The following is a 56,625-nucleotide window of genomic DNA, read 5'->3' on the forward strand; positions in this document are numbered from 1 at the left end:
GAAGCCGAAGTGATTGACGCGACAGGGAAAATCGTTGCACCGGGCTTAATTGACGTTCATGTTCATTTGCGCGAACCGGGCGGCGAACATAAAGAGACAATCGAATCCGGAACGAAAGCAGCCGCACGAGGTGGTTATACGACCGTTTGCGCGATGCCGAATACGAAGCCGGTACCTGATTCAAAAGAAAAAATGGAACAGCTCGTTAACCGTATAAACGAAACCGCAGCCGTTCGCGTGTTACCCTATGCCTCGATCACAAAAGAACTGGGAACCGAACAACTCGTTGATTTCAGCGGGTTGAAAGCAGCCGGAGCCTTTGCCTTTACAGATGACGGCGTTGGGGTTCAGCTTGCTGGAACGATGTATGAAGCGATGAAGCAGGCCGCAGCGCTTGATATGGCAGTTGTCGCGCATTGTGAAGATAATTCGCTTGTCTATGGCGGTGTTGTTCATGACGGAAAATTTGCAGCCGCAGAAGGCTTAAAAGGAATTCCAAATATCGCAGAATCCGTTCAAATTGCACGGGACGTGTTGCTTGCTGAGGCGGCAGGATGTCACTATCATGTTTGCCATATCTCGACGAAAGAATCAGTTCGTGCCGTAAGAGATGCCAAACGTGCCGGCATTCACGTTACAGCAGAAGTTTCACCGCATCATTTGCTTTTGAACGAAGAGGATATTCCGGGCAATATCGGCAATTGGAAAATGAACCCGCCGCTCCGTAGCAAAGCAGATCAGGAAGCGCTTCTTGAAGGACTTCTTGATGGGACGATCGACTTTATCGCAACCGATCATGCCCCGCATGCCGCGAGTGAAAAAAAATGTACCCATGCAAGAAGCGGCATTCGGGATTGTTGGACTTGAAACAGCCTTTCCGCTACTTTATACACATTTCGTTAAAACAGGCGAGTGGACACTTAAACAATTGCTCGACTGGATGACAGTGAAGCCGGCGGAAGCCTTCAAACTGCCATACGGAAAACTTGCTGTCGGTGACATAGCTGACATTACGATCATCGACTTGGCACGCGAAAAAGACATCAATCCGGATGAGTTCCTGTCGAAGGGGAAAAACACACCATTTGCAGGCGTTCGCTGCTCAGGATACCCAGTTGTAACAATCGCAGCCGGCAAGGTTGCGTATAAGGAGGAAGCATGATGGAAAAACGCATTCTACTACTTGAAGATGGGACATATTTTATCGGTGAGGCAATCGGTTCAGAGAAAGAAACCATCGGCGAAGTCGTGTTCAATACCGGCATGACCGGCTACCAAGAAACCATTACCGACCCGTCTTACTACGGTCAAATGATTACTTTCACCTATCCGCTTGTTGGCAATTATGGGATAAATCGCGATGATTTTGAGTCGATTCAGCCCGTTGTGAAAGGCGTCATCGTCCGAGAAGCCGCTGAATTTGCTTCCAATTGGCGCGAACAAATGACACTTAATGAATTTTTAAAAGAAAAAGATATTCCCGGGATTTCTGGGATTGATACACGCAAATTAACTAAAATGATTCGAAAAGAAGGAACGTTAAAAGGTCTGCTTGCCCCTTATACGAGCGAAACCGACCAAGAAAAATTGCTTCATCACTTGCGCTCCGTTCGGCTTAAAACCGACCAAGTAGCAGAAGTTTCCTCATCGAAGCCGTTCATCAGCCCAGGAGAAGGAAAACGTGTCGTCTTAGTTGATTTTGGAGTAAAAGGCTCGATTTTAAAAGAATTAAATAAACGCAATTGTCACGTCACGGTTGTCCCTTACAACACGAGTGCCGCTGAAATTCTAAGCATGCATCCCGACGGTGTCATGCTCTCCAATGGACCGGGAGACCCAAAAGATGTACCCGAAGCAATCGAAATGATTAGGGGGATTCAAGGTGTCATTCCACTTTTCGGCATTTGCCTTGGACATCAGCTATTTGCGCTCGCGAACGGGGCAGATACCTTTAAACTCAAATTTGGCCATCGCGGCGCCAACCATCCTGTAAAAGAACTGGCGAGCGGACGAGTCGATTTTACCGCTCAAAATCATGGTTATGCAGTCGATGCAGACTCCGTTTCTGGAACAGACATGGTCGTGACCCATATCGAATTAAACGACGGCACAGTTGAAGGACTTGCCCATGCAAATTATCCGGCATACACAGTACAGTACCATCCAGAAGCGAATCCGGGACCAGATGATGTGAACTATCTATTTGATCAATTTATCGAAATGATGGACTTAGAACGGGAAGGACGGATGACAAATGCCTAAAAGAACAGATATAGAAACGATCCTTGTGATCGGAAGCGGCCCAATCGTGATTGGCCAAGCGGCAGAGTTTGACTATGCAGGAACACAAGCGTGCTTAAGTCTGAAGGAAGAAGGCTATCGTGTCGTACTCGTTAACTCCAACCCAGCGACCATCATGACAGACGTCGAAATGGCAGACAAAGTCTACATTGAGCCGATTACGCTCGACTTCGTCTCGCGCATTATCAGAAAAGAGCGACCTTCTGCGATTTTACCAACACTCGGCGGCCAAACTGGCTTAAACATGGCGATGGAACTTGCGAATGCCGGCATCCTTGAAGAAATGAATGTCGAAGTACTTGGAACTGATCTTACGGCAATCAAAAAAGCCGAAGACCGCGAAGAATTCCGCAACTTGATGCGTGAACTGAATCAACCTGTTCCAGAAAGTGAAATTATCCATTCGCTTGAAGAAGCCCGCAGTTTTGTTGAAGAAATCGGTTATCCAGTAATCGTTCGTCCGGCTTATACACTTGGCGGATCGGGCGGCGGTATTTGCCATAACGATAGTGACTTGCATGAAATCGTGGCAAGCGGCTTAAAACTAAGCCCCGTTACGCAGTGCCTGCTCGAAAAAAGCATTGCCGGCTTTAAAGAAATCGAATATGAAGTTATGCGTGATTCCAATGATAATGCGATGGTCGTCTGCAATATGGAAAATATCGACCCAGTCGGTGTACATACTGGCGATTCGATCGTAGTGGCTCCAAGCCAAACACTTTCAGATCGAGAATACCAAATGCTGCGCGATGTGTCGCTTAAAATTATCCGCGCGCTTGAAATTGAAGGCGGCTGTAACGTTCAGCTTGCGCTTGATCCAGACAGCTATGACTATTATGTAATTGAAGTGAATCCGCGTGTCAGCAGAAGCTCGGCGCTCGCATCGAAAGCGACCGGCTATCCGATTGCAAAATTGGCTGCTAAAATTGCCGTGGGACTAACACTTGATGAAATCAAAAACCCAGTAACTGAAACCACTTATGCGCACTTTGAACCCGCGCTTGACTATGTCGTTGCAAAAATTCCGCGCTTCCCGTTCGATAAATTTGAATCGGGCGACCGGAGACTTGGCACACAAATGAAAGCAACTGGCGAAGTGATGGCGATTGGCCGGAGCTGGGAAGAAGCCTTGCTGAAAGCTGTCCGCTCGCTTGAAATCGGCTGCGATCATTTGTATCTTGAAGAAGCAGAACAAGCTTCGGATGAAGAACGCGACCAAAAAATCCGCTTCCCAGAAGATGATCGTTTATTTTTCCTTGCAGCCGCACTGAGAAAAGGCGAAACGATCGAAAGTTTGCATGAGAAGACGAAAATCGATTTATTCTTCCTCCATAAGCTGAAGAAAATCATAGATATGGAACAGCAGGTTAGGGAAAACAAATTCGCCAAGGAAACCTTACACGAAGCGAAGCGCCTTGGCATTTCGGACGCATTCCTTGCCAAAGTTTGGGAAGTTCCAGAGCAAGAAATCTATGCACTCCGGAAAGAAGCAGATATTTTCCCTGTCTTTAAAATGGTAGACACTTGCGCGGCCGAGTTTGAATCCGCGACACCTTACTTTTACAGCAGCTATGAAGATGAAAACGAGTCGCTCCGCTCGGAAAAAGAAAGCGTGATTGTACTTGGTAGCGGTCCAATCCGGATCGGACAAGGCGTTGAGTTTGACTACGCGACGGTTCATTCCGTTTGGGCCATCCAACAAGCAGGCTACGAAGCGATTATCATCAATAACAATCCAGAAACCGTTTCAACCGATTTCTCGATTTCCGATAAGCTGTACTTTGAACCGCTAACGCTTGAAGATGTGATGCATGTCATCGAACTCGAGCAGCCGATCGGTGTTGTCGTCCAGTTTGGCGGTCAAACAGCGATCAACCTCGCAGAAGGCCTTGCAGCGCGCGGTGTCAAAATTCTCGGTACGAGTCTCGAAGACATTGACCGCGCTGAAAACCGGGATGAATTCGAGAAGGCGCTTGCTGAACTTGGGATTCCGCAACCGGCTGGAAAAACGGCTACATCAGTCGATGAAGCCGTAAAAGTGGCAGACCGAATCGGCTATCCCGTCCTTGTTCGTCCATCTTATGTGCTCGGCGGGCGTGCAATGGAAATTGTCGAATCAGAAGAAGCATTGCGTTATTACATGGAAAATGCCGTAAAAGTGAATCCAAAACATCCTGTACTGGTTGACCGCTATGTGAGCGGACGCGAGGTCGAAGTGGATGCAATCAGTGACGGGGAAACAGTTCTGATTCCGGGTATCATGGAGCACATCGAACGTGCAGGCGTTCACTCGGGCGATTCAATTGCGGTTTATCCTTCGCAAAGTTTAAGCGCCGCCGTGAAAGAAGCGATTACGGATTATACAACGAAGCTTGCGAAAGGACTTGGCATCATCGGGATGCTGAACATTCAATATGTCGTAAGCGGCGAAGAAGTATTTGTGATTGAAGTCAATCCGCGCTCAAGTAGAACTGCGCCATTCTTAAGCAAAATTACGGAAATTCCGATGGCGAACCTCGCGACGAAAGTGATTCTTGGACAAAAGCTGGCTGATTTAGGTTACGGTACAGGGCTTGCTCCAGAAAAACAAGAAATCTTCGTGAAGGTTCCGGTCTTCTCGTTTGCCAAACTGCGCAGTGTGGATACCTCACTCGGCCCAGAAATGAAATCAACAGGTGAAGTGATGGGGAAAGATGTGACACTTGAAAAAGCCCTCTACAAAGGTTTTGTTGCAAGCGGAACAAAGCTGCCGGATTACGGTACGGTTCTTCTGACTGTGGCAGACCGCGATAAAGCGGAAGCGATTAAACTGGCAGAGCGCTTTAACAAAATCGGCTTTACGATCATGGCAACATCTGGAACAGCTAAAGCGCTTGAAGCAGAACAAATTCCGGTACAAGCGGTTAAAAAAAATCGGCGAAAATCACGAAACATTGATTGATTATATTCGAAATGGTCAAATTGCGCTCGTTGTAAATACGATGACAAGCGGGAAACGCAAGGAACGCGACGGCTTCCAAATTCGACGTGAATCAGTTGAAAATGGGGTAGCGGTTTGTACTTCGCTTGATACCGCTGAGGCAATTTTAAGGGTGCTTGAATCACGCTCATTTGAACTGGAAGCCATTCAAGCCAACTAAAAGAAACGGGAAGCGGGGACGAGAAATGGATTTTGAAAATATGAAAGTCGTACGGCAAACTGAAATAGCTGATCAAATTTTCGAATTGGTTCTCTCTGGCAAAAATGTCGCCGGGATGAAACCGGGGCAGTTCTTGATGGTGCGCCCGGCGCGGGAAGATTTGCTTTTAAGACGCCCGATCAGTATTGCTGCCTATGATAAGGAAAAGTCGGAATGCACATTAATTTACCGCGCGAGCGGCGACGGAACGAAAGCGATGGCAAATTTGCAAGCAGGAAATACGGCTGATGTGATTGGTCCACTTGGTAGCGGTTTTCCGGTAGAGGATTTAATGGGCAAAGAAGTACTGCTTGTCGGAGGCGGAATCGGAGTTCCGCCGCTATACGAGCTTGGGAAAGAACTTGCTGGAAAAGGGGCTAAGGTGACATTCATCAGTGGATTTGAATCGAAGAAGGACGCTTTTTTGGTCGATGAAATGAGCGAATTCGGCGAGGTTTATGTCAGCACGGTAGATGGATCGCTTGGAACTAAAGGATTTGTAACAGATGTAACAAAGGAACTTTCGATCACACCGAAACGCGTTTACAGCTGCGGTCCGCTCGCGATGCTAAAAGCGGTTCAAGCCGCTTATCCGGGAAGTAGCACTTATCTTTCGCTTGAAGAACGAATGGCTTGCGGAATTGGTGCTTGCTACGCTTGTGTTTGCGAGTCGGCAAAAGAAGGTATTCAGCAATTTAAAGTCTGTACTGACGGCCCGGTTTTTCGGGCAGATGAGGTGAAACTATGAATCGGTTAGCAGTTAAAATACCTGGACTCGACTTGAAAAATCCTGTGATGCCTGCTTCCGGCTGTTTCGGATTTGGCCGTGAATACGCTGATTTATATGATTTGAATAAGCTTGGAGCTATCATGATTAAAGCGTGTACCCCAGAACCGCGGCTTGGCAATCCAACACCGCGTGTAGCGGAAACCCCAAGCGGAATGTTAAATGCGATCGGCTTGCAAAACCCCGGTCTTGAAAAAATTATGGCGGAGGAACTTCCATTTCTTGAACACTATGAGACACCGATCATCGCGAACGTTGCGGGAGCGACACAAGAGGATTATGTTGAAGTGTGCGCGCGCATCGGCGACAGCCCAGCTGTTAAAGCGATTGAACTAAATATCTCATGTCCGAATGTAAAAGAAGGTGGCATTACATTTGGAACCGATCCTGAGGTGGCGCACCGCTTAACAAAAGCTGTAAAGGAAGTGGCGAAAGTTCCGGTTTATGTCAAACTCAGCCCGAATGTGACAGATATTGTAGCGATTGCGCAAGCGATTGAAGCGGCAGGAGCAGATGGGCTTACGATGATCAATACGCTGCTTGGGATGCGAATCGATTTGAAAACTCGTCGCCCGATTATTGCGAATCAAACAGGCGGACTTTCCGGACCTGCGATTAAACCTGTCGCGATCCGAATGATTCATCAAGTACGAACGGTCTCCAATTTGCCGATTATCGGAATGGGTGGCATTGCAACGGTGGATGATATTCTTGGATTTTTGATTGCCGGCGCTGATGCGGTTGCTGTTGGAACGATGAACTTTACCGACCCGTTTATTTGTCCGAAGCTGATCGAGGCACTTCCAAAGCGGATGGATGAACTCGGAATTGAAAGCCTAAGTGATCTTAAAAAGGAGCGAAATAAATGATAATGACAGACCCGATTATTGCGCTTGATTTTCCTTCTGCTCATGAAGCGGAAGCCTTTCTAAGCCGTTTTCAGAATCAAAAACTAGCGCTTAAAGTTGGAATGGAGCTGTTTTATGCAGAAGGACCGGAATTCGTCCTTCGATTGAAAGAACAAGGTCACTTCGTCTTTCTCGACTTAAAACTACACGACATTCCAAACACAGTAGAACGAGCGATGACGTCACTTGCCCGACTTGGTGTTGATCTCGTTAATGTACACGCAGCCGGCGGCAAAAAGATGATGGAGGCTGCACTGAGAGGTCTTGAAGCGGGTAGTAAAACAAGTGGTATGCGACCGAAATTAATAGCAGTCACTCAGCTTACAAGCACAAGCGAAGCCGAAATGCAGCAAGAGCAATTGATCCCAGTTCCGCTAGAAGAATCAGTTCTTCATTACAGCAAACTGGCAGAGCAAGCCGGTCTTGACGGCGTGGTTTGTTCTTCACTTGAAGCGTCTGCGATTAAACAGCATACACGTGCCGATTTTCTATGTGTTACGCCGGGAATTCGGATGTCAGCTGATTCAAGCGATGATCAAAAACGTGTTGTCACACCACGCGAAGCACGTGATCGAAAAGCAAGTGCGATCGTTGTCGGACGTCCGATTACACGTGCTGAAAATCCAAAAGAAGCTTACGAAGAGGTAACAAAGGAGTGGAACAAATGACAGCGAAACAAACTGCTGAAGCGTTATTAAAAATTAAAGCCGTATTTTTACAACCAAATGATCCGTTTACTTGGGCATCAGGGATCAAATCCCCGATTTATTGCGATAATCGTTTGACACTTGGATTTCCAGAAATCCGTAAGATGATCGCACAAAATTTGGCAGACTTGATTCGGCGCGACTATAGCGACGCTGACGTCATTGCTGGAACAGCGACAGCGGGAATTCCTCATGCGGCATGGGTGAGTGATATTCTTGATCTGCCAATGGTCTATGTGCGCGGCGAAGCGAAAAAACACGGTAAAAGGCAATCAAATTGAAGGCCCCATTAAACCTGGGCAAAAAGTTGTTGTGATTGAAGACTTGATTTCAACTGGCGGAAGCTCGCTTAAAGCAGTGGAAGCATTAGAAGCAGCTGGATGCGATGTGCTTGGTATCGCTGCGATTTTTACTTATGGACTACCGGAAGGGAAGCGGCGTTTTGAAGAAGCGGGCGTAAAACTTGAGACGCTTACAAATTACGACACCTTAATTGAAGTGGCGCTTGCTGAAGGCTATGTGACAGACGCGGATATGGAAACATTGCGCGAGTGGAAAAAAGATCCGGCCGGATTTCGTTAACTAGCAACTCAATTTTAACTAGAAAATGAAAGTGTCATTAGTTTTTGATATAATACTAGTGACACTTTTTTGTGAGGTTTTGGAGGCGGCACATTTCTCGAGCTTCTGAAAACGATCATTAGAATAGGGGATGTGACTGCATATGAAACGTATTTTAATTCGTTCTGGGATGCGCCCAACGGATGTTTATACATCTGAGGATATCTACTTAAAAGATCGAACGGGATTTAATAATGGTAATTTAGCCTATCAGTACAGTATTTACCGTACGCTTTGGCAGGAAGGAACTGAGCTTTTGCCCGATGAACTTTCCTTCGATCCGAACCGGGCGGCACGTTACAATGAAGAATTCGATGCTTATGTGATTCCACTTGCTGATGCGTTCCGGGAAGATTTCAGACCAGCGCTCAGAAACTATACGAAGCTGATCAAACAGCTTAAAATCCCCGTCATCGTAACGGGAGTAGGTCTAAGAGCAGAATTTGAGCCTCAGCTTGAAAACGGCTTTTCATTTGACGAGGATGTACGCGAATTTGTAAAAGCTGTACTTGAGAAATCAGCTCGACTTGGTTTGCGCGGCGAAATCACGGGAGACTATTTAAAGACTCTTGGTTTTAAAGAAGGGGAGGACTATCAAGTCATCGGCTGTCCGTCGCTTTATACATTTGGAAACGAGCTTAAAATCCGTGATTTGAAACTGAATCCTGATTCACTTATTGCGATCAATGCTTCGCCGGTCTCAACCGAAACTAGCTTGAATTTTTTAAACAAGATCATCGATACCCATCCTAATTATTACTTTATCCCGCAGCACCTTGATGAGTTTCAGATGATGTATGCTGGCGGGCCGGATATTACAAGCGATCGCCCCAGTTATCCGACTTCAATTCAAGATCGTTATTATCGTGATGGACGTGTAAAATACTTCACGAATATGCCACGGTGGTATGACTTCATGCGCCAAGCAGATTTTAGTATAGGACCACGTCTACATGGCAATGTTGTGCCGACGATCGTCGGCACACCGAACATTTCTTTTGTGCAGGATGCGAGGATGCGTGAACTAGCGGCGTATCATCATTTGCCGCACGTAACAGCTTCGGAACTCGAGACAATTCCAGATCTCGAAACGCTTCTTGAGAAGGTTGACTTGAAGGGGGCGGAGCACGTTCAAAAACGCAATTTTGAAACGTTTATCGAATTTTTAGGTGCGAATGAACTTCCACATATTTATGAAGCGGATCAAAATCGCAAGGAAGCTCCGATGGACAAAGAAATTGAGGCACTTCATTTCCCAAAAAGCGCGAAACCAATCACGGTACTAAAAGGCGATAAACTGTTGCTTAGATTGCGCTCGGCTGCGAACACGCTGAAAGAACGGCACGAAGTCAAGGTGAATTACGAAAACCACCGGCGCGATTATCAAATTCGCGGCTTAAATGGCACGGTTCAGAAAAATGAACAAGCGTTAAAAGCCGCTGCTGAGAAAAATCAACAAACGATGAGCAAATTGCAAAAAACTGAGCAGGCGCTTGCTGCTTCCGAGAAGACGAATCAAAAATTGCTTGCCGAAATTAAACACTATCGAGGTACACTGAACCGTAAAGCTGTCAAAGCGACGCTTGCTTTCACCGATTCGCTTGCAAAACTTCGTGGTTCAAAAAAATAAAAGAAAAAAGCATCAAAATCGAAATTGATTTTGATGCTTTTTTAAGCTTTGGCAGCTTGAAACATTGGAGTTGGGAGCGGTAAATCAATACCCGCTTCAAGCAGAGCTTCACGAATCGCTTTTAACAAACCACGCTGAACATTGAATTGCTCCCCGTTTACAGCGGTTCCGACCACGCGGATAATTTGTGTGGAACCATCGGTGCTTTCAACACCGAGCACGGTTGGTGTATCAATGATATTTGGATTGCTGGCTTTTTCGTTTGCACAAACGTGATTAATAATCTGCATGGCTTTTTCAGTATCCGCAGTTGGACTGATCGAAATATCAATTAAAACTCGCATATTGCCACGCGAATGGTTGCTGACAACGGTAATTTGGCGGTTCGGAATAAAGTGAAGTGTGCCGTCAAAATCGCGTACTTGAGTTGTCCGCAACCCTAAATTTTCAACGATCCCGTTAACTGGGTCAATCGTAATGTTATCGCCGACATCAAGTTGGCGTTCAAGTAAAATAAAAAATCCGGTGACAACATCGCTTACAAGTCCTTGTGCCCCGAAAGCAATGGCAAGACTCGCGACACCAGCTCCGGCGATAATCGCTGTGACATTAATAAAATTCTGCAAAATCAAAATCGCCACGACAAAAAAGAGAACATAACCGTAAAGATTTAAAATCAAACCTTCAAGTGTACTAGCTCGACTTGCAGAAACGGCCGGATTAAGTCGGTATTTTTTTGAAAAAAACTTTTGATCATTTTTGAGCCCGCAAATTTTAGAATAAAATAAAGGATAACTAAAATAAGAATTTCCAAGCCAACCGCAATAACTTTGGCAAAGACGGCATCCCAATCAATTGAATCAAACCATTTGGTAAAATAAGCCAAGTTTTCTGTCACATCCTTGCTTGTAGAATAGCCATTCCAACTTATTTTTACTTCCAGCTGAAATGTTCCTGTCTATTCTATCAAACGAACGAAAACGAAAACAACTAAAAAAACGCTAAAAGCGAGAAGCCGCAACAAATTTAATGGTCTTCTAAAAAAAGTACTTGCATTTTTTTAAAGAAGGGGGTAATATAAAAGTGCAAAAGATACGATATCGTTTTCATGTTACTGTTACGAACAGGCATGGAAGGTTATGAACGGGTATAAAAGCCGTTTCTATACTTTCCGTGCCTTTTTTATTTTAAAAAGTAATGATGGAAGAATCCTTGAGGAGGAAAGAAATATGTTTAAAAAAAATGTTTAAAAAAGAAAAAGAAGAGACAATCTTTGCGCATGCAACGGGAACTTTTGTGGCGCTTGAAGAAGTTCCAGATCCAGTTTTCAGCGGGAAAATGATGGGAGAAGGAATCGCAATTAAACCGACTGACGGAGTGATCGTCGCTCCAGTTGATGGGGAAATTATTCAACTAGCTGAGACTAAGCATGCCTTTGGAATACGCACTGCTTTAGGAGAAGAAATTTTGGTTCACATTGGTCTTGAAACCGTTGCTCTTAAAGGGGAAGGGTTTGAAGTGCTTACCAAGATGGGGGCGCACGTTAAAAAAGGCGAGCCGCTCATTAAAGCAGATCTTGCATATATCGAAGCAAATGCGGCGAGTACGATCATTCCAATGGTTGTAACAAACAGTCCAGAAGATAAATTTGAGTTTGACTGGAAAAATGTTACGGCAACCGTTGCAGGTGAAACAGAAAGTTTTTGTAACAAAACTAAAATAAGAAGCAGAAGAAGCTTTCCTGATTTTTATTTGATAATTAAGGGGCGAGGAAGTCGAGATGAAGATTATTCGGATTTTAAATAACAATGCTGTCATCATCCAAGACGGTGATGAAGAAAAAGTAGCCATCGGAGCCGGCATTGCCTTCAACAAAAAAAAGAAATGATGTCGTTCCTGCGAATAAAATCGAAAAAATGTTTGTTATGCAGGATGAATCCGAATCCGAACACTTCCAAGAATTGCTGAAACGCATTAATGAAGAGTATTTTGCCGTTTCTGAGGAAATTATTTCCTATGCAGAAGCTGCACTATCTTTTAAACTCAGCGAGCACATCCACATCTCGCTTACCGACCATCTCGCTTTCTCGATTGAACGCTTAAAAGAAGGAATCATTTTGCAAAATCGTTTGCTCAATGAGATCAAAGTGCTTTATGAGCCGGAATTTAAAATTGGCATGTGGGCGATCAATCATGTAAAAGAACGATTTGGAATTGATATGCCAATTGATGAAGCAGCATATATTGCACTTCATATTCATACAGCAAAAATCGGTTCGAGAGACATCCATCAAAGTGTTCGCCAAGCTTCAATTATTGCAAGCATGGTAGAAGTGATCTCAAGTGAACTCTCACTTTCATTGTCGGGACAAGACATCGCTTATGAGCGCTTGATCACCCATCTGCGATTTGTGTTAAACCGCGTTGAGAAAAAAGAGCTCCACACGATGGATAAAGAAATGCTCGACATGATCAAAAAGAAATTTGAATTTAGTTTTAATACTGCAATGAAAGTGTCAGAACTGCTCGAAAGAGACTACAAAATGACGCTTCCAGAAGCGGAATTAGGATATATTGCTCTTCATGTTGAAAGACTAAGGAGTTTTTGGGGAAAATAAAATTTTTTAGGAGGATTTAGATTATGGACGTTTTAAAACGATTCGCAATTGGCGCTGTCTACCCGATTGTCGCACTCATCATTATTGGGATCTTCTGGCTTGCTCAAGCTGCAACTGGAATGAAAGCAATAGATTCGATCTATCAAGGACTTATCTTAATGTTCCCGCTGATTGTTTCAATGGGAATTGCTATCGGAATGGCAAAAGATCACAGCGGAGCTTCAGCTCTAGCAGGGGCAGTAGGCTGGCTCGTTTATGCGGCTGTCATTGTTTCACTGAATTTTCCGAAAAACGGGGTATTTACACCTACTGAGTTTTCGGCAAACTTCAACTTTTTAAGCGGAATTTATATGGGAATTGCTGCAGGTGTTCTTTACAATAAATTCTATAACATTCGTTTACCTGAATGGCTTGCTTTCTTTGGCGGACGTCGTTTCGTTCCGATTATTACATCAGTTGTCGCGCTGTTCATCGGAGCATTTGTTGCGGCAATATTCTAGAAAATACACTAAAAATGAAATGGAGGAAATGAAATGTTAGGTGGGCTTCAAAAAATAGGGAAAGCACTAATGCTTCCAATTGCTGTACTTCCAGCAGCCGGATTATTAAACCGTCTCGGAGCAGATGATGTGTTCAATGTACCATTCATCCATTCAGGCGGGGCAGCACTTTTCACATTTTTATCATTACTATTTGCGATCGGGATTTCGATCGGTTTATCGAAAGACAATAGCGGAGCAGCCGGATTAAACGGTGCGATTGTCTTCTTGATTCTAAACTTCGGAGTAATCGGCGTAAATTCAAGCATCAACATGGGCGTTTTCGCCGGCTTTATTGCGGGTCTTGTTGCTCCGATTCTTTATAACTATCTCTATGACAAAAAAATCTTTGGTAATCAAGAATTCTTTGACGGGAAGCATGTCGCGATCATCATTAATGCGATCTTAGCTTTGCTGCTTGTCCTCGTATTCGGGATTGCATGGCCGACTATCCAAGGCTGGCTTGATGCAATCAATGGTTGGATCACAAGCGCTGGCGCATTCGGTGCATCAGTATTTGGTATCCTAAACCGTGCTTTGATCCCAACTGGACTTCATCACGTACTGAATACGTATCTCTGGTTCGGTTACGGTGACTTTGTCGATGCAGCTGGGCAAATGGTTCACGGCGATATCAACCGCTTCTTTGCGGGCGATCCGACAGCTGGAACGTTCCAAGTTGGCTTCTTCCCAATCATGATGTTTGGCCTTCCAGGCGCAGCATTTGCGATGTACTTGGCATCGAAGAAGAAAAACCGTCCAGAAGTAGGCGGGATGATGCTTTCACTCGCTATCACAGCATTTTTAACTGGGATCACAGAACCGATTGAATTTACCTTCATGTTTATCGCACCATTCTTATACGGTATCCATGCCATCCTAACTGGTGTCTCGATGTTTGTAACAAACCTGCTTGGCATTAAACTTGGCTTCACCTTTAGTGCCGGCGCCATTGACTTTGGACTCAACTTTACGAAAGGTCATAATGCGTGGCAGCTTATTCCAATCGGTTTGATCTTTGCACTGATTTACTTTGTTTTATTCTACTTCATCATCAAGAAGTTTGATCTTAAAACGCCAGGTCGTGAAGATGAAACAGAAGAAAGCTTGGCGATGGAAATGCCAAATGCGAGTGTTCAAACAGCGTCAGCTGCACTCGGGGCAACAGAGGCAGATTTACCTGAAAACGGCAAAGTCGACAAGTACGAGCAAATGGCACGCGGTTATCTTGGCGGCCTTGGTGGCGAAGATAACTTAGTCAAAATAGACAATTGTACAACACGTTTGCGTCTTCAAGTAAAAGACGCGGATATGCTGAATGAAGCAGCACTTAAAAAATCAGGTGCTCGCGGAGTTGTCAAAATCAATAAAGAAAATGTGCAGATTATCGTCGGAGCAGATGTAGAATTTGTTGCAGATAAAATGCGCGATATGACTGGAAAATAAGAAAAAAGCGATGAACCGAGAGGGTTCATCGCTTTTTTTAGATGGCTTAAGCAAGCGCATCTTGATAGCATTCTTTTAAAATAAAGTTTAAATAGAGCATCCGAATACCTAGAACATAGCGTTTTTCAAGCGGTAAAGCTTCTGGGTTTTGCATGAATTGTTCCAGTTCGGAAACGGAAACTTTGCCGTAGAGCGCAAGCGTTTCGTAGCTGAAATCAAAATAATAAGCGAGCTGAGAGATCACAGCGCGTACTTTTTCATCTTCACTCGTCTTATCGAAACCATCTGCCATAAAGAACAGTGCGTATTCAGCTTGAGAAATCTGTGGATCGTTTTTAAAATCTGCATTCTGCTTATAATCTGCGGGGATTTTCGATAGGTCGATTGAAAATATTTTTTCTAAGCTTTTTTTTGCTGATGTTGTATTCCGATTCCAGAATGTCTACGTATTTATGTAGATTTGAGTCAAACAAGGCATTAATCCCCCTTCGAGATTTATACTAGTATTATATCATATTTAAACTTGAAATCATCCCTCTTTTTCTGGATAATAAAAAAAGATTGGAGAGGATATAAATGCTAGAAGTGATTGTTCAAAATGGAAAGGACGCTGAACTTGCAAGTAAGTACGGAGCAGATCGTCTGGAAGTTGTGTCAGCGATTAGCGAAGGAGGCTTACGCCAAGTTATGGTGCAATAAAAGAAATTATTCGCGCTACTGAGGTTCCGGCGATGATGATGATTCGACCGCATAGCTATTCATTCGTGTATAGTGCCTCAGATCAGCAGGCGATGCGACGTGATATTGAACTTGCAGGAGAGCTTGGTGTAGCTGGGATTGTTTTTGGGGCGCTGACAGCAGAAGGTGAGATTGATACCACTCTTCTTGAGCAGGTGATTGACTGGAAAGGCGAGTTGAAGCTGACCTTTCACCGGGCAATTGAGTCGGCAAAAGATATTGAAGCAGCTTACAAAACCTTAAGAATATACGGGGAAAAGATTGACCAAGTGCTGACATCTGGCGGCACAGCAAGCGCTGCCAATTCGATTCCCCGCTTAAAAAGCTGGATCAGTGATAGCTTAGCGAATCCAGACTCCTTTGAGATTCTGGTCGGCAGCGGTGTAACCGATCATAATATTGCTGAACTGCATGCTGCACTTCATAACAGCCAGTATCATGTGGGCAGCGGCGCGCGACGTGAAAGCCGTTTTGATGAACAGCTTGATGCTGAGCGAATCAAACGTATTAAACACGTGATTGAAGCCTGAATCGCTGTAGCTATCCGATGCGAGATAAGCTATAATGAAAGGAACGAAAAAAATCAAAAGGTGGATAAACTGTGGAAAATTTAATTGGGAAAAGCACGGTTATGAAGGTAAAAGAAGTTTTAGCTGACGGCTTTTTACTAGAAAAAGAAGAAACGACCGTTAAACTTAAAAAAGGAAACAGCAATCGGCTCGATTTGGCTGTCGGTGAAGAGGTGCAGGTCTTTCTCTATATTGATTATGATCATGAAGTGACTGCAACGACTACCATTCCAAAGGTTCAAGTGGCACATTACGGTTTTGGAACAGTAACAGATGTCAGAAAAGATTTAGGCGTATTCGTTGATATTGGAATCGAAAAGGATATAGTGGTTTCGATGGATGATATGCCAGCGCTATCTCATCTTTGGCCCAAAAAAGGCGACCGTTTGATGATCGCTTTGCGGCTTGATGATAAAGAGCGTATTTGGGGTGTGCTTGGTACTGAAAAAGAATACAAGACCATCGCAAAACCTGCTCCTAAAGACATGTTCAATCAAAATGTTTCAGGTACCGTGTATCGCTTGCTTAAAATTGGTTCCTTCATTTACACTGACAACGGCTATATTGGCTTTATTCATGAAAGTGAACGTACTTCAGAACCACGTTTAGGCGAATATGTAAAGGCGCGAGTTATCGCTGTTAAACCCGACGGCTCTGTCAATTTGTCGCTTCGAGGACGTGCTTATGAAGTGCTCGATGATGATGCAGAAATGATTCTGACGTATTTACGAAGCGTTGGCGGCGAAATGGGCTTCGGCGATAAATCGAATCCCGATGCAATCCGCGCAAAATTCGGAATCAGCAAAGCGCAGTTTAAGCGAGCGCTTGGAACGCTGATGAAAGCAGGTCGAGTCACACAGCAAGCCGGACTGATCACGAAGCTTAATGAAACAGATTCCGACTAAAGTATGAGAGAGGGGTACACCCAGAGCGGTTTGCCCCTAATCTCGTAACTTTTTATAATAAACGTAAGAATAGCTTCGTGTGAAGAAAAGGAGGTGCCGCTATGAAGAAAATTGAGAGTTCGACACTCTTTTTATTTTTGATTATTGTTGCGCTTGGGATTGGGCTTGAAATGCTTTTTAAATGGCAGCTTTTAGTTGTTTTCGCGCTTGGAATCATTTTCCTCTATGCTTCGAGACGACCAGAACTTTCAAAGAAAAAGCAGCGTAATCGATTATTTTTAGCTGCTGTTTTAATTTTGCTTGCCGTACTTTTAACTTCAACATTCAAAGTTGGAATCGTCATTTTAGGGATTTTTGCTATTTTCCATTATATTAACCGAAAACGTGCACCTGAACTTTTGATGATCGAAACGCGTGAAACGGATAAAAAAACAGATAATGTCAATCATTTCATCAAAAATCAATGGTTTGGTAATCAACGAGTGCTTGATGTCGTTTACGAATGGGATGATATCAACATTCAAACGGGAATCGGGGATACGATTATTGATCTTGGAAATACCGTCCTACCAACTGGTGAAAGCGTCATTATGATCCGCAGCATCTCTGGCAAAATTCGCTTGCTCGTTCCGTTTGATATTGGAGTTTGTCTCGAACATTCTGCTATTTTCGGGAAATTGCAATATGATAAAAAAAAGTACTGCGATTCAAAATAATTCAATCAAGCTCTATTCAGATAACTATGAAACTGCCGCACGGAAAGTCAAAATTGTTACATCTGTTGTGCTTGGAGATTTAGAGGTGATTCGCCTATGACTTATACACGCGCACAGATGCTTTTATGTTCAGTGCTTCTGTTTGTCTGTTCACTGATTGGTAGCTTAATTTATTATTTCGTAAGTGATATCAGCTGGTATGAATTTTTAATCGGTGTGAAGATTCTTTATTTGCCCTTTATTATTTTTGTTCCGCTGACTTCGATACTAGCCGGACTAATTATTGGAGCGCTGTCGGGTTATTTAATCAAGCAAAAGTTTGAAGGCATTGATTTTGCGATTCGCTTGCTTGAGCAGGGTGATCTTGAAAAGAAAACACAAGAAGAGGAAGAAGAAACTTTTAGCGAAGTTGTGCAAGTCTACAAGCAAATTGATCGACTACGTGATAAAATGAAATCGCAAACTCTTTTAACCCAAAAAATTGCTAATGAAAAAGCTGAAATAAGTGGAGAAACGAAAGAAGCGATTCTTTCAGAAGAGCGTCATCGTATTGCACGGGAACTCCATGATTCAGTGAGTCAGCAGCTTTTCGCTGCGATGATGCTTCTTTCTGCGCTTAATGAACAAGTCGAAAACGATGCTTCACCAGTGCTTAAAAAACAGCTTAAAATGGTCGAGTCTATTGTAAACGAATCTCAATCAGAGATGCGGGCTTTGCTTCTCCATCTTCGCCCTACACAACTTGAAGGTAAATCGCTGAAAAAAGGGATGGAACAGTTACTAAAAGAACTTACGACAAAGCTGCCGATCAAAGTGGAATGGCAAATCGAAGAATTCAAATTACAAAAAGGAATCGAAGACCATCTATTTCGGATTGTACAAGAACTCCTTTCGAATACACTGCGTCATTCTAAAGCCGATCTCTTAGAAGTGCGCTTTGTCAAAATTGATAACATGGCTGTTTTAAAAGTAGTAGATGACGGGGTTGGTTTTGATATGAACACGGTTCCGCAAGGCTCATACGGACTGCAGAATATGCGTGAACGGGTAGAAGAATTTGGTGGGACGATCAAGATTATCAGTTTTCCCGGACGAGGAACAAGTGTGGAAATTAAAATACCTTTAGTGACTGAGAAGGAAGTGGACGAAGAATGATAAAAGTATTATTAGTAGATGATCATGAAATGGTGCGTATCGGCGTATCTGCTTATTTGTCTGTCCAGGATGATATGGAAGTTGTCGGCGAAGCTGAAAATGGTCGTGAAGGGGCAGATATGGCGCTTGAGCTCCGCCCAGATATTATTTTGATGGATCTTGTGATGGATGAAATGGACGGAATCGAGGCTACAAAAGAAATCATGCAAAAATGGAAAGAAGCTAAGATTATTATTGTAACGAGCTTTATCGACGACGAAAAAGTCTATCCGGCACTCGAAGCCGGTGCAAGCAGTTACATGCTGAAAACATCCACTGCAAGTGAAATTGCAGATGCAATTCGTGCTACATACGGTGGGGATTCTGTGCTTGAGCCAGAAGTGACCGGAAAAATGATGCAGCGACTTACTGCTAAAAGTGAAAAAAAGCTGCATGACGATTTAACCAATCGCGAAAATGAAATTCTGCTTTTAATTGCTGAAGGAAAATCGAATCAAGAAATTGCAGATGAATTGTTTATTACGCTAAAAACAGTTAAAACACATGTGAGTAATATTTTATCGAAACTTGATGTGCAAGACCGGACACAAGCGGCAATCTATGCCTTTAAACACGACCTTGTGAAGAAAGAACAATGAGGGGGGCGCAAAAAGTGAAAGAAGGATTTGCTGTTATCGGCTTAGGACGTTTTGGCGGAAGCATTTGTCGTTCGCTTGTCGAACAAGGTATGGAAGTGCTCGCAATCGATTCAAGCGAAGAGCGAGTCAATGAGTATATGTCGATTGCGACACATGCAGTCATCGCAAACTCTACGGATGAAAATGCACTGCGTCAACTTGGAATCCGCAACTTTGAACATGTGATCGTTGCAATTGGTGAAGATATCCAGTCAAGTATCCTGACAACCTTGATCTTGAAAGAGATGGGTGTCAAGTTTGTAACCGCAAAAGCCACAAGCGATAAACATGCGAAACTGCTTGATAAAATTGGGGCAGATCGCGTCGTGCATCCCGAACGTGATATGGGTCGGCGAATTGCACATTACATTGTCTCCAAAAATATGCTCGATTATCTGGAATTATCTGATGAATACAGCCTTGTTGAAATCTCTGTATCAGACTCGCGCTTTTTTTGGGAAAAGTTTACAGGAACTTGATTTCCGAAATGCATATGGGGTGAATATTGTCGGTATTAAACGGGATAAACAGATGATCATCACACCAGAAGCGACAGCAGTGCTTCATGACGGTGACATTTTAATCGTCATAGGTTCTGATGATGATATCGAACGACTGCAAGAAAAAATCCAATAAAAAAAGCTGAAATAAGAAAATGCTGTGTGCATTCCTTATTTCAGCTTTTTTTTTCGATTATACTTCCATAATGATTGGTAAAATCATTGGGCGACGTTTTGTTTTTTCATACAAAAACGGTTGCAACGTGTCAATAATTTCATTTTTAATTTCCGACCATTGCGTCGTCTTTTTGCCCATTACTTTATCGAGGTGTTTTTTAAGCAAGTTTTGTGCTTCACCGATTAAGTTTCCAGATTCACGCATGTAAATAAATCCACGTGAAATGATATCTGGTCCAGCCATCACTTTGGAGTTGTCCATGTTCATCGAAACAACAACAATGACAAGCCCTTCTTCTGAAAGAATACGACGATCACGTAAAACGATGTTACCGATGTCGCCAATTCCGCTTCCGTCAATATAAACACTCGCAGCTTGAATCTTACCAGCAATATGAGCGGTTTCACTTGTAAGAGCTAGGACATCGCCATTTCCGCAAATAAAACTGTTTTCAAGCGGGACATCACACTCTGCAGCCGATTCCGCATGAATCTTCTGCATCCGGTATTCCCCGTGGATCGGCATGAAGAACTTCGGCTTCATAAGGCGAAGCATCAGTTTTTGTTCTTGCTGTCCACCGTGACCAGAAGTGTGAATATTATTCACTTTACCATGAATAACTTCAGCGCCTGCTTGATAAAGCAAGTTGATGGTTCGGTTCACGCTAATCGTGTTACCAGGAATAGGGGATGATGAAAAGACAACCGTATCGCCTGGTTGAATTTGGATTTGTCTGTGCGTTCCATTTGCGATACGTGACAAAGCAGCCATCGGTTCGCCTTGACTTCCGGTACATAAAATCGTCAACTCATTAGCCGGAATGCGATTAATTTGATTGGGCTCAACAAACGTGTCTTTCGGAGCTTTAATGTAGCCTAGCTCTTGACCAATTCCAATTGCCGATTCCATACTTCGACCGAAAACAGCAATTTTACGGCCAGTTTCAATCGAAGATTCCACAACTTGCTGCAAGCGATAAATGTTAGAAGCAAATGTAGCAAAAATAATTCGTCCAGGAACATCACGGAAAATGTTCTTGATGCTTTCTCCGACAACACGTTCGCTCATTGTAAAGTTCGGCACTTCCGCATTGGTGCTATCTGAAAGCAAGCAGAGAACGCCTTCCTTGCCGATTTCCGCCATTTTAGTCAAATTAGCAGGTTCGCCAACCGGAGTAAAATCAAACTTGAAATCGCCAGTATGGACGATATTGCCTGAAGGAGTTTTTACAACGATTCCGTAAGTATCTGGAATACTGTGTGTCGTTCCAAAGAAAGAAACACTTGTCTTGCGGAACTTGAAAACATCATCTTCTTCAAATTCATAAATTTTTGTTTGACGAAGCAAGCCGTGCTCCTCAAGTTTATTACGAATTAGAGCACTTGCAAGCTTCCCAGCATAAATCGGGATATTGATTTGACGAAGCAGATAGGGAACCCCGCCAATATGGTCTTCATGACCATGAGTAATAAACAAGCCTTTGATTTTATCTTTATTTTTCACTAAATAACTGTAATCCGGAATTACATAATCAATCCCAAGAAGTTCATCCTCAGGAAACTTAATGCCGGCATCAATTAAAATAATTTCGTCTTGAAATTGTACGCCATACGTATTTTTGCCGATTTCACCAAGTCCACCCAAAGCGAAAACAGCCGTTTCATTATTTTTAACAAATTTCATAAAAAATTACTTCTTCCAGAGCTCAAAGCCCGGTTGCCCTTCTTCATAGGCTAGGTGTTTGTCACTTAATGCTTCAACAAATTCAATGTGGAATGGTTGCTCTTTCAAGTTTTGGCGCACTTCAACTTCGTCATTTGCTTCCATGTATAGTGATTGTGTTTTTTCACGCACCGGAGTTTCGGTGCTGTTTTCTTGATAAAAAACTTTAAAAATCATTTTTTTCTCTCCTTTAAAATAAATATTCAAAAGTCAGGAATCCAGTCTAAATCCGAACTTTTAAGTCAATTACTGGCGGATATATTTAGTTTTAGCAGCATCAGAAAAACTTAAAAAGACAAAACGAAAACCACCACAGTTTTTGAGTAATAGCTGTGCCGTGTTTTTCTTTTGCAGACGTTTAATGGCAGGACGCATTTCCATGAATTCCATTTAAAATTCTTTGAAAATCGAACAGCATTAAAATCTGATTTTTTCCGTTTCATTGCAGGTTTCTTACTTGATCCGAACTATATCCTTGCTTTCTAATATACCATAAATCCATGTAATTGCTACTAGAAAGTGCTATGAATTTTGAAAAAAAAGCTGTTTTTCGCGATTTTTCGCTCCCTTTGTGGCATTTTTTGCTATACTAAAAAGTGAGAAGTCAAGATAGTAAGGAGCCGATTATGAGTAAAATTGTATTTTTTGATGTAGATGGAACACTTGTTGATGAAAAAAAAGAAATTCCTGAGTCAACAAGAAAAGCCATCCAAAGTTTAAAAAGAAAAAGGAATCTATGTGGCAATTGCAACAGGGCGTGCCCCGTTTATGCTTGATGAAATTGCCGAAGAACTTGGAATCGAATCATTTGTTTGCTACAACGGACAATATGTCATTTTTGAAGGCGAAGTCATCTTGAAAAAACCTCTTCCTCAAGAATCCCTTGAACGATTAATTCAAACAGCAACCGAAAATGAACATCCAATCGTTTTTTCAGCGAGCGACACGCTTCGTGTTAACTTGCCGGATCATCCAGGCGTGCGCGAAGGTATGACATCCATCAAACGCGAGTATCCAAAAGTAGATGCAAACTATTATCATGGACGCAATATCTATCAATGTCTGCTATTTTGCGAAGAAAATTACGACGCATTTTACAGCGATAACTTCCCACAATATCGTTTCATGCGCTGGCATGACGTATCAGTAGACGTTTGTCCAAGCGATGGCTCAAAAGCGCGTGGTATACGCGATATGATCCAAAAATTAGGATTTTCGATGGAAGACACATACGCGTTCGGCGATGGCTTAAATGATATTGACATGCTAAAAGAAGTCGGTTGTGGTGTCGCCATGGGAAATGCTCGTGAAGAACTGAAAGCTGTAGCCGATCATGTGACAGATTCTGTTTCAGAAGACGGCATCATGAAAGGACTAAAACAAATCGGCTTATTATAAGCTATTTAACCTTATAAAAGTAGTATCTATATGTGAAAAGACCTATTTTGTTTAAAAATAGGTCTTTTCTTATAAGGTCATTTGTAATTTTCTTACAGTTTTTACAGTAAGAATTTGTAAAACCTCTCATTAAAGTGTAATATATTAACAGTTGCTTTGATACTCTAAAGCACAAATTAACCAAATAGAAAAAGGGGTGTTACAATGAGTGAGCAAAAAGGGAACAAACCATTTGTTCCTTACGTACCAGCATCGAAATCCCTTCCTGAATTAACCGCTACGTCGATTATCTTGGGGATCATCTTGGCAATTTTGTTCGGTGCTGCGAATGCTTATCTCGGTTTAAAGGTGGGACTGACAGTATCGGCATCCATTCCTGCCGCTGTTATTTCCATGGGAATTTTGCGGGGGATTTTTAAACGCGATTCCATTCTTGAAAATAATATCGTTCAGACAATGACAACAGCCGGGGAAGCCCTTGGTGCAGGAGCCGTATTTACGATCCCTGCGCTATTTCTCATGGGCATTGAAATCAAGCAGATTATGCTGATGTTCATTGTTCTGACAGGGGGATTTTTGGGTGTGTTCATGATGGTTCCGCTTCGTCGTATGCTGATTGTGAACGAACATGAGACATTACCTTATCCCGAAGGAACAGCCTGTGCTGAAGTGTTGAAATCTGGGGAAACCGGCGGCTCACAAGCCAAACTTGTTGCCCTTGGATTCTTAGCAGGCGGTGTCGTAAAAGTTCTAACAGACGGCTTGAAACTTTTTAAAAGCGAAATTCAAGTTGGTGTTTACAAATTCCACAATGCGTTTGTTGGCACACAAATTTATCCAGCGCTTGTCGGGGTTGGTTTTATTATCGGTCCTAAAATTGCCGGACAAATGGTCGCGGGGGGCTTAATGGCCTCACTTGTTCTTGTACCTGCTATTGCTTTTTTCGGAGGAGAAAGCGCGCAAGTTATTTTTCCAGCAGCCGAAGCTTTAAGTCATTTAGATGCAGCAGCAATCTGGGATAATTACATACGTTATATCGGTGCCGGAGCCGTTGCAGCAGGCGGACTCATTACGCTTGTAAAAACACTTCCAGCTATTTACCACACATTGAAAAGCACGATGCAAAGTATGAATAAAAATAGAAATAATCAACGCTTAGAACTTGAACGGACAGATCGCGATATCCCAATGAAATGGGTGCTGATCTGTATCGCAGCTATCCTATTAATTATTGCGTTTGATCCATTCACAAAAGTCGGCATTATCGGAGCACTTGCGATTGGAATCTTTGGATTTTTATTCGTAACCGTAGCTTCACGTATTGTTGGTATTGTCGGAAGTTCTTCTTCACCTGTTTCCGGCATGACAATTGCGACTCTTCTCATTGTTGCGATCGTGTATAAAGCATTTGGGTATCATGGAAACGAAGGAATCTTGCTCACACTTACCGTAGCAGCAATTGTTTGTTCAGCACTTGCAGTTGCCGGTGACATTTCCCAAGACCTTAAAACCGGTTATTTAGTGGGCGGAACACCTTGGAAACAACAAGTAGCGATGATGATCGGAGTACTTGCGAGCGGTCTTGTTATGGGGTATATCCTTACACTTCTCGACAATGCTTACGGTATGGGTTCAGCTGCACTTCCTGCACCAAAAGCGATGTTGATGAAAATACTGGCCGAGGGAATCTTGAACGGTAATCTCCCTTGGGATCTTATCTTCATTGGGGTTTCCATTGCTATTGTAGTGGAATTCATGGGCATGAACTCACTTGTTTTCGCAGTAGGACTATACCTGCCGCTTAACATCAGCGCAACAGTCATGTTCGGCGGATTTGTGCGGATGATCGTAAATGCAGTCATTAAACGTAAAAATGATAAAGAGGAAGGCGAAGCCCGCATCGAACGCGGCACATTGTTCGCATCCGGTTTAATTGCCGGCGAATCGCTCCTCGGTGTCGTTATTGCCTTCATCATTTCGATCAATGCTCACATTATTCCAGAAGACGTCTTGATTCATAATCAGTGGCTACCGTTCCTCGTCTTCATCCTAGTGTGTGCGATGCTTTACTTTGCTACCGTTCCTCGAAAGAAAAAAGCTTAAGAGGTGACTAAAGTGGCGAAAAAGAAAGTAAATCTGCTTGACCAAGTTCCCGTATTAAAAACAAAACTACAGGTCATTGACGAAGGTAAAAAAAGTTTTCTTTTAGTGGAACGAAACAATCCAGTTGAAAAAATGGCAATTCGATTTTTCAAACAGCAAAAGTATCGAAAAATCAACTTAGACGCAGAAGGCGCCTTCATTTTGAAACGTCTTGACGGCATCAAAGACGTATCCGAACTTGAACAAGAATTCAGTCAGGAATTTGGAAACGAGGATGAAATGAGCCTTGCTCGCTTGGTTCGTTTTCTTCAAATTGTTGATTCATACGGCTGGTTGAGATGGGAGAAAAAAGCATAATAAAAGAGCATCTGCGCTTGCGCGGGGCTTGAACTAAGGAAAACACGCTGCGGTAAAGTGCAGCGTGTTTTTTATGGTTGCATGTAATGAAAACATACATTTTATTTTTGCGGATCAATGGCTTACGTAAGAGTTAGAGTATAATTTGATTTTTTGTGCGATATTAAGGGCCTCATAAAATCCATGAAACAGACGAGGAAACGAAGAGAGCATGACCATGATGAAACTGTGTGGAGTAACCTTAGAAAACCAATCTTCGAACTCAATGAACCGATGGATATGTCCAAAAAATTACTTAGGGAATTCTGGATGATTTTTAATGCAAAGGAACGATGAATTTTTGGTTTATTAAAGTTGGAAATACCGAATAAATAACCACAAAAAGATCAAATCCTAAGTTTCAGAGGATTTGATCTTTTTAGTATCGCATAGATTGATTCTAACGCACTAGCTACTTATCTGATTATGACTGCTCATTCGTTGCTACTTTCCAGCCTAGTTATTTTTTGATAATCAAAGTATCTGCATTATTTGTATAAAATCTCGCTTTGCACAAAGTGAAGCTTTATTTCGTATTTTGATTAAAAAAATAGCGTTCTGCTTCTTTTGGAAAATGAAGCGGTTTGGTTCCAAGTTTTTCGAGTAAATCTCGCATTCTATGTTCCCCTTTAGCAATGCAGGTATCAATCTCAGCTCGAAATGCTGGCAAATGTGCCAGTAAGTAGTGGGATTGCAAAGGCGTTTTGATAAAAACATTTTCCGCTTCTGCAAGTAAAGCGAGATCACTCGTGCGAATATCTGGCAAGTCAACCGGAATGATCATGTAGCTTGCAGTTTGATCCGCCGCGTCCAGATGGACAGCACTATACAACCCACCTAGCGGACCGTATTCCGCTAAGTTCTCATGATCAATCACAAATTTAACACGAGATTGACCTGCAAAAAGCTGCTTCATAGCTCTTTCTTGACTAGGGTTAATCGAAATAAGGATATCAGCCTGAAGGGGGATTAGTTTTTTGACAATCATCTCGATAAAAGTCGCCCCGTCGTGGCCTTCTGGAGTAAAAAAGGCTTTATCGCTTCCAAAACGTGTGGACTTCCCACCGGCAAGTACGATTATTTTCATGTTATTCTTTTTCAAGATGACCATCCTTTAACCGCAAGATTTCCCTCGTCAGCATCTCAGCTTCCGAGCGATAATGCGTCACAAAAATGACTGGAATTTCAAAATCCTTGGCCATTTCACGCACCAAGTTCATACAAATAAAGCGGGTTTCTTCATCTAGTCCGTTAAATGGTTCGTCAAGCAGAAGTAACCTCGGATTGACAATCATTGCTCGTGCCATGGCTACACGTTGTTTCTCTCCGCCAGATAGTTTTTGAACCGAAGAATAAAGGAGATGGGAGATCTGGAGATAATCGCTGATGTGGCGGACCTGTCGTTCGATTCCGTCTTTATCTTTTCGCTTCGTTTTATTTACTTGAAGCCCAAATGCAATATTATCATAAACGTTTAAGTTAGGGAAAAGGGCTAAATTTTGAAACAGATAGCCAATTTTTCGTTCAGCTGCGGGCAGGCGAAGTGAAACGGAAGTATCTTCGAAAAGAGTTTCGCCGAATAGGATTTTACCTTGGTCGATCGGCTTGAGTCCACTGATACACTGAAATAAAGTTGATTTTCCAACACCGCTAGCCCCCATGATTGCTGTGATTTCAGAATCGAATTCGTGTGTCACTTTCAGATCATGGAAAGGCATCTTTTTTTTCAAAGTCGAGTTTTAAATTCATTCTACATCCCCCTCATCAGCTGACTTTGCCGCACAGTCAAAACATGAATAATAAAGAGGGCGGCAACTCCGATCAGCAGGTTGAATAAGCCAAGATAGAAGGCGGCTTTCATGTTGCCTTGCTGAACCATGAAGTAAATGCCAGAAGCAATTGTATCGGTTTTGCCTTCAATATAGCCTGCTACCATAAGTGTCGCACCAAATTCGCCCATAGCTCTGCAAAAGCTTAGTAAAATACCCGCAAGAATCGGCTGCCAGCAGTTTGGTAAAATAACTTTTCGAAAAATCTGGCTGGATGTTGCTGAAAGTGTTTCGGCTGCCCAGACAAGCTCATGATCAATGGAGAGAAAAGCAGCTTTCAAACCTTGATACATGATTGGCAGAATGATAATAGTTGTGGCAATAATGGCACCTGCTAAAGAGAAAATAAAACTGAAATGGAAGGTGTTAAAGATGAAGCCGCCAAACCAGTTGTTTTTGCCAAAGATGCTTAAAAGAATCAAGCCGACAACCGTTGGGGGAAGTACGAGCGGCAAGAGAATGAGTGTTTCAACCGGTAATTGAAACTTCGATTTAGCTCTGGCAAAGTAATAGCTGAGCGGAAGCATGGCTAAAAAAGCAATTGTGGTCGATACAACGGCGATTAAAATCGAATGCCAAACGGGTGTAAACATATGTGTTCCTCCAAGCGAATAGATAAGTGATTTCCCTATTATTATTGCGCGACCTTCTTATAACTGTCAAACCATAGCGAAGAAAGAAAGATATTTGCTGTTCATTTCAGTTATTTTGCGGTATGATTTAAAATGACAAGAAAACGGATACACAGTGAGAAAAAAAGGGGATGCAGATTTTGATTGAAAAAAGAAAAACGATTCCTTTTCATGAAGCCGCACAAACGATTTTAGACCATACTGAGCCGCTTAAGCCCGAACAAATTCATTTGTTTTTAGCAAAAGGAAGGGTTTTAGCTGAAGAAATTCGTGCGCCATTTGCTGCGCCATATTTTCGCCGGTCAGGCTATGACGGCTTTGCGATTTGTGGGGAAGACGATGCGAATTATCCGATCACACTCCGTGTTGTGGCGGAAGTTCCATGTGGTGAAACATACGATAAACGGCTGAATTCTGGGGAAACGGTCCGCATCATGACGGGAGCAAAAGTGCCTGAGGGAGCGGACAAAGTCATCATGCTTGAACAGTCACTTCCAGCGAAAGGCCGAATGAAATCCGTTTGATTAATACGCAACCAAGTAGCAATATTACAGAAATCGGAGCAGAGTTCAAAGAAGGTGATCTGCTTTTGCCAAAGGGGCATCTCCTGAATGCCGGTTCGATCAGTTTGCTCGCTTCTTTTGGACTGACGAAAGCGCTAGTCATTCCAAAGCCGAAAGTGGCGATTCTTTCGACTGGAAGCGAACTTGTGGAAGCAGGAGAAAAACTTCCGGACGGAAAAATTTATAACAGCAATGAACCGCTTTTAGTGGGACTTGTGGAAGAATATGGCGGGGAAGTTGTGTTTCATGAAGCGTTACAAGATGATTATCAAGCGACACTCAAACGGCTTAAAGACATTGCAGAAACTGTAGATTTGATTTTGACAACAGGAGGCGTTTCGGTCGGTGATTTTGATTTTATGGCAGAAATTGCACGCAGTGAAGCCAAGATGCTGTTTAATAAAATTCAAATGCGCCCAGGTAGTCCAACGACAGCGATGTTATTTGAAAAAAAAATTACTCATTGCGCTTTCTGGAAATCCCGGAGCTTGCTTTACCGGTTTCCATTTATTCGCTGAACCGGCAATCAGGCGGCTTGCTGGACAACATTCAACGATTCGTGAAGTAAATGGGGTAATGGCTCAAGATTATTTGAAAAATAACGGCTATGACCGCTTTTTACGCGCTAAGGCGAGACTTGAAAACGAAACGTACTATGTGGAACCAGTTGGGAGCGACATGTCAAGTTCGCTTGGCAATTTACCGTTTGCGGATTCGCTCGTGATGATTCCGCGAGGCAAAGTCGGAAAAGCAAAGGGAGAAGAGGTACGAGTATGGCTGTTATCCTCCAAGTCGTAGGTTATAAAAACAGCGGAAAAACAACCTTCTTGAATGCGCTAATCCACCAAGCGAAACAAGCGGGATATCAGGTTGCGGCAATTAAGCACGATGCCCATTCGTTTGAGATGGATCATCCGGGAACAGACAGTATGAGCTACAGGGAAAGCGGTGCTGATCATGTGGCACTTGTATCAAGCCGTCAATTTGCATTTTTAAGCAATCACGGCCTTTCACTTCAAGAAGCACTCAAGCAAATGCCGCCAGCCGATTTGATTTTGGTGGAAGGGTATAAAGAGGCCCCGTTTCCAAAAGTGGCGCTTGTACGCAGCTTAGAAGAACTGACCGAATTTGAAGCGACGCTTAGGCAAGTGGCTGTGTTTGCATCAAAGGATTCGCTTGCTTCTTCGCGGATTCGGGAAATCGGGGATCCAGAGCAAATTAAAAATTTGGCAGAATCACTGATAGAGGAGTTTTTACGATGAAATACGTGGCGCTTGTTGAAGAAAAAATTGAAATCGAACCGCTGTTTACGAAACTAATTGATAAAGAGTTCGGAGCAGTCAATACTTTTATCGGCACAATTCGAGAATGGACCGGCGAAATCAGAACGGAAAAAATCAGTTATACCGCTTATCGCGAAATGGCGGTTAAGGAACTTACGAGGCTTGCAGCGGACGTTGAGGAAAAGTATGAAGCAAATGTGGTGGTGGTTCATCGCCTTGGAGAATTAGGCTTATCAGATATTGCCGTATTTATCGGAGTTGCTACGAAACATCGTCATGAAAGCTATGAAGGTTCGCGTTACATCATCGAAGAACTTAAAAAAAAGTGTACCGATTTGGAAAGAAGAATTTGATACAGATAAAATCAGATGGGGTGGTTCAAGTGGTCACTAAAATTAAATTTTTTGCGTTTTTGGCAGAAAAGACCGGTAGCGAAAGCCGCATAAATATTGCAGGTGCAAACAGTGTCGGCGAACTGCGCGATTTGATCAGCAGCGAGTTCCCAGAGATTGCACTCGACCTTTCGAAATGTATGATCGCGATTAACATGGAATTCAAGCAAGATGAAGACCTGTTACCCGAAGAGATCGAGGAAATTGCAGTAATCCCGCCAGTAAGTGGCGGATGAAAAGGAAGTGACCTAACATGGATCGATTAACACACTTCAACGCAGAAAAGCGTGCACAGATGGTAGATGTGACAGAGAAAGATGAAACGAAGCGCGTAGCAGTTGCAGAGGCAAAAATGCTGATGCAGCCGGAAACGCTGTCGCGGATTAAAGACGGGAAAGTTGCCAAAGGTGATGTACTTGCGGTTGCACAAGTGGCAGGAATTATGGCTGCTAAAAAAACGAGCGAACTAATTCCAATGTGCCATCCACTTCTTACATCCAAAGCGGACTTGTCTTTTTCAGACGATGGAGATCGAACGCTGACAATTACGGCAACAGTCGTGACCGTTGGAAAAACAGGCGTCGAGATGGAAGCCTTAACGGCAGCAACAATTGCTGGACTGACCGTTTATGATATGTGTAAGGCAATGGACCGAGGAATGGAACTAAAAGAAGCACGTTTGCTCAAGAAATCGGGAGGAAAAAGTGGCGACTATTCGCCGAAATAGCAGGAGGTTTTAAAATGGAAGTACTTAAAGATCGTTTTGGACGTGCTCATGATTATATTCGCATTTCGGTGACGGACCGCTGTAATTTACGCTGTGTCTACTGTATGCCGGAGGAAGGATTAAAATTTTTACCGCATGAAGAAGTGCTCTCAAAAGATGAAATCATTGAATTTATGAAAGTACTGGTTCAGTTCGGGATTAAGAAAGTACGCATTACGGGAGGAGAGCCGTTACTTCGGACGGACATCGTTGAGATCATCAAGGGAATTGCTGATATTCCTGAAATTGAAGATATTGCCGTCACAACAAATGCGATGTACTTGGCGAAAAAAAGCCGCTGCACTAAAAGAAGCGGGACTTACACGAATTAATGTCAGCTTGGATTCGCTGCATGAAGATCGTTTCCGTGAAATTACGCGAGGCGGACGTCTGCAAAAAGTCTTAGATGGAATAAAAAAAGCAGAAGAGATTGGCCTTTTTCCGATCAAGTTGAATGTGGTATTGATTAAGGGACAGAACGATGACGAAATTTTGGACTTCCTCGAATTTACGAAGGATAAGGATATCAATATCCGTTTTATTGAATACATGCCGATTGGTCATGCTGGAAACAGCTGGAAAGAAAAGTATTTATCCCTAGAAACTATTTTTGAAAAATGCCGGGAACAAGGTTTGGACTATGAAGCCATTGATAATGTACGCGGCAATGGACCATCTGAAAATTATCGTTTGAAGGGTGCAAAAGGTTCCTTTGGACTGATTCATCCGGTCAGCTCGCATTTTTGTGCAAGTTGCAACCGGTTGCGATTAACAGCAGACGGCTACATCAAAGCATGTCTATATTGGGATGAAGAATTAAATATCCGCCCGTTTATCTTAAACAATCCGGAAGAGCTTGTTCGGCTAGTGAAAAAGGCGATTGATAACAAGCCGGAAAATCACGAAATGGCGCTTAAGCTACAAGATGAAGCAACTTCACATCAGCCTACTTGGCGGCGGATGAGTCAAATCGGAGGCTAACCATTAAATGAAAATGCGAAAGGCTGCAAATTTTTTGCAGCCTTTTTCTTTTGATTTCCATAAAAAGAAAAGAAAGTAAAAAAATTGACTTTTCTTTTTTATAGGCGTACACTTAAAATATAGTTACAGAAAGCGCTTTCAAAAACAACAAAGGAGAGATAAGCATGAAATTAGAAGGTAAAGTTGCCATTATTACAGGGGGAGCAGCTGGGATTGGTTTCCAAACTGCATTATTATTTTTAAAAGAGGGAGCAAGCGTTGTCTTCACGGATATTAATCCAAACGAGGGCGAAAAAGCATTGCTTGAACTGAAAAAAGAAAGTGACAAAGTAATTTTTGTTAAACAAGATGTCAGTAAAGAAGATGACTGGCGTATGGTTGTTGAAAAAACGAATGCAACCTTTGGAAAAATTGATATTCTCTTTAACAATGCCGGAATCTACGTGATCAAACCGATTCCTGAAATTACAATGGAAGATTGGAATCGAATGATGGATATTAATGTAACTGGTGTATTCTTAGGACTTAAACACGTCCTTCCTGAAATTGAAAAATCGGGTGAAGGCTCTGTCATTAATGCTTCTTCAATTGCTGGTCTTCAAGGCGGAGCAGGTCATTTAATGTACGGAGCAAGTAAAGGTGCTGTTCGGCTTATGACAAAAGATGCCGCTGCAGAATATGCTTCAAAAGGAATTCGAATTAATTCGATTCACCCTGGTTATATTACAACACAAATGGCAAACTATGCTTCTGAAACCTTACATTTATCAAAACGCGAGTTGGATAAAACTTATCCACTTGGTCGGATGGGTAAACCGGAAGAAGTTGCAAAAATGGTGCTCTTCCTTGCATCAGATGATTCTTCATTCTCAACAGGTGCCGAATTTGTACTTGACGGTGGAGTAACCAATTCAATTTAAACAAAAGCAAAAGCTCTTCCGCCATGGCGGAAGAGCTTTTTTAATGTCATTTGCGTCGTTCCGCAATCAAGTGCGGCATTTCTGCAAGAATTAATTTTTGCATTCCCGTTGATACGGCATTTTTTGAGCCCGGTAGCGCAAAAAAGAGAATATCATTTGCCGTAAAGCCAGCAAAAGCTTGAGAAGCCATGGCTTTAGAGCCAATATCACTATAGCTGATCATTCGGAATAATTCCCCAAATCCCGGAATTTCTTGTTCAACATGTGAGTACAGCGCTTCAAATGTAACATCTCGTTTAGCAAGCCCAGTTCCACCAGTTGAAATAATACAAGCTGGGTTTTCTTCTTCAAGCAGGCTAAAGGCAGCTTGTATTTCACGCGGATCATCACGAACGACTAGGCGCTGAGTTACTTGATGCTTCTCTTTTATAAGTAATTCTGCGATAAGTTGTCCGCTCGTATCAGTTTCAAACGTTCGCGTATCACTGATTGTCAAGATCCCACAGCGAAGATTTAAGGCGTCAGATTGATGCAAGGAAAATCCCTCCTTTTAATTAAAAAAATGCTGGTACACTTTTTTTGCTTCCGCAAGGTCGCTCGTCCCATGAATTAAGACGCGGCCATTTTTGAAAATCGAAAACTCAAACCCGGAAAAAATGAATGAGAGGATGAAGGGATTTTCAGTGTATGAGATTCTTTCCGCTAAGAGCCGCTTGCCAATTTGTGGAAATTCAGCGCGGCTCCGGTTAGGAAGACGAAATTGAACGCTATCTTTCCCACAAAGCAGGATCGGCTGATCAGAAAAAACGAGACTCTCTGACCCCGCTCCGCCACAAGACAAACACTCTTTCCGCTTTTGAATCTTGAGTTTATTAAAGGTCATGTCCCAATTATCGAGCTGATAAAAAGTATTGTATTCAAAGTCTTCATCGAGAAGCATTCTGGTCAAGAGTGAGATCTGAAACCCGGCAACAATCGGAATGAGCGGAGCATGAACCCCGATAATATCACAGCTTGCTTCATTCGTTTGCGGCGTTTCGCCAATCAAGCAAGACAGGCAAGCCGATATAGAGCTTCTGATCGGGTAAAGACTCGCGTATGTTCCGGCGCAAGAAGTATAAATCCAAGGCAAATCATGCTCATGACAAAAGCTGTTTAAAAAAACGACGCGTTGCAAAATTATCTGTGCAGTCAAGAACAGCATCTATTTTCCCTGCGAAATCGGCTAGCGTTTCAGCATTGGCATCATCCACTACTATCTCGATTTTAACGGATTTATCAATATGAAGCAGATGCTCCCGTGCCGCATAGGCTTTCGGCAGTTTAAGCGCTGCATCGCTTTCGGTAAAAAGCGTTTGACGCTGCAAGTTGCTGAGTTCTACAAAGTCTCTGTCAATTAAAGTTAATTCGCGAAAGCCCATTCGAACAGCAAGTTCTGCTGCATAAGTTCCGATGGCGCCAACTCCAACAATAAGTAGGCGGGTTTTGGCGATTTTCTCTTGCCCTGATTTACCGATTTGACTAACGCGCATTTGCCGATCATAGCGATTCATTGAAGCTTCCTCCTCTTTAAAAAATGCCCATTTCAAAACTGAAAGGGGCATTCGTATGAAACTTATCCTAGCAGATCTACATCTGGAGGCAGATAAGAAGGGTTGTTTTCATTAATATGGTCATAGAACATGATACCGTTTAAGTGATCAATTTCATGTTGGACAACGATGGCCGGATATTCACGTAATTTTAACTTCACTGGATTTCCATCTTCATCAAATGCTTCAACCGTAATCCGCTCACTGCGAACAACATAGCCCGGTACATCACGATCGACGGATAAACAGCCCTCACCGCCAGCAAGACAGGCTTGTTGAACAGAATAGCTCTTGATTTTCGGATTATATAAGACATAGCTGTATAGTTTGTCTTTTTCGTCGTGGACATGAACTGCGATAATTCGTTTTGTAACAGCCAGTTGAGGAGCTGCAATACCAACTCCGCCTCGCAGACCATATTTTTCAGCAATTTCTTCATCTTGACTATTTTTTAGAAAAGTCAGCATGTCCCGTCCTAGTTGTTTTTCTTCAGCAGTTAGTGGAAATTGCACTTCCTGCGCCACTTCACGCAAAGCAGGGTGACCTTCCCGAACAATATCATTCATTAAAATCATTTTTCTCGACTCTCCTGTCTTTCATTCTTTCTTTATTGTAACAAAACTTTCTAAAAAAAGGAATGGATTGGGCTATCGCGAAAAAATGAAATTTGTTTCATGGAAAACACGAACCTTCTAGCCGATTAGTCTTTGATTCATTCGGCTTCATTATTGGATTTAACAAGATAAAGTTCGTGATTTCACAAACTTTAAGAAAAATTTTTCTATTTATTTATAAATGGTGTAGTAACAAACGGTTCGTTATATTATATAACAGATCTTGCTTAAATGAAAGATTTTTAGTACAGCTATTGAAAACGAATGATCGTGGTTTTAATGCGGTTGTAAGCGATAAAAAAACAGAGTTTATTATATTGACTTCATCTGGATACTAGTGTAAATTAAAAGAGAAGATTAGTGTATTACTGGTTTTTTGGATGAAAAATAAAACAGATGTTTTTGATCTGAATAAACAGTTTTGATCGCTTGTTAAGTGGAGTTTGTGAACACAAACTGCTTATGACTTCATTTGAAAAATGGTGAACAGTCAGCCACTCTAAACTAAGAGTAGCCAAGTTTTCAAATCTGGGTGATAATGAATGTAGAAGGAAATTTTCCTTAAAAATGATGGGCTTTCGAAACAACGAAGCGGGAAAGAATTTCTTCTATTTTATTATGCTGTCTAAAAACTAGCAGTACATAATCAGGTTTTGTCAAGCAAGTGTTTTATAGGGAATGAATGATGGCGCATTCATTTTCTAATCCTAATTTTTCCTACGAAAGGACGATGTACACAATGGCTTCTAAAACGAAGAAGGCAATTATTGATGTGAAAAAGCAATTTGATGCGGTTTCAGAACAGTTTGAAATGGTTCAAATTTTAAATGAAAAAGGAGAAGTTGTGAATCCTGACATTATGCCGGACATCACTGACGAACAACTCGTTGAACTGATGACTCGCATGGTTTGGACACGCGTACTTGATCAACGTTCAATCTCGTTGAATCGTCAAGGTCGTCTAGGTTTCTATGCTCCAACAGCTGGACAAGAAGCGTCTCAACTTGCAAGCCACTATGCGCTTGAAAAACAAGACTACGTACTTCCAGGCTACCGTGATGTACCACAAATGATTTGGCATGGACTTCCGCTTACAAAAGCATTTCTTTTCTCCCGTGGACACTTTGTTGGTAATCAGTTCCCAGAAGATTTGCATGTTTTGCCTCCACAAATCATCATCGGAGCACAAATCGTGCAAGCTGCTGGTGTGGCACTTGGACTTAAGAAACATAAAAAAGATGCAGTCGTAATCACTTATACAGGTGACGGCGGTTCTTCGCAAGGGGATTTCTATGAAGGAATTAACTTTGCTGGTTCATTCCACGCTCCTGCAATCTTTGTTGTGCAAAATAACCAATTTGCTATCTCGACTCCGCGTGAAAAACAAACTGCGGCTGTAACGCTTGCACAAAAAGCAGTAGCTGCCGGTATCGTCGGTGTTCAAGTAGACGGTATGGATCCACTTGCTGTTTATGCGGTAACTAAATTTGCGCGTGAGCGTGCTGTTGCCGGTGAAGGCCCAACGTTAATCGAAACAATGACTTACCGTTATGGTCCGCATACACTTTCTGGTGATGATCCAACTCGTTACCGTACAAAAGAGCTTGATGGCGAATGGGAACAAAAAGATCCAATCGTGCGTTTCCGTGCTTTCCTTGAAGCGAAAGGCCTTTGGAACGAAGAGAAAGAAAATGAAGTAATCGAAAAAGCAAAAGAAGAAATCAAACAAGCTATTAAAGAAGCAGACGCTACACCGAAACAAAAAGTAACGGACTTGCTTAAAAATATGTATGAAGTTCCAACAGCCAATGTTAAAGAACAATTGGCAATTTACGAAGCGAAGGAGTCGAAATAATCATGGCGCAAAAAACAATGATTCAAGCGATTACAGATGCGCTTGCAGTTGAACTTAAAAACGATGAAAACGTCTTGGTATTTGGTGAAGACGTTGGTAAAAACGGCGGGGTATTCCGTGCAACAGAAGGTTTGCAAGCTGAATTTGGAGAAGATCGTGTCTTTGATACACCACTTGCTGAATCTGGTATCGGCGGTCTTGCGATCGGTCTTGCTCTTGAAGGTTTCCGTCCCGTTCCTGAAATTCAATTCTTCGGCTTCGTATTTGAAGTAATGGATTCTGTAGCGGGTCAAATGGCGCGTATGCGTTATCGTACTGGTGGAACTCGAACAGCTCCTATCACAATTCGTGCTCCATTCGGCGGCGGCGTTCATACTCCTGAACTTCACGCTGACAACTTGGAAGGACTTGTTGCACAGTCTCCGGGTCTTAAAGTTGTTATTCCATCAACACCGTATGATGCAAAAGGACTTTTAATTTCAGCTATTCGTGATAACGATCCTGTTATCTTCCTTGAGCACATGAAACTTTATCGTTCATTCCGTGAAGAAGTTCCAGAAGGTGAATACACAGTTGAAATCGGAAAAGCTGCTGTACGCCGCGAAGGAACAGATGTGTCAATTATCACTTACGGTGCAATGGTTCAAGAGTCGATCAAAGCTGCAGAAGCACTTGAAAAAGAAGGCGTGTCAGTTGAAGTTATCGACCTTCGTACAATCAGCCCGCTTGATACAGAAACAATTATCGCTTCTGTTAAGAAAACGAATCGCGTTGTTGTTGTTCAAGAAGCACAAAAAACAAGGCGGCGTTGCTGCAAACGTGATTGCTGAAATTAATGATCGTGCAATTCTTTCATTAGAAGCACCTGTTATGCGTGTAACTGCTCCAGACAGCGTTTTTCCATTCTCGCAAGCTGAAACAGTTTGGCTTCCAAACCATAACGATATTGTAGAACGTGTGAAAGAAGTTATCGCATTCTAATTTGGCTAATGAACGCAAAAGGAGATTTCCTTTTCGAATTATTGAATAATGGACTAAAACAGGAGGCTTAAAAGTAATGGCATATTCATTTAAATTACCGGATATCGGTGAAGGTATCCATGAAGGCGAAATCGTCAAATGGTTTGTAAAACCAGGCGATAAAATTGAAGAAGACGATTCTTTGTTTGAAGTACAGAATGATAAATCGGTGGAAGAAATCACTTCACCAGTTTCTGGTACAGTAAAAGAAATCAAAGTAGCAGAAGGTGTAGTAGCAACAGTTGGTCAAGTGCTGATCACTTTCGATGGTGTTGAAGGTCATGAAAATGACGCAGAAGAAGCAAGTGCTGAAACAGCTACACCAGCAGAAGCAGCAGCTCCGGCACCGGCAGCTTCAGGTGCTGGAATCTTTGAGTTCAAACTTCCAGATATTGGGGAAGGCATTCACGAAGGCGAAATCGTTAAATGGTTTGTAAAACCAGGCGATAAAGTAGAAGAAGATCAATCGATTTTTGAAGTGCAAAATGATAAATCAGTAGAAGAAATTACTTCGCCAGTTGATGGAACTGTTAAAGATATCTTAGTTGGCGAAGGAACTGTTGCAACAGTTGGACAAGTACTGATCACATTTACTGGCGACTTTGAAGGAACGGCAAGTTCTGCTTCTGCACCAGTTGAAGCGGCTCCTGTAGCTGAAAAAGCACCAGCAGCGCCAGTTCAAGGTGGAAACGGTGTACCATCAGCGGCTAAAGATCCAAACGGTTTAGTGATTGCAATGCCGTCAGTGCGTAAATATGCACGTGAAAAAGGCGTAGATATTCGTCAAGTTGCGGGCTCAGGCAAGAATAACCGTATTTTAAAAACGGACATCGATGCTTACCTAAACGGCGACCAAAAAGCGGCTCCGCAAACTGAAGCAGCTGTTCAAACTGAAACGGCTTCTAAACCAGTAGCGGAAGTGAAGAAACCAGTTCCTGCGGCAGGAGAAGAGTTCCCAGAAACACGCGAAAAACTGACACCAACACGTCGTGCAATTGCGAAAGCAATGGTAAACTCGAAGCATACAGCACCGCATGTAACGTTGATGGATGAAATCGAAGTTTCTGCACTAATGGCTCACAGAAAACGTTTCAAAGAAGTTGCGCTTGAAAAAGGAATTAAATTGACATTCCTTCCATATATGGTGAAAGCATTAGTAGCTACACTAAAAGAATTCCCTGTTCTCAATACAACAATGGATGATGCAACAGAAGAATTAATTTACAAACACTACTATAATATCGGAATTGCAGCAGATACAGATCACGGTTTGTATGTACCAGTCATCAAACATGCAGACATGAAATCAGTCTTCGCAATTTCGGATGAAATCAATGAACTAGCTGTAAAAGCAAGAGACGGCAAACTAACAGCAGACGAAATGAAACACGGATCTGCGACGATTTCAAACATTGGTTCCGCTGGCGGTCAATGGTTTACTCCAGTAATCAACTACCCAGAAGTAGCTATTTTAGGTGTTGGACGTATTGCTGAAAAACCAATCGTAAAAGACGGCGAAATCGTAGCTGCTCCAGTTCTAGCGTTGTCGCTAAGCTTTGACCACCGTGTCGTTGACGGAGCTACGGCTCAAAAAGCAATGAATAACATTAAACGTTTGCTTAATGACCCAGAATTATTACTAATGGAGGCGTAAAATAATGGTTGTAGGAGATTTTCCAGAAGAAAGAGATACAATAGTTATCGGTGCTGGCCCCGGCGGTTATGTTGCTGCGATTCGTGCAGCACAACTTGGACAAAAAGTAACGATCATTGAGAAAGAATACTACGGCGGAGTTTGTTTAAACGTGGGTTGTATTCCTTCAAAAGCTTTGATTACAATCGGTCACCGCTTTAAAGAAGCTAGAGGTTCCGAACACATGGGAATCAAAGCGAGCGATGTTGATTTAGATTTCACAAAAGCGCAAGAATGGAAAGGCAGTGTTGTAAGCAAACTTACAACTGGCGTTCAAGGCTTGCTTAAAAAGAATAAAGTAGAGATGGTAAAAGGGGAAGCATTCTTTGTTGACGAACATTCACTTCGTGTTATTCATGAAGATTCTGCTCAAACCTATACATTTAACAATGTCATCATCGCAACAGGATCACGTCCAATTGAAATCCCTGGATTTAAATATGGCAAACGTGTATTAAGTTCAACAGGTGCGCTTGCACTAACAGAAGTACCGAAAAAACTTGTCGTTATCGGCGGTGGTTACATCGGAACTGAACTTGGCGGTGCATTTGCCAACCTTGGAACAGAACTTACAATTCTTGAAGGCGGTCCAGAAATTTTACCGACTTACGAAAAAGACATGGTTTCACTTGTTAAACGCAGCTTGAAAAAGAAAAATGTTGAACTCGTAACAAAAGCACTTGCGAAGTCTGCTGAGGAAACTGAAAACGGCGTGAAAATCACGTATGAAGCAAATGGAGAAACACATACCATTGATGCCGATTACGTACTCGTAACAGTAGGACGTCGTCCAAATACTGATGAAATCGGTTTAGAACAACTTGGAGTTAAAGTATCCGAACGTGGATTAATTGAAGTTGATAAACAAGGCCGTACAAATATCCCGAACGTATTCGCAATCGGTGATATCGTTCCTGGCGTTCCACTTGCGCATAAAGCAAGCTATGAAGCAAAAGTAGCTGCCGAAGCAATTGCAGGAGAAAAAGTAGAAAATGATTATACAGTGCTTCCTGCTGTTGTATTCAGTGATCCTGAACTTGCAACAGTCGGCATGACTGAAAAAGAAGCAAAAGAAAAAGGAATCGACGTAAAAGCATCGAAATTCCCGCTTGGCGGAAATGGCCGTGCTTTGTCGCTTGATGCCCCTGAAGGATTCGTTCGACTTGTAACACGCAAAGAAGACGGTCTTGTACTAGGTGCTCAAGTTGCCGGAATCAATGCATCCGATATCATCTCAGAAATCGGTCTTGCGATTGAAACAGGTGTAACTGCGGAAGATATCGCGCTAACTATCCATGCTCACCCTTCACTTGGTGAGCTTACGATGGAAGCGGCAGAACTTGCACTTGGGCGTCCAATCCACATGTAAAACGAATACGCTGTTTACGAAATAATTGTAGACAGCGTATTTTTTTGTTAGAATAGGTGTAGCGCAAAAAGAAAGTTTATTTCACAAATCCAATCAGAATCCAGGTGTAAAAAATGGAAAGACATTTTCATGTCCCGCGTTTTCTTTTCGTCATTTTGATGATACTTGCAGGCAGCTTTTTTGTTCTGACGCTAGTGAATTTCGGTGTGGGTTTCATCCATGAAATGCACGCGACAGATGGATGGCGAGCAGTAGTCAGAATTATTATGACGCCATTTACGCATCCCGTTGTGGCTCTTCCGATCGCAAGTGTGATCTTGCGTTATGCGGTTGTTTTCATTCTCAACTATCTCGTTCCGGTATTCTTCGTGGTCGGCATGTACTTCGCACGAATCGACTATTTGGAAAGACATTCAGAAAGAGAAGCGCACAGCTACTAATCATAACAAAGGACTTCAGTTGACAAGGGGCTGAAGTTTTTCTTATATTCGCGAAAAGGAGCCGCTTCTGAGCTCTTTTTTTTGTAAAAAAATTTTGGGACATGCTAAAATAAAATGAGGGAAAATGGTGGAAAGAAACGAGCCGGATTTTGGCTGCGTAAGCTATTTTTCGCCTTATCAATTAGAAAATACTTAGAGGAGGGGAAGTCGTGAACTACAGCTACCCGCTCAATCCTGACTGGACAAAAGATGAAATTGTGACAGTCGTCAAATATTTCGAGATGATTGAGAGAGCCTATGAAAAAGGAGTAGGCGCAGAAGCACTCAAGGACAGCTATCGAGCGTTTAAAAATATTGTCCCGTCAATCGGCGAAGAGAAACAACTTGGACGCGAATTTGAAGCTGCAAGCGGCTATTCGCCTTATCAAGTGATGAAACTTGTTAAACATGCAACCACAAGTACAATTAAAATGCAGCCTTAACTAGAAAAAGGAGGAATTGAGTTGGATATTAGTCAAATTAAAGCAGCAGAAGTAAAACCGGAATCAGGTATTCATTTAACAAAAAGCGATGCGGCGAAAGTGAAAGTGATGTCATTTGTCAATTTGCGTTGCCCATTTTGCCGTAAATGGCATCAAGAGTCACGTGAAGTACTTTCGCGTTTTATTGAAGAAGGTAAAATCGAGTTAATTATCAAACCGTTTGACAAAGAAAAAGAATCTCTTCAACGTGGTAATGTTACCCATCGTTATTTAAACTACGATACACCGTTTGAAACATGGGAAGTGATTGATAAAATTTATGAAACACAGGATGAATGGGGTAGCTTGACACTTTCAGAAGTTGCCGAATTTATGGAACAAAAATTAGGCTTGACGGAGCAGAACAACGAAGAAGCTTCTGAAGCTATTATTTCGGAAGCAGGACGAGCGAATGTCATTTTTGTGCCGACTGTTGTTGTTGGCGAGCATATCTTTGATGAACATATCACACCAGCAGAACTTGAAGCTCTTTTAAACAAAGAATATGCCAAATAAAAAAAGTACCGGCGAGCCGCCGGTACTTTTTCTGCATTATTAAAAGAACTTTCTCCGCCAAAAAACAAAAGCGAGTATCCCAGCAATTCCAAACGAAATGCCAAGAGTTAAAATCCAAGCGAGCGGCAAGTCCATGAACGGCAAATGAACGTTCATGCCATAGAAACTAAATACCATCGTTGGAATCGTCAAAATGATCGTGAATGACGTCAAGAACTTCATGACAATATTCATGTTGTTTGAAATAATCGAAGCATAAGCATCCATCATTCCACTTAAAATGTTAGAATGAACTTCCGCCATTTCAATTCCTTGCCGATTCTCAATGATCACATCTTCAAGTAAATCTTGATCTTCATCATACATTTTGACAATATTTTGGCGCATCATTTTGTCAAGCACAAGCTTGTTTGATTTAAGAGCAGTAACAAAATAAACCAAACTTTTTTCGATCCCCATAAGATCATAAAGCTGTTTATTTTTCATCGATTCATGTAATTCTTTTTCAATTTCATCTGTTTGACGATTTAACCGTTTTAAGTGCCGCAAAAACTGTGTGGAAATCAAATAAAGAATTTGCAGTGCAAACCGTGTTTTCATGTGTGTGTAAAATCCTTTGATGCGGCGTTTAATAAACGATTGAACAATGGAAGAATCAATCGTACAAATCGTAATAAAATAATCTTTTGTTAAAATGATCCCCATTGGAATCGTTTCAAATGAAGCATAATGAATTTCATCTTCATCTACAACAGGAAAGTCACAGATGATTAAAACAGAATCCGTATCATCATCACGTTCAATCCGAGCACTTTCATCTTTATCGAGCGGATCTTCTAAAAATTCAAGCGGAATATTATATTCATCCGCAATTTGGTTGATTTCTTCTGAAGTGGGGGCAACGATATTCAGCCAAGCATTACGTTCAAGAGTTTCAAGTTCCTCAAGCTGACCCGCTGCGTTTGATTTGAAAATTTGGTGCATCTTTTTAACCTCCTAAATTCTTTCGATCAAGCAGGTTCATAGCACCTCAAAAAGGGATAATCTAAGGCAGAATGAACCGGCTTGTTTAAACTTCGATGCGGATCAGGTTCGCTTGATTTTTGGTTCAATTTCTTCATTAGATCACTTCCTTTTTCTTTACTCAACTCCACCATTATAACGAGTTTGACAGCATTTGTACATCGTTATTTTAACGAGAGCAGATAAAGCGGTAAAAGCTCGTCAAACACTGACTCGACTTCTACCAAAAAACTGTCAGATGATTTTAAAATCGGATCATTTTCATGATAAATTTTCCCTACCAAAAACTCTCCTTTTTTCACATCGCGAAAACGCGTCAGCGCACTTTCAAGCACCTCTTGCTCAAGCGGATAAGTAGTCGGAACCATATGATCCTTCGAAATGCTGAAACCTGTCATATCAAGAAAAATACGCTGGTTTTTAAGAAAACGCTCCGCAATTTTGGTGCGATCCGTGTTTTCATAAATAAAAGCTAACCAAACAAAAACGTAATCACCGTATAGTCCCACTTGAAAGTGTGGGTGTTTTTTATAGCCACGCTTATCATTCGCGATAGCGAACCATGTGCTGTCAGGCGGATTCACCGAACGGCGGGCATGTCGAGCAATATGTAAAAACATTTCCGTGCCGAGCCTCAAACTAAGGAACGACGTAAGTGTCTCTCCAAATGATTTAAACTTAGGCTGTATTTCTGTTTGGATTGCTTCCATCCGTTCTTCAAGTCCAGGCGTCCGCATCGCTTTAAAGTCTTTTTTAGAAAAAGCATCTGTCATATCAATTTCCTCCTCGTCAAACAATCGCATTCATTTCATTATATAAAAGATACCGCCGCATAGCAAAACAACAAGCTTTCTTCACAATGAGTATTCGGCTGTGCTACAATAAAGGATATTAGATTTGGAAGGGACGGCGGACACATGCAAGCCACTGAAATAAAACGAGCTAAAAAAATGGTAGAAGCTTTTTTAGGGGAAGCTAAAAAAAAATGATTGAGGCTTCTTTTGCGAGAGATCTCCTAATCGAAACAAAATCGAATCGCAATGATCTTGTAACCGAAGTTGACCAAGCAGTTGAGGCTTTGTTCACCCGCTATGTAAACAAAAACTTTCCTGAGCACCGCATCTTCGGTGAAGAAAATGCAGCCCATAAATTAACCACCCTTGATGGTCCTGTTTGGATTATCGATCCCATTGACGGCACATTAAATTTTGTTGAACAAAAGCGCAATTTTGCTATCTCGGTGGCTCTTTATATAGAGGGCGTTGGCGAATTCGGTGTCGTTTATGATGTTGAGAAGGACGAACTCTACAGCGGCGAACGCGGAAATGGTGCTTATATGAACGGCGAAAAGCTTCTTCAAGTTGAGACTAAAGAAGGCCTTGCCGATAATCTTTTGATTGCGAATGTAAGTGCTGTGAAACTGTATCCCAAACTTGCTGATGCAATTGAAGCATCACGTGGACTTAGGCTGTATGGAGCGGCTTCGCTTGAATATATGGCGGTAGCAGCTGGGCGTGCCGGTGCCTATTTATCAGCAAACCTTGCGCCGTGGGATGTTGCGGCAGCCAAAATTATTGCAGAAGAACTCGGCTGTGTAGTGACAAGACTTTCTGGCGAAGAAATCAATATGCTTGAAAAAGGGACGTCACTTGTTGCAATGCCGCACGTATACGAGGAGCTACGTTCAACCTATTTAAAGTAAAAAAAAATTCGCAGTATCCAAACAAATTGGTTTTCTAGAAAGAAGAGTTGTGCTATAATTGTCTAGTTGAATTTAACGAATCGATCGCTGCAAGAGGAAAATAGTTGTTATTTTCCTCTTTCTTTAGGCTTAAAATGCGGCAGATCTTGATATAAAAAGTTTAAGGGCCAGCTTTTCGTTTAAAAACGACTGAAAACCCATTTTTTAGGAGGAAACAAGAAAGTGAAACTAAGAGAAGATATTCGTAATATCGCCATTATTGCCCACGTTGACCATGGGAAAACGACGCTTGTCGATGAATTATTGAAACAATCCGGAACATTCCGTGAAAATGAACATGTTGATGAGCGCGCGATGGACAGCAATGACATCGAACGTGAACGCGGTATCACGATTTTAGCAAAGAACACAGCGATCAATTATAAAGGAATCCGTGTGAACATTATGGATACTCCTGGACACGCCGATTTTGGTGGTGAAGTAGAACGGATTATGAAAATGGTTGATGGTGTTTTGCTCGTAGTCGATGCTTACGAGGGAACAATGCCGCAAACGCGTTTCGTACTAAAAAAAGCGCTTGAGCAAAATTTAACGCCGATTGTTGTCGTTAACAAAATTGACCGTGACTTTGCACGTCCAGAAGAAGTAGTCGATGAAGTTTTGGAACTTTTCATTGAGCTAGGCGCAAACGATGATCAGCTTGAATTCCCAGTTATCTATGCTTCCGCAATTAACGGAACTTCAAGTGAAGATTCTGATCCGGCAAAACAAGAAAAAACGATGGAGCCGCTTTTAAATACCATCATTGAACATATTCCAGCACCAGTTGATAATAGCGACGAACCGCTTCAATTCCAAGTTTCGCTGCTCGATTATAACGACTATGTCGGTCGAATTGGTATCGGACGTATTTTCCGCGGAACGATGCATGTTGGACAAACCGTTGCACTGATGAAACTAGACGGGACAGTAAAACAATTCCGCGTAACGAAAATGTTCGGTTTCTTCGGATTGAAACGTGAAGAGATCAAAGAAGCAAAAGCAGGCGACTTGATTGCACTTTCAGGTATGGAAGATATTTTCGTCGGGGAAACGGTAACTCCGTTTGACCATCAAGACAAGCTTCCAGTTCTTCGAATTGATGAACCGACACTTCAAATGACTTTCGTTACGAATAACAGTCCATTTGCTGGTCGTGAAGGTAAGCATGTAACGAGCCGTAAAATTGAAGAACGTTTAATGGCCGAGCTTCAAACAGACGTTTCGCTGCGCGTTGAACCAACAAGTTCGCCAGATGCATGGACAGTATCTGGACGCGGTGAACTGCATTTGTCGATTTTGATTGAAACGATGCGCCGGGAAGGCTATGAACTTCAAGTTTCTAAACCGGAAGTTATTATCCGCGTTGTTGACGGTGTTCAGTGTGAACCAGTGGAAGATGTACAAATTGATACACCGGAAGAATTTATGGGGGCTGTTATCGAATCAATCAGCCAACGTAAAGGTGAAATGCAAAATATGATCAACGACGGGAACGGTCAAGTGCGTTTACAGTTTAAAGTACCTGCTCGTGGTTTGATTGGTTATACAACTGATTTCCTTTCCATGACACGTGGATACGGAATTATCAACCACACATTCCTAGATTATGAACCAATGCAAACAGGTCGTGTCGGCGGACGCAGAAACGGTGCGCTTGTTTCGATGGAAACTGGGAAAACAACGACATACGGGATTATGCAAGTGGAAGATCGCGGAACTATTTTTGTGGAACCGGGAACTGAAATTTATGAAGGTATGATTGTTGGGGAAAACAGCCGTGAAAATGATATTGCGGTTAATATCACGAAAGCAAAACAAATGACTAACGTTCGTTCTGCAACGAAAGATCAAACCAATGTCATTAAAAAACCGCGTCAAATGTCGCTTGAAGAATCACTAGAATTCTTAAACGATGATGAGTATTGTGAAGTAACACCTGAAAATGTGCGTCTTCGTAAGAAAATCTTAAATAAAAATGAACGTGAAAAAGCAGCAAAACGCAAGAAAAGTGCGGAATAACTGTGATTAATAAGGAGACGGCGCCTGCGGGCGCCGTCTTTTGCTTTTTTAGGCGCATTGCGGATATCAATTTCTAAGGGAGACTTGCAGAAAAATAAAATCGAGTTTTTTTCTAAATATAAAAACATATTTGTAACAGAATTGTAATGTAAGGTGATTTTTGCTATAGTTAAATTATCAGGAAGGAGTGTGTGTCACTATGAAAAAGTGGATGAGCGCTATTATGATATTGATGGTTGCCATTCTTGTTGCGGCTTGTGGTTCTGATAAATCGGCAGAAAAAGAAACGAAAACAGAACCCAAACAAGAGCAAAAGGCTAAGAAAGAAGAAAAACAAACAACCGAGAAAAAAACTGAGGAAGATACAGCTGCAAACTCAGAAGGAAAACAAACGGAAACGCCTAAAACGGAGGAACCAAAGAGCGATGCTTCGGAATCAAAGCAGGACAGCTCAACTGCATCTTCAGAAAAGAAAGCAGAATCAAGCACAAAGCAAACGCCTAAAGCTCAGATTGCAGCTCCGGCAATTTCAAAAGCAGCTTTCAGTACATCGAATGTCGCTCCTGTTACTGGTGGGAAAGTGACGACTGTTTATGGAAATTATTCTTCTTCTTTTATTAAAGATTTTGGTTCATTAACGATTCGTGTGAACCAATATAAAGTAGAGAAAGTAGAAAATCCAACGAAGACAATCAGTGTTTACTCACCTGAAAGCTATATGCAAAAAGGTGGTTATGTAATTACGCTGTACTTCTCAATTTTTAATCAAACGAAGCAAAATTTGACATATAAACCAGAGCAAATCAGTTTGGCAGGAAACAGCACAGTAACTGGCGGAAGCTTAGATAATTTTGTTCCTGCTAAATACCACATTAAAGGAAGCGCGAGCGACCCTTATGTGTTTGCGCCGGAAAAAACAGCAGAAGGTTTTGTAACCTATATGTTGGATGAAGCGAAATTTCAAGATCTGAAAGCAAATCCGCGGATTGCAGTTCCAAATCCAAGCAAAATGGATAACAAAGCTGTAAAAGGCGATGATGCTGTTGCATCAATTCAAGTTCAATAAAAAAGTCTAACAAAAAACCAGTTTCTCGCGCGAGAAACTGGTTTTTAACGTATTTTAAGCCAATGATTTATTCAGCCATCATTTTTTCACGTGCTTCAACTTCGCGTTTTAACTGGCTAAATGGTTTTGAAAAAGATTTATTGAAGCGGAACTTTCCGGAATTAATCCGTTCCATTGTCTTAACAGCAATTCGGTGATCACATTCTGGGCAAAGATACATCCGAATCGGTTTATTTTTCAACTGCTTGGTTTTAAATTCACGATTATCCAGTTCATTGGTTGTTCCACATAAAATACAAGTTGCTTTCATTTCTATCACCTCAATATTTTTATTATAGCATGTTTTAAAAAAATACGTGAAAACACTGATTTCATTTGGAAAGCATTTGCAGAGACGGCTTTTTATGCTATACTTTATTCTATAGAATAGATGACTAAGCGTTTAACGCGTACGACAGGGGGATATCTGTGATGGATCAAATGGATCACCGAGATAAAGCAGTGGAACTTCTGAAAGAAGATGCCAAACGGATACTACAGTTGATTAAAGTCCAAATGGATAACTTGACATTACCGCAGTGCCCAGCATATGAAGAAGTGCTAGATACGCAAATGTACGGTTTATCACGGGAAATTAATTTTGCCATTCGTTTAGAACTGATTGAGCAAGAAGAAGGTAAAAAACTGATTGCGACTCTTGAAAAAGAGTTGTCGGCATTACATGAACTTTCAATGAACAAGCAATAAATTAAAAAGGGTCTGCTCGTTTTGCAGACGCTTTTTTATTTTATATGGATTTTACAGTGGAGATTGCTTTTCATGAGCCGTTTTTTTCATTATAATGTAACAAGACGCCTAAGAAAGAAAAGGGCGCGATGAAGATTGGAAGAGTGATATGCTGAAAAGAATTTTAAAATCATATGATTATTCACTAATCGTTGTTTATATCTTATTATGTTTGTTTGGGCTTATTATGGTGTATAGCGCAAGCTGGTCGCTTGCTTATCGTCACGAACTACCTGCTGATTTTTATTACATACGTCAAATTAAAAATTTGATTATCAGCTTTTTGTTTTTCCTGCTGTTTGCTCTTTTTCCGTATCGTATTTATCAGCATAATAAATTTTTAATGCCGATGATGTTCGGTTCTATCGCACTGTTACTTATGATTTTCATGGTGGGACATGCGGCAAATAATGCGCAAAGCTGGTTCCGTCTTGGCTCTGCATCACTTCAGCCGGGAGAGTTCGTTAAAGTATCAGTTATTATTTATTTAGCAGCGATTTATGCGAAAAAACAGAAGTATATTGACGATTTCAACAAAGGCGTTTTGCCGCCGGTTTTTTTTCTCGCATTCGTCTGCTTTTTGATCGCGATTCAGCCCGATCTCGGAACGGCGTTTATTATCTTCTTGACGGGGTGCTGTATTATCCTCTGCTCGGGAATGCGGTTCAAGAGTATGCTGAAATTGATCGGACTTGGGCTTGGCATTTTGCTAGTTTTGAGCATCATTGTTTTTCTTTTGCCAGAAGACATTCAAGTTAAAATTATTTCCCCAACACGGATGGGTCGGATTACCAGTTTTTTAAACCCGTTTCTTGATGCAGGACAAACTGGTCATCAGCTGGTTAATTCTTTTTATGCCATCGGTTCAGGCGGCATATTCGGCCAAGGTTTAGGCCAAAGTGTTCAAAAACTGGGCTATTTACCAGAAGCACACACTGACTTTATCATTTCTGTCATCGCAGAAGAACTTGGCGTTTTCGGTGTATTATTTGTTGTCATCGGACTATTTTTCATCATCTTTAAAACGATCCTGACTGGACTTAGAGCCGACAACCCGTTTGGATCACTGCTTTGCTACGGCACCGCCGGTCTAATCGGTATCCAAGCGTTCATTAATCTCGGCGGCGCATCGGGCACGATACCGATCACCGGTGTAACCTTGCCATTCATTAGTTATGGCGGTTCATCTTTAATGGTGCTTTCTGTCCTAATGGGTATCGTCATTAATGTTGGGATGTTTACGAATTATAAACGAAAATATGGAAGAAAAGATAACGATGAAGAAAACACTTGAGTTAGGAGTGTTTTCTTTTTTGGAAACGAATATTTTTAACAGAAACAAAGATAATATACGTTTTTTTCTTAAAGAAATTGACTTGTCGAAAGAAAACAATTTACTTTTGGTACCATTTAATACTATAATTGAAGTCATATACGACTTTGTTCGTTACTTGCATAAAATTCTATCAGATTATGGAAATAAGCAGAAGATACATAAAATTAAAAAAGCAATTTTGCTTTTTTAAACTGTTTATGAACTTGCCTAACTGATAGTGAAAAAAGGCAGAGTGTTGGTTAGGAGGAGAATTTATGAAACAAATTAAGAAAGTACTTGTAGCAAACCGCGGTGAAATCGCCATCCGTGTCTTGCGAGCTTGTACCGAACTCAAAATCAAGACAGTAGCAATATACTCACAGGAAGATACAGCGGCATTTCACCGTTATAAAGCAGATGAAGCTTACCTTGTAGGAGAAGGCAAGAAGCCGATTGATGCTTACCTGGATATCGAAAATATTATTGAGATCGCGAAGGAAGCTTCTGCGGATGCCATTCATCCTGGATACGGATTCCTTTCAGAGAACATTGAATTCGCTAAGCGTTGTGAGGAAGAAGGAATCATTTTTGTTGGTCCAAAATCCAAACACCTTGATATGTTTGGCGATAAAATTAAGGCAAAAGAGCAAGCCCTGCTTGCGGGCATTCCGGTTATTCCAGGAAGCGACGGTCCTGTTTCTGGGATTGAGGATGTGATTCAATTCGGAAAAGAAAACGGCTATCCGCTTATGATTAAAGCATCTCTAGGCGGCGGTGGACGCGGTATGCGTGTTGTCGAGTCAGAAGAGCATGTTGAAGAAGCTTTTAATCGTGCGGCTTCAGAAGCAAAAGCAGCTTTCGGAAATGATGAAGTATATGTTGAAAAATGCGTGATGAATCCGAAACACATCGAAGTTCAAATTCTTGGTGATTCGCATGGCAATATTGTTCACTTATTTGAACGTGACTGCTCGGTGCAGCGCCGTCATCAGAAAGTTGTTGAGGTAGCGCCTTGTAATGCGATTACGACAGAACTGAGAACGCGTATTTGTGATGCTGCTGTTAAACTTATGAAGAATGTTTCGTATTTAAATGCTGGAACGGTTGAGTTCTTAGTTGAAGGCGAAGAATTTTACTTTATCGAAGTGAATCCACGTGTTCAAGTTGAGCATACCATCACAGAAATGATTACAGGGATTGATATTGTGCAGTCGCAGCTTTATATTGCAGATGGCTATTCGATGCACGATCAGCTTGTTGCAATTCCTCAGCAGGAAGATATTCGCATTAACGGTTCTGCGATTCAGTGCCGAATTACAACGGAAGATCCTTTGAATAACTTCATGCCGGATACTGGACGAATCAATACGTACCGTTCAACAGGCGGATTCGGTGTACGTCTTGATGCTGGAAATGGTTTCCAAGGTACCGTTGTTACGCCATTCTATGATTCCTTGCTCGTTAAGCTTTCGACGTGGGGCATGACATTTGAACAATCAGTTCGGAAAATGGCACGGAACTTGATTGAATTCCGGATTCGTGGGGTAAAAACGAACATTCCGTTCTTGCTGAATGTGGTACGTCACCCGGATTTCCGTAGCGGAAACTATAATACTTCCTTTATTGATTCAACGCCTGAGCTGTTTAAATTCCCGCATGTGCGCGACCGCGGAACAAAAACACTGCGTTACATCAGTAATGTGACGGTGAACGGATTCCCAGGGATCAAACAAGATGACAAACCGGTTTATGATGAACCGCGCGTTCCAAAAATCCCTTATAACCAAGAAATTATTCCAGGAACTAAACAAATTCTTGATGCAAAAGGACCTGAAGGGGTTGTAGATTGGATTAAGCAGCAAGATGAAGTACTACTTACGGACACAACGTTACGTGATGCGCATCAGTCTCTTCTTGCAACACGGGTTCGTTCCAAAGATATTTTCCGAATTGCGGATGCGATGGCACATTTACTGCCGAAGATGTTCTCTTTTGAAATGTGGGGCGGAGCAACTTTTGATGTCGCTTACCGGTTCTTAAATGAAGATCCTTGGGTGCGTCTTGAAACACTTCGCAAACAAATTCCAAACGTGATGTTCCAGATGTTACTTCGCGGTGCAAATGGAGTTGGTTATAAAAACTATCCGGATAATGTAATTCGTGAATTCGTGAAGCTTTCTGCGGATTCCGGAATTGATGTATTCCGTGTCTTTGACAGCCTAAACTGGATTAAAGGAATGGAAGCATCAATTGAGGCTGTTCGGGATACTGGCAAAGTGGTTGAAGCTGCAATTTGCTACACCGGGGACATTGATGATCCAACGCGAACAAAATATACAATTGATTATTACAAGCAAATGGCAACTGAATTGGTTGCACAAGGGACACATATTCTGGGTATTAAAGACATGGCGGGGCTGCTTAAACCACAAGCTGCTTATCGTCTTATCAATGAACTGAAAGATACTGTTGATGTACCGATTCATCTGCATACGCACGACACGAGCGGTAATGGTATTTACACATACGCAGCAGCTGTCAGTGCGGGTGTTGATATCGTTGATGTGGCATCAAGTGCGATGAGCGGAGCGACGAGCCAACCGAGCATGACTGGACTTTACTATGGTCTTGTGAATGGGAAGCGTCAGACAAATCTCGATGCGCATAATTCGCAAATTCTTAATCATTACTGGGAAGATGTTCGTAAATACTACAAAGACTTTGATAATGCGCTCAATTCGCCGCAAACAGAAGTCTATATTCATGAAATGCCGGGCGGTCAATATACGAATCTGCAGCAGCAAGCAAAAGCTGTCGGACTTGGCGATCGTTGGGATGAAGTGAAAGATATGTATTCGACGGTCAATCAAATGTTTGGTGACATTGTGAAAGTAACGCCGTCTTCAAAAGTAGTGGGAGATATGGCGCTCTTCATGGTTCAAAATGATTTAACCGAAGAACTGGTTTATGAAAAGGGCGATACTCTTGATTTCCCTGATTCAGTTATCGAGTTCTTCCGTGGTGAAATCGGGCAGCCTTATGGTGGATTCCCGGAAAAACTGCAGCAGATTGTTTTGAAAGGTCAAAAACCGCTTCACAATCGTCCAGGTGCGCTAATGGAGCCGGTTGATTTTGACGCCGTGCGTGCGGAACTGAAAGAAAAAATCGGTTATGAACCAACTGAAAAAGATGTGATTGCCTACATTCTTTATCCGAAGGTTTTCCTTGATTATCAAGAAATGATTAATAAATACGGTGATGTAACCGTGCTTGATACGCCAACATTCTACAAAGGAATGCGTCTAGGCGAAACGATTCAAGTCGAACTGGAAAAAGGTAAGATTCTTCTGATCAAACTCAACTCGATTGGCGAACCAATTGCCGATGGTACGCGAGTTATCTACTTTGAACTGAATGGTCAACCGCGTGAAATCAACATTCAAGATTTCAATGTTCAATCTACGGTTGTCGCAAGGCTCAAAATTGATTCAACCAATCCAGAACATGTCGGAGCTACGCTCACCGGGGCTGTCATCCAAGTGGTGGCGAAAAAAGGTCAGCGCGTGAAAAAAGGCGATCCGCTTTTGATTACGGAAGCCATGAAGATGGAAACCACTATCCAAGCGCCGTTTGATGGAGAAGTCAATGCAATCTACGTTTCTGATGGCGATAATATTGAATCAGGCGACTTGCTGATGGAAGTTAGCCGAATCTAGTTGGGATAACAAGGCAGGTGCAGTACTTTCTGCACCTGCTTTTTTTGCGGGTTTTTTAATGATTATGCTTTACAAAACGGCTTTTTTAAGGTAACTTTACATAAGGTAGTTTCCAAGCGGATGCTGCCTAAAAAAATGCAACTTACACGAAATGGAAGAATCTGCAAAAGAGATGATACTAACTGAAAAAGCATCGTAAAGCGCGTGAGTTTGAAGAAGGAGAGATGCTTATACGAATGACTTGTGCATTTCATTTTTACTAAACTAAGAAAGAAGTGTTTTTGTGAAACAAGTTTTTGAGGTTCTAAAAGAACAAATAAAAAATACACCCATGATGTTCCGAATTGCACGTTACGAAGATCGTGCCAACTATCAAAGTCACTATCTTGGAATTCTCTGGGAAGTTTTAAATCCGCTTATTCAAGTTGCTATTTATTTCCTTGTTTTTGGATACGGCTTTCGCGGTTCGCAAATGATTGCAGGCAATGTCAGCTTCCTTGAATGGATGCTTGCCGGAATCGTACCGTGGTTTTTTATTAATAGTGTCGTCATGCAAGGAACAAATAGTATTTTTAATAAAATTAATCTTGTATCAAAAATGAATTTTCCGATGAGTATTTTGCCGAGTATCACAATTGTCTCGAATTTGATGAGCTTTTTTGTGATGATGGCAATCATGATTGGAATCTTTTTGATTCAAGGAACACCGATTACGATTTACTGGTTCCAATTCATTTATTACTTTGGCGCAATGATTCTCTTTTTGTTTGCCTTCTCGCTTTTCAATGCGACGGTCACGATCTTAATTCGAGACTACTATTTGGCACTTCAAAGCGTCATGCGGGTCTTGTTCTATTTGACGGGGATTGTATGGAATATCCCGTCACTTTTACCAGGCTGGGCAGCAAATTTACTCCAGCTTAATCCATTCATGTACTTGGTTAATGGCTTTAGGGATTCGTTCCTCATGAATAAGTGGTTCTTTGAGATGCCGTCTTATTCGCTTTATTTCTGGGGTCTAACTGCTTTCTTCCTTATAGTTGGTTCAACACTGTACATGAAATTCCGTGAAAGATTCGTAGACTTTGTCTAAAAGGAGACTTTCTGATGAGTAAAAAAAGTAAAAATTGCATTTAAGCATGTGTCAAAACAATTCGACTTATTTCAAAATAAATCTGATCATATTAAAGCACTGTTTCAGCCTAAGAAAAAATTTGATTCTTTTTGGGCGCTGAAAGATGTTAACTTTAATATTTATGAAGGTGAATCGGTTGGCTTGATTGGAATTAACGGATCAGGTAAATCGACGATCTCAAATTTGATTTCCGGTGTGATTCCAGCAACTGACGGTGAAGTAGAAGTAAATGGAGAAGCTTCGTTAATTGCAATCAATGTAGGTTTTAAACCGCCGCTTACCGGACTTGAGAACATCAAATTGAAATGCCTGATGCATGGCCTTAAGAATAGTGAAATCGAGCGGCTTCTTCCCGATATTATTGATTTTGCCGATATTGGTGATTTTATCAATCAACCGGTCAAAAACTATTCGAGTGGGATGCGCTCACGTCTTGGATTTGCGGTTTCAGCGCATATTGACCCGGATATCTTGGTGATTGATGAAGCGCTATCTGTCGGAGACCAAACATTTTATCAAAAATGTGTGGATAAAATTGAAGAATTTAAAGCAAAAGGCAAGACGATTGTGTTTGTCAGCCATTCACTTGGGCAAGTGAAGAGCTTATGCGATCGAATTATTTGGATGCACTATGGTGAAGTTCGTGAAATTGGGCCTTCAGCAGAAGTTTCGGTGCTGTATGATGACTTCGTAAAATGGTTTAATACGCAACCACGGCCTTTCAAAAAAGACTACCAAATTGAAAAAAAGGCTTTGCAAAAAAATCCACCAAAGACACGTTTTCCAAATCCAAATTTGGATAAGTATAAACTAAGTGTGCTTGATAAAGTTCTGATTGGCGGGGTTGTTCTTGGAACAGGACTGTTTGGAACGTTAGTTGCACTTGGCAAATCATTTTTAGGATTATTTTAAAGTCAAAAGCTGCTAGATTCGCTTTTCGAATCTAGCAGCTTTTTCTCTTTTAAACAAAAAAAACCGCGCAAACGCGCGGTTTTTTTGTTTAATCATTATTTGCATCAACGAGATAAATCATTTCCTTTAA

At 41.9% G+C, this 56,625-nt stretch carries 43 protein-coding genes and 15 pseudogenes (1 of these 58 cut by a window edge); 44 read left to right on the top strand and 14 right to left on the bottom strand.

Going from position 1 to position 56,625, the window contains the following annotated elements; genetic code table 11:
• The 8 genes and pseudogenes from MFLO_RS04830 to MFLO_RS04865 form a co-directional block, all read left to right on the top strand.
• Positions 1–1,162: pseudogene (locus tag MFLO_RS04830) on the top strand (dihydroorotase) (it extends 114 nt beyond the left edge of the window).
• Positions 1,162–2,262, top strand: a complete 1,101-nt coding sequence (locus MFLO_RS04835; protein WP_036096749.1) for a carbamoyl phosphate synthase small subunit — start codon at positions 1,162–1,164, stop codon at positions 2,260–2,262. Before MFLO_RS04830 ends, MFLO_RS04835 begins: the two are co-directional and overlap by 1 nt.
• Positions 2,255–5,441: pseudogene (carB, locus tag MFLO_RS04840) on the top strand (carbamoyl-phosphate synthase large subunit). The gene MFLO_RS04835 and the pseudogene carB overlap by 8 nt, the downstream one beginning before the upstream one ends.
• Positions 5,442–5,466: 25 nt before the next feature.
• Positions 5,467–6,228: a dihydroorotate dehydrogenase electron transfer subunit gene (locus tag MFLO_RS04845; RefSeq protein WP_036096751.1), complete on the top strand. Its 762-nt coding sequence runs from the start codon at positions 5,467–5,469 to the stop codon at positions 6,226–6,228.
• The gene (locus tag MFLO_RS04850; protein ID WP_036096752.1) at positions 6,225–7,136 is read left to right on the top strand and encodes a dihydroorotate dehydrogenase; all 912 of its coding nucleotides are present in this window, start codon (positions 6,225–6,227) and stop codon (positions 7,134–7,136) included. The genes MFLO_RS04845 and MFLO_RS04850 overlap by 4 nt, the downstream gene beginning before the upstream one ends.
• Before the next feature lie 2 nt (positions 7,137–7,138).
• A complete protein-coding gene (gene pyrF / locus MFLO_RS04855) occupies positions 7,139–7,843 on the top strand; it encodes an orotidine-5'-phosphate decarboxylase (protein ID WP_036096817.1) in 705 nt (234 codons plus the stop codon).
• Positions 7,840–8,464: pseudogene (gene pyrE / locus MFLO_RS04860) on the top strand (orotate phosphoribosyltransferase). Before pyrF ends, pyrE begins: the two are co-directional and overlap by 4 nt.
• 142 nt (positions 8,465–8,606) lie before the next feature.
• Positions 8,607–10,133 carry a polysaccharide pyruvyl transferase family protein gene (locus MFLO_RS04865; protein ID WP_036096754.1) on the top strand — a complete coding sequence of 509 codons (1,527 nt, stop codon included), beginning with the start codon at positions 8,607–8,609 and terminating at the stop codon, positions 10,131–10,133.
• 41 nt (positions 10,134–10,174) lie between these two features.
• On the opposite strand, the pseudogene MFLO_RS04870 reads toward MFLO_RS04865, so the two are convergent.
• Positions 10,175–11,019 (bottom strand): annotated as a pseudogene (locus MFLO_RS04870) (mechanosensitive ion channel family protein).
• Positions 11,020–11,333: 314 nt separating this feature from the next.
• Here MFLO_RS04870 and MFLO_RS04875 point away from each other — a divergent pair.
• The 4 genes and pseudogenes from MFLO_RS04875 to MFLO_RS04890 all read left to right on the top strand — a co-directional run.
• A pseudogene (locus tag MFLO_RS04875) lies at positions 11,334–11,852 on the top strand (PTS sugar transporter subunit IIA); the annotation flags it as partial.
• Positions 11,853–11,913: 61 nt separating this feature from the next.
• A pseudogene (locus tag MFLO_RS04880) lies at positions 11,914–12,751 on the top strand (PRD domain-containing protein).
• A gap of 23 nt (positions 12,752–12,774) precedes the next feature.
• Positions 12,775–13,251 carry a PTS transporter subunit EIIC gene (locus MFLO_RS04885; protein ID WP_051993519.1) on the top strand — a complete coding sequence of 159 codons (477 nt, stop codon included), beginning with the start codon at positions 12,775–12,777 and terminating at the stop codon, positions 13,249–13,251.
• A gap of 33 nt (positions 13,252–13,284) precedes the next feature.
• On the top strand, positions 13,285–14,736 hold the full coding sequence (locus MFLO_RS04890; RefSeq protein ID WP_036096756.1) for a PTS transporter subunit EIIC: 1,452 nt from the start codon (positions 13,285–13,287) through the stop codon (positions 14,734–14,736).
• A gap of 46 nt (positions 14,737–14,782) precedes the next feature.
• On the opposite strand, the pseudogene MFLO_RS04895 reads toward MFLO_RS04890, so the two are convergent.
• Positions 14,783–15,136 (bottom strand): annotated as a pseudogene (locus tag MFLO_RS04895) (HTH domain-containing protein); the annotation flags it as partial.
• Positions 15,137–15,312: 176 nt separating this feature from the next.
• Between MFLO_RS04895 and MFLO_RS04900 the strand changes: the two are divergent.
• From MFLO_RS04900 to MFLO_RS04925, 6 genes and pseudogenes are all read left to right on the top strand, one after another.
• Positions 15,313–16,004 (top strand): annotated as a pseudogene (locus MFLO_RS04900) (copper homeostasis protein CutC).
• A gap of 71 nt (positions 16,005–16,075) precedes the next feature.
• The gene (locus tag MFLO_RS04905) at positions 16,076–16,948 is read left to right on the top strand and encodes a CvfB family protein (protein ID WP_036096759.1); all 873 of its coding nucleotides are present in this window, start codon (positions 16,076–16,078) and stop codon (positions 16,946–16,948) included.
• 101 nt (positions 16,949–17,049) lie between these two features.
• Positions 17,050–17,764: pseudogene (liaF, locus tag MFLO_RS16760) on the top strand (cell wall-active antibiotics response protein LiaF).
• The gene (locus tag MFLO_RS04915; RefSeq protein WP_036096760.1) at positions 17,761–18,819 is read left to right on the top strand and encodes a sensor histidine kinase; all 1,059 of its coding nucleotides are present in this window, start codon (positions 17,761–17,763) and stop codon (positions 18,817–18,819) included. The pseudogene liaF and the gene MFLO_RS04915 overlap by 4 nt, the downstream one beginning before the upstream one ends.
• On the top strand, positions 18,816–19,457 hold the full coding sequence (locus MFLO_RS04920) for a response regulator (protein WP_036096761.1): 642 nt from the start codon (positions 18,816–18,818) through the stop codon (positions 19,455–19,457). The genes MFLO_RS04915 and MFLO_RS04920 overlap by 4 nt, the downstream gene beginning before the upstream one ends.
• A gap of 14 nt (positions 19,458–19,471) precedes the next feature.
• A pseudogene (locus tag MFLO_RS04925) lies at positions 19,472–20,132 on the top strand (potassium channel family protein).
• Positions 20,133–20,189: 57 nt separating this feature from the next.
• Here the strand turns inward: MFLO_RS04925 and rnjA are convergent.
• The 3 genes from rnjA to MFLO_RS15955 form a co-directional block, all read right to left on the bottom strand.
• Entirely contained in the window at positions 20,190–21,857 is a 1,668-nt protein-coding gene (gene rnjA / locus MFLO_RS04930; RefSeq protein ID WP_036096762.1) for a ribonuclease J1, read from the bottom strand.
• 6 nt (positions 21,858–21,863) lie between these two features.
• Entirely contained in the window at positions 21,864–22,073 is a 210-nt protein-coding gene (locus tag MFLO_RS04935) for a DNA-dependent RNA polymerase subunit epsilon (RefSeq protein WP_036096764.1), read from the bottom strand.
• A gap of 69 nt (positions 22,074–22,142) precedes the next feature.
• Positions 22,143–22,286, bottom strand: coding sequence for a hypothetical protein (locus tag MFLO_RS15955; RefSeq protein ID WP_206538312.1), 144 nt, complete (start codon positions 22,284–22,286; stop codon positions 22,143–22,145).
• A gap of 236 nt (positions 22,287–22,522) precedes the next feature.
• On the opposite strand from MFLO_RS15955, the pseudogene MFLO_RS04940 reads away from it, so the two are divergent.
• From MFLO_RS04940 to MFLO_RS04950, 3 genes and pseudogenes are all read left to right on the top strand, one after another.
• Positions 22,523–23,294, top strand: a pseudogene (locus MFLO_RS04940) (Cof-type HAD-IIB family hydrolase).
• Positions 23,295–23,498: 204 nt separating this feature from the next.
• Positions 23,499–25,397, top strand: a complete 1,899-nt coding sequence (locus MFLO_RS04945) for an OPT family oligopeptide transporter (RefSeq protein ID WP_036096765.1) — start codon at positions 23,499–23,501, stop codon at positions 25,395–25,397.
• Between the two features lie 12 nt (positions 25,398–25,409).
• A complete protein-coding gene (locus MFLO_RS04950; protein WP_036096768.1) occupies positions 25,410–25,754 on the top strand; it encodes a PqqD family protein in 345 nt (114 codons plus the stop codon).
• Positions 25,755–26,319: 565 nt separating this feature from the next.
• Here MFLO_RS04950 and MFLO_RS04955 read toward each other — a convergent pair.
• From MFLO_RS04955 to MFLO_RS04965, 3 genes are read right to left on the bottom strand one after another with little or no spacing between them, the layout of a single operon-like run.
• The gene (locus MFLO_RS04955; RefSeq protein ID WP_241433546.1) at positions 26,320–26,895 is read right to left on the bottom strand and encodes a molybdenum cofactor guanylyltransferase; all 576 of its coding nucleotides are present in this window, start codon (positions 26,893–26,895) and stop codon (positions 26,320–26,322) included.
• Complete coding sequence (locus tag MFLO_RS04960; RefSeq protein ID WP_036096822.1) at positions 26,882–27,511, bottom strand: ATP-binding cassette domain-containing protein; 630 nt, start codon at positions 27,509–27,511, stop codon at positions 26,882–26,884. Before MFLO_RS04960 ends, MFLO_RS04955 begins: the two co-directional genes overlap by 14 nt.
• Positions 27,512–27,543: 32 nt before the next feature.
• Entirely contained in the window at positions 27,544–28,215 is a 672-nt protein-coding gene (locus tag MFLO_RS04965; RefSeq protein ID WP_036096769.1) for a molybdate ABC transporter permease subunit, read from the bottom strand.
• Between the two features lie 179 nt (positions 28,216–28,394).
• Between MFLO_RS04965 and MFLO_RS04970 the strand changes: the two are divergent.
• From MFLO_RS04970 to MFLO_RS05000, 7 genes and pseudogenes are all read left to right on the top strand, one after another.
• Positions 28,395–29,615 (top strand): annotated as a pseudogene (locus MFLO_RS04970) (molybdopterin molybdotransferase MoeA).
• Positions 29,591–30,079, top strand: coding sequence for a molybdopterin-guanine dinucleotide biosynthesis protein B (gene mobB / locus MFLO_RS04975; RefSeq protein ID WP_036096771.1), 489 nt, complete (start codon positions 29,591–29,593; stop codon positions 30,077–30,079). The pseudogene MFLO_RS04970 and the gene mobB overlap by 25 nt, the downstream one beginning before the upstream one ends.
• Positions 30,076–30,493 (top strand): annotated as a pseudogene (locus MFLO_RS04980) (molybdenum cofactor biosynthesis protein MoaE). Before mobB ends, MFLO_RS04980 begins: the two are co-directional and overlap by 4 nt.
• Positions 30,483–30,728: a molybdopterin converting factor subunit 1 gene (gene moaD / locus MFLO_RS04985; RefSeq protein ID WP_036096772.1), complete on the top strand. Its 246-nt coding sequence runs from the start codon at positions 30,483–30,485 to the stop codon at positions 30,726–30,728. The pseudogene MFLO_RS04980 and the gene moaD overlap by 11 nt, the downstream one beginning before the upstream one ends.
• 17 nt (positions 30,729–30,745) lie before the next feature.
• Entirely contained in the window at positions 30,746–31,219 is a 474-nt protein-coding gene (gene moaC, locus MFLO_RS04990) for a cyclic pyranopterin monophosphate synthase MoaC (RefSeq protein ID WP_036096774.1), read from the top strand.
• Between the two features lie 14 nt (positions 31,220–31,233).
• A pseudogene (gene moaA, locus MFLO_RS04995) lies at positions 31,234–32,239 on the top strand (GTP 3',8-cyclase MoaA).
• Between the two features lie 164 nt (positions 32,240–32,403).
• On the top strand, positions 32,404–33,159 hold the full coding sequence (locus tag MFLO_RS05000; protein ID WP_036096775.1) for an SDR family NAD(P)-dependent oxidoreductase: 756 nt from the start codon (positions 32,404–32,406) through the stop codon (positions 33,157–33,159).
• A 46-nt stretch (positions 33,160–33,205) separates the two neighbouring features.
• Here MFLO_RS05000 and MFLO_RS05005 read toward each other — a convergent pair whose 3' ends face one another.
• The 3 genes and pseudogenes from MFLO_RS05005 to def all read right to left on the bottom strand — a co-directional run bounded on the left by MFLO_RS05005 (position 33,206) and on the right by def (position 35,326).
• Positions 33,206–33,694, bottom strand: a complete 489-nt coding sequence (locus tag MFLO_RS05005; protein ID WP_036096777.1) for a MogA/MoaB family molybdenum cofactor biosynthesis protein — start codon at positions 33,692–33,694, stop codon at positions 33,206–33,208.
• Positions 33,695–33,709: 15 nt separating this feature from the next.
• Positions 33,710–34,712: pseudogene (locus tag MFLO_RS05010) on the bottom strand (ThiF family adenylyltransferase).
• A 62-nt stretch (positions 34,713–34,774) separates the two neighbouring features.
• Positions 34,775–35,326 carry a peptide deformylase gene (gene def, locus MFLO_RS05015; protein WP_036096778.1) on the bottom strand — a complete coding sequence of 184 codons (552 nt, stop codon included), beginning with the start codon at positions 35,324–35,326 and terminating at the stop codon, positions 34,775–34,777.
• A gap of 778 nt (positions 35,327–36,104) precedes the next feature.
• Here def and pdhA point away from each other — a divergent pair.
• From pdhA to MFLO_RS05050, 8 genes are all read left to right on the top strand, one after another.
• Positions 36,105–37,220: a pyruvate dehydrogenase (acetyl-transferring) E1 component subunit alpha gene (gene pdhA, locus MFLO_RS05020; RefSeq protein ID WP_036096780.1), complete on the top strand. Its 1,116-nt coding sequence runs from the start codon at positions 36,105–36,107 to the stop codon at positions 37,218–37,220.
• Between the two features lie 2 nt (positions 37,221–37,222).
• Positions 37,223–38,050, top strand: coding sequence for an alpha-ketoacid dehydrogenase subunit beta (locus MFLO_RS05025; protein ID WP_338151501.1), 828 nt, complete (start codon positions 37,223–37,225; stop codon positions 38,048–38,050).
• Positions 37,998–38,201 carry a transketolase C-terminal domain-containing protein gene (locus MFLO_RS16955; protein WP_338151502.1) on the top strand — a complete coding sequence of 68 codons (204 nt, stop codon included), beginning with the start codon at positions 37,998–38,000 and terminating at the stop codon, positions 38,199–38,201. Before MFLO_RS05025 ends, MFLO_RS16955 begins: the two co-directional genes overlap by 53 nt.
• Positions 38,202–38,277: 76 nt before the next feature.
• Positions 38,278–39,894 carry a dihydrolipoyllysine-residue acetyltransferase gene (locus MFLO_RS05030; protein WP_036096782.1) on the top strand — a complete coding sequence of 539 codons (1,617 nt, stop codon included), beginning with the start codon at positions 38,278–38,280 and terminating at the stop codon, positions 39,892–39,894.
• A gap of 4 nt (positions 39,895–39,898) precedes the next feature.
• Complete coding sequence (gene lpdA / locus MFLO_RS05035; RefSeq protein ID WP_036096784.1) at positions 39,899–41,302, top strand: dihydrolipoyl dehydrogenase; 1,404 nt, start codon at positions 39,899–39,901, stop codon at positions 41,300–41,302.
• A gap of 113 nt (positions 41,303–41,415) precedes the next feature.
• A complete protein-coding gene (locus MFLO_RS05040; RefSeq protein ID WP_036096785.1) occupies positions 41,416–41,742 on the top strand; it encodes a hypothetical protein in 327 nt (108 codons plus the stop codon).
• A gap of 209 nt (positions 41,743–41,951) precedes the next feature.
• The gene (locus MFLO_RS05045; RefSeq protein WP_036096786.1) at positions 41,952–42,224 is read left to right on the top strand and encodes a UPF0223 family protein; all 273 of its coding nucleotides are present in this window, start codon (positions 41,952–41,954) and stop codon (positions 42,222–42,224) included.
• 21 nt (positions 42,225–42,245) lie between these two features.
• On the top strand, positions 42,246–42,779 hold the full coding sequence (locus MFLO_RS05050) for a DsbA family protein (RefSeq protein ID WP_036096787.1): 534 nt from the start codon (positions 42,246–42,248) through the stop codon (positions 42,777–42,779).
• A gap of 39 nt (positions 42,780–42,818) precedes the next feature.
• Here the strand turns inward: MFLO_RS05050 and MFLO_RS05055 are convergent, their stop codons facing one another.
• Positions 42,819–43,763: a magnesium transporter CorA family protein gene (locus MFLO_RS05055; RefSeq protein WP_036096789.1), complete on the bottom strand. Its 945-nt coding sequence runs from the start codon at positions 43,761–43,763 to the stop codon at positions 42,819–42,821.
• Between the two features lie 203 nt (positions 43,764–43,966).
• A complete protein-coding gene (locus MFLO_RS05060; protein WP_036096790.1) occupies positions 43,967–44,575 on the bottom strand; it encodes a DUF1054 domain-containing protein in 609 nt (202 codons plus the stop codon).
• A gap of 212 nt (positions 44,576–44,787) precedes the next feature.
• Between MFLO_RS05060 and MFLO_RS05065 the strand changes: the two genes are divergently transcribed.
• The 3 genes from MFLO_RS05065 to MFLO_RS05075 all read left to right on the top strand — a co-directional run bounded on the left by MFLO_RS05065 (position 44,788) and on the right by MFLO_RS05075 (position 48,631).
• The gene (locus MFLO_RS05065) at positions 44,788–45,504 is read left to right on the top strand and encodes an inositol monophosphatase family protein (protein WP_241433547.1); all 717 of its coding nucleotides are present in this window, start codon (positions 44,788–44,790) and stop codon (positions 45,502–45,504) included.
• A gap of 222 nt (positions 45,505–45,726) precedes the next feature.
• Complete coding sequence (gene typA, locus MFLO_RS05070) at positions 45,727–47,565, top strand: translational GTPase TypA (protein WP_036096791.1); 1,839 nt, start codon at positions 45,727–45,729, stop codon at positions 47,563–47,565.
• A 199-nt stretch (positions 47,566–47,764) separates the two neighbouring features.
• A complete protein-coding gene (locus tag MFLO_RS05075) occupies positions 47,765–48,631 on the top strand; it encodes a DUF5068 domain-containing protein (RefSeq protein WP_036096792.1) in 867 nt (288 codons plus the stop codon).
• A 67-nt stretch (positions 48,632–48,698) separates the two neighbouring features.
• Here the strand turns inward: MFLO_RS05075 and MFLO_RS05080 are convergent, their stop codons facing one another.
• Entirely contained in the window at positions 48,699–48,941 is a 243-nt protein-coding gene (locus MFLO_RS05080) for a YlaI family protein (RefSeq protein WP_036096793.1), read from the bottom strand.
• A 161-nt stretch (positions 48,942–49,102) separates the two neighbouring features.
• On the opposite strand from MFLO_RS05080, the gene MFLO_RS05085 reads away from it, so the two are divergent.
• From MFLO_RS05085 to MFLO_RS05110, 5 genes are all read left to right on the top strand, one after another.
• Complete coding sequence (locus tag MFLO_RS05085; RefSeq protein WP_036096794.1) at positions 49,103–49,378, top strand: Fpa/YlaN family protein; 276 nt, start codon at positions 49,103–49,105, stop codon at positions 49,376–49,378.
• A gap of 148 nt (positions 49,379–49,526) precedes the next feature.
• Positions 49,527–50,711 carry an FtsW/RodA/SpoVE family cell cycle protein gene (locus tag MFLO_RS05090; RefSeq protein WP_036096796.1) on the top strand — a complete coding sequence of 395 codons (1,185 nt, stop codon included), beginning with the start codon at positions 49,527–49,529 and terminating at the stop codon, positions 50,709–50,711.
• Positions 50,712–51,007: 296 nt separating this feature from the next.
• Entirely contained in the window at positions 51,008–54,448 is a 3,441-nt protein-coding gene (locus tag MFLO_RS05100) for a pyruvate carboxylase (RefSeq protein ID WP_036096800.1), read from the top strand.
• Between the two features lie 283 nt (positions 54,449–54,731).
• Entirely contained in the window at positions 54,732–55,541 is an 810-nt protein-coding gene (locus MFLO_RS05105; RefSeq protein WP_036096802.1) for an ABC transporter permease, read from the top strand.
• A gap of 48 nt (positions 55,542–55,589) precedes the next feature.
• Positions 55,590–56,495, top strand: coding sequence for an ABC transporter ATP-binding protein (locus tag MFLO_RS05110; RefSeq protein WP_241433548.1), 906 nt, complete (start codon positions 55,590–55,592; stop codon positions 56,493–56,495).
• The last annotated feature ends 130 nt before the right edge of the window (positions 56,496–56,625 follow it).

Origin of the sequence: Listeria floridensis FSL S10-1187, assembly GCF_000525875.1 — a bacterium.
Classification (GTDB): Bacteria; Bacillota; Bacilli; order Lactobacillales; family Listeriaceae; genus Listeria; species Listeria floridensis.

Excerpts from the sequence above, each read along its gene's own strand:
- MFLO_RS04835 (WP_036096749.1), top strand. The coding sequence starts at position 1,162 with ATGGAAAAACGCATTCTACTACTTGAAGATGGGACATATTTTATCGGT.
- MFLO_RS04845 (WP_036096751.1), top strand. The coding sequence starts at position 5,467 with ATGGATTTTGAAAATATGAAAGTCGTACGGCAAACTGAAATAGCTGAT.
- MFLO_RS04850 (WP_036096752.1), top strand. The coding sequence starts at position 6,225 with ATGAATCGGTTAGCAGTTAAAATACCTGGACTCGACTTGAAAAATCCT.
- pyrF (WP_036096817.1), top strand. The coding sequence starts at position 7,139 with ATGACAGACCCGATTATTGCGCTTGATTTTCCTTCTGCTCATGAAGCG.
- MFLO_RS04865 (WP_036096754.1), top strand. The coding sequence starts at position 8,607 with ATGAAACGTATTTTAATTCGTTCTGGGATGCGCCCAACGGATGTTTAT.
- MFLO_RS04885 (WP_051993519.1), top strand. The coding sequence starts at position 12,775 with ATGGACGTTTTAAAACGATTCGCAATTGGCGCTGTCTACCCGATTGTC.
- MFLO_RS04890 (WP_036096756.1), top strand. The coding sequence starts at position 13,285 with ATGTTAGGTGGGCTTCAAAAAATAGGGAAAGCACTAATGCTTCCAATT.
- MFLO_RS04915 (WP_036096760.1), top strand. The coding sequence starts at position 17,761 with ATGACTTATACACGCGCACAGATGCTTTTATGTTCAGTGCTTCTGTTT.
- MFLO_RS04920 (WP_036096761.1), top strand. The coding sequence starts at position 18,816 with ATGATAAAAGTATTATTAGTAGATGATCATGAAATGGTGCGTATCGGC.
- rnjA (WP_036096762.1), bottom strand. The coding sequence starts at position 21,857 with ATGAAATTTGTTAAAAATAATGAAACGGCTGTTTTCGCTTTGGGTGGA.
- MFLO_RS04935 (WP_036096764.1), bottom strand. The coding sequence starts at position 22,073 with ATGATTTTTAAAGTTTTTTATCAAGAAAACAGCACCGAAACTCCGGTG.
- MFLO_RS15955 (WP_206538312.1), bottom strand. The coding sequence starts at position 22,286 with ATGGAATTCATGGAAATGCGTCCTGCCATTAAACGTCTGCAAAAGAAA.
- MFLO_RS04945 (WP_036096765.1), top strand. The coding sequence starts at position 23,499 with ATGAGTGAGCAAAAAGGGAACAAACCATTTGTTCCTTACGTACCAGCA.
- MFLO_RS04960 (WP_036096822.1), bottom strand. The coding sequence starts at position 27,511 with ATGCCTTTCCATGATCTGAAAGTGACACACGAATTCGATTCTGAAATC.
- MFLO_RS04965 (WP_036096769.1), bottom strand. The coding sequence starts at position 28,215 with ATGTTTACACCCGTTTGGCATTCGATTTTAATCGCCGTTGTATCGACC.
- mobB (WP_036096771.1), top strand. The coding sequence starts at position 29,591 with ATGGCTGTTATCCTCCAAGTCGTAGGTTATAAAAACAGCGGAAAAACA.
- moaC (WP_036096774.1), top strand. The coding sequence starts at position 30,746 with ATGGATCGATTAACACACTTCAACGCAGAAAAGCGTGCACAGATGGTA.
- MFLO_RS05000 (WP_036096775.1), top strand. The coding sequence starts at position 32,404 with ATGAAATTAGAAGGTAAAGTTGCCATTATTACAGGGGGAGCAGCTGGG.
- def (WP_036096778.1), bottom strand. The coding sequence starts at position 35,326 with ATGATTTTAATGAATGATATTGTTCGGGAAGGTCACCCTGCTTTGCGT.
- pdhA (WP_036096780.1), top strand. The coding sequence starts at position 36,105 with ATGGCTTCTAAAACGAAGAAGGCAATTATTGATGTGAAAAAGCAATTT.
- MFLO_RS05025 (WP_338151501.1), top strand. The coding sequence starts at position 37,223 with ATGGCGCAAAAAACAATGATTCAAGCGATTACAGATGCGCTTGCAGTT.
- MFLO_RS05030 (WP_036096782.1), top strand. The coding sequence starts at position 38,278 with ATGGCATATTCATTTAAATTACCGGATATCGGTGAAGGTATCCATGAA.
- lpdA (WP_036096784.1), top strand. The coding sequence starts at position 39,899 with ATGGTTGTAGGAGATTTTCCAGAAGAAAGAGATACAATAGTTATCGGT.
- MFLO_RS05040 (WP_036096785.1), top strand. The coding sequence starts at position 41,416 with ATGGAAAGACATTTTCATGTCCCGCGTTTTCTTTTCGTCATTTTGATG.
- MFLO_RS05055 (WP_036096789.1), bottom strand. The coding sequence starts at position 43,763 with ATGCACCAAATTTTCAAATCAAACGCAGCGGGTCAGCTTGAGGAACTT.
- MFLO_RS05060 (WP_036096790.1), bottom strand. The coding sequence starts at position 44,575 with ATGACAGATGCTTTTTCTAAAAAAGACTTTAAAGCGATGCGGACGCCT.
- MFLO_RS05065 (WP_241433547.1), top strand. The coding sequence starts at position 44,788 with ATGATTGAGGCTTCTTTTGCGAGAGATCTCCTAATCGAAACAAAATCG.
- MFLO_RS05075 (WP_036096792.1), top strand. The coding sequence starts at position 47,765 with ATGAAAAAGTGGATGAGCGCTATTATGATATTGATGGTTGCCATTCTT.
- MFLO_RS05080 (WP_036096793.1), bottom strand. The coding sequence starts at position 48,941 with ATGAAAGCAACTTGTATTTTATGTGGAACAACCAATGAACTGGATAAT.
- MFLO_RS05085 (WP_036096794.1), top strand. The coding sequence starts at position 49,103 with ATGGATCAAATGGATCACCGAGATAAAGCAGTGGAACTTCTGAAAGAA.
- MFLO_RS05090 (WP_036096796.1), top strand. The coding sequence starts at position 49,527 with ATGCTGAAAAGAATTTTAAAATCATATGATTATTCACTAATCGTTGTT.
- MFLO_RS05100 (WP_036096800.1), top strand. The coding sequence starts at position 51,008 with ATGAAACAAATTAAGAAAGTACTTGTAGCAAACCGCGGTGAAATCGCC.